The organism is Polynucleobacter sp. MWH-UH35A (assembly GCF_018687075.1).
Classification (GTDB): domain Bacteria; phylum Pseudomonadota; class Gammaproteobacteria; order Burkholderiales; family Burkholderiaceae; genus Polynucleobacter.
Map to the genome: position 1 here is coordinate 510356 of NZ_CP061285.1, position 56834 is coordinate 567189.

General features: G+C 46.2%; 59 protein-coding genes (2 of these 59 running past the window's edge). 40 read left to right on the forward strand and 19 right to left on the reverse strand.

From position 1 onward, the window contains the following. The 8 genes in view from bamA to ICV36_RS02740 are tightly spaced (at most 44 nt apart) and all read left to right on the forward strand, a layout consistent with a single transcriptional unit that may run on beyond the window. Positions 1 to 2006: the 3' portion of an outer membrane protein assembly factor BamA gene (gene bamA / locus ICV36_RS02705; protein WP_251375057.1), read on the forward strand. The gene continues 268 nt to the left of window position 1, outside the view; 2006 of the gene's 2274 nt are visible here — the last part of the coding sequence; its start codon lies off the left edge, out of view; it ends in the stop codon at positions 2004 to 2006. A gap of 18 nt (positions 2007 to 2024) precedes the next feature. Then, positions 2025 to 2555, forward strand: a complete 531-nt coding sequence (locus tag ICV36_RS02710; RefSeq protein WP_215401006.1) for an OmpH family outer membrane protein — start codon at positions 2025 to 2027, stop codon at positions 2553 to 2555. Between the two features lie 5 nt (positions 2556 to 2560). Next, a complete protein-coding gene (lpxD, locus tag ICV36_RS02715; protein ID WP_215401007.1) occupies positions 2561 to 3628 on the forward strand; it encodes a UDP-3-O-(3-hydroxymyristoyl)glucosamine N-acyltransferase in 1068 nt (355 codons plus the stop codon). 44 nt (positions 3629 to 3672) lie between these two features. Then, on the forward strand, positions 3673 to 4122 hold the full coding sequence (gene fabZ, locus ICV36_RS02720; protein ID WP_215392257.1) for a 3-hydroxyacyl-ACP dehydratase FabZ: 450 nt from the start codon (positions 3673 to 3675) through the stop codon (positions 4120 to 4122). Next, complete coding sequence (gene lpxA, locus ICV36_RS02725) at positions 4122 to 4919, forward strand: acyl-ACP--UDP-N-acetylglucosamine O-acyltransferase (protein WP_215401008.1); 798 nt, start codon at positions 4122 to 4124, stop codon at positions 4917 to 4919. Before fabZ ends, lpxA begins: the two co-directional genes overlap by 1 nt. Next, positions 4879 to 6135 (forward strand): lipid-A-disaccharide synthase, encoded by a 1257-nt coding sequence (gene lpxB / locus ICV36_RS02730; protein ID WP_215401009.1) that lies wholly within the window; start codon positions 4879 to 4881, stop codon positions 6133 to 6135. Before lpxA ends, lpxB begins: the two co-directional genes overlap by 41 nt. Next, positions 6132 to 6725 (forward strand): ribonuclease HII, encoded by a 594-nt coding sequence (gene rnhB / locus ICV36_RS02735; protein WP_215401010.1) that lies wholly within the window; start codon positions 6132 to 6134, stop codon positions 6723 to 6725. Before lpxB ends, rnhB begins: the two co-directional genes overlap by 4 nt. Positions 6726 to 6739: 14 nt before the next feature. Then, positions 6740 to 7564: an RNA methyltransferase gene (locus ICV36_RS02740; RefSeq protein ID WP_215401011.1), complete on the forward strand. Its 825-nt coding sequence runs from the start codon at positions 6740 to 6742 to the stop codon at positions 7562 to 7564. A 19-nt stretch (positions 7565 to 7583) separates the two neighbouring features. Here the strand turns inward: ICV36_RS02740 and ICV36_RS02745 are convergent, their stop codons facing one another. Further along, on the reverse strand, positions 7584 to 8411 hold the full coding sequence (locus ICV36_RS02745; RefSeq protein ID WP_215401012.1) for a pyruvate, water dikinase regulatory protein: 828 nt from the start codon (positions 8409 to 8411) through the stop codon (positions 7584 to 7586). Positions 8412 to 8517: 106 nt separating this feature from the next. On the opposite strand from ICV36_RS02745, the gene ppsA reads away from it, so the two are divergent. Continuing rightward, a complete protein-coding gene (gene ppsA, locus ICV36_RS02750) occupies positions 8518 to 10923 on the forward strand; it encodes a phosphoenolpyruvate synthase (RefSeq protein WP_215401013.1) in 2406 nt (801 codons plus the stop codon). A 97-nt stretch (positions 10924 to 11020) separates the two neighbouring features. Here the strand turns inward: ppsA and ICV36_RS02755 are convergent, their stop codons facing one another. The 5 genes from ICV36_RS02755 to smpB all read right to left on the reverse strand — a co-directional run bounded on the left by ICV36_RS02755 (position 11021) and on the right by smpB (position 15789). Then, positions 11021 to 11917: a peptidase gene (locus ICV36_RS02755; protein WP_215401014.1), complete on the reverse strand. Its 897-nt coding sequence runs from the start codon at positions 11915 to 11917 to the stop codon at positions 11021 to 11023. Positions 11918 to 11970: 53 nt separating this feature from the next. Beyond that, the gene (locus ICV36_RS02760; protein WP_215401015.1) at positions 11971 to 12768 is read right to left on the reverse strand and encodes a transglutaminase family protein; all 798 of its coding nucleotides are present in this window, start codon (positions 12766 to 12768) and stop codon (positions 11971 to 11973) included. A 12-nt stretch (positions 12769 to 12780) separates the two neighbouring features. Next, a complete protein-coding gene (locus ICV36_RS02765) occupies positions 12781 to 13758 on the reverse strand; it encodes an alpha-E domain-containing protein (protein WP_215401016.1) in 978 nt (325 codons plus the stop codon). A 28-nt stretch (positions 13759 to 13786) separates the two neighbouring features. Continuing rightward, complete coding sequence (locus tag ICV36_RS02770) at positions 13787 to 15199, reverse strand: circularly permuted type 2 ATP-grasp protein (RefSeq protein ID WP_215401017.1); 1413 nt, start codon at positions 15197 to 15199, stop codon at positions 13787 to 13789. Positions 15200 to 15336: 137 nt separating this feature from the next. After that, positions 15337 to 15789 (reverse strand): SsrA-binding protein SmpB, encoded by a 453-nt coding sequence (gene smpB / locus ICV36_RS02775; RefSeq protein ID WP_215401018.1) that lies wholly within the window; start codon positions 15787 to 15789, stop codon positions 15337 to 15339. A 25-nt stretch (positions 15790 to 15814) separates the two neighbouring features. Here smpB and ICV36_RS02780 point away from each other — a divergent pair, with 25 nt between their 5' ends. The 12 genes from ICV36_RS02780 (at position 15815) to ICV36_RS02835 (ending at position 26540) form a co-directional block, all read left to right on the forward strand. Then, positions 15815 to 16246, forward strand: a complete 432-nt coding sequence (locus tag ICV36_RS02780) for a type II toxin-antitoxin system RatA family toxin (protein WP_215359568.1) — start codon at positions 15815 to 15817, stop codon at positions 16244 to 16246. Next, positions 16239 to 16589, forward strand: a complete 351-nt coding sequence (locus tag ICV36_RS02785; RefSeq protein WP_215401019.1) for an RnfH family protein — start codon at positions 16239 to 16241, stop codon at positions 16587 to 16589. Before ICV36_RS02780 ends, ICV36_RS02785 begins: the two co-directional genes overlap by 8 nt. Positions 16590 to 16615: 26 nt before the next feature. Beyond that, on the forward strand, positions 16616 to 18079 hold the full coding sequence (gene guaB / locus ICV36_RS02790) for an IMP dehydrogenase (protein WP_215401020.1): 1464 nt from the start codon (positions 16616 to 16618) through the stop codon (positions 18077 to 18079). A gap of 35 nt (positions 18080 to 18114) precedes the next feature. Then, positions 18115 to 19722 (forward strand): glutamine-hydrolyzing GMP synthase, encoded by a 1608-nt coding sequence (guaA, locus tag ICV36_RS02795; RefSeq protein ID WP_215401021.1) that lies wholly within the window; start codon positions 18115 to 18117, stop codon positions 19720 to 19722. A gap of 30 nt (positions 19723 to 19752) precedes the next feature. Continuing rightward, a complete protein-coding gene (locus ICV36_RS02800) occupies positions 19753 to 20550 on the forward strand; it encodes a ferritin-like domain-containing protein (protein WP_215401022.1) in 798 nt (265 codons plus the stop codon). A gap of 9 nt (positions 20551 to 20559) precedes the next feature. Next, the gene (locus ICV36_RS02805) at positions 20560 to 22458 is read left to right on the forward strand and encodes a radical SAM protein (RefSeq protein WP_215401023.1); all 1899 of its coding nucleotides are present in this window, start codon (positions 20560 to 20562) and stop codon (positions 22456 to 22458) included. A 64-nt stretch (positions 22459 to 22522) separates the two neighbouring features. Then, positions 22523 to 23224: a hypothetical protein gene (locus tag ICV36_RS02810; protein WP_215401024.1), complete on the forward strand. Its 702-nt coding sequence runs from the start codon at positions 22523 to 22525 to the stop codon at positions 23222 to 23224. Next, complete coding sequence (locus tag ICV36_RS02815; RefSeq protein ID WP_215401025.1) at positions 23200 to 23928, forward strand: hypothetical protein; 729 nt, start codon at positions 23200 to 23202, stop codon at positions 23926 to 23928. The genes ICV36_RS02810 and ICV36_RS02815 overlap by 25 nt, the downstream gene beginning before the upstream one ends. A gap of 28 nt (positions 23929 to 23956) precedes the next feature. Beyond that, on the forward strand, positions 23957 to 24610 hold the full coding sequence (queE, locus tag ICV36_RS02820) for a 7-carboxy-7-deazaguanine synthase (RefSeq protein WP_215401026.1): 654 nt from the start codon (positions 23957 to 23959) through the stop codon (positions 24608 to 24610). Positions 24611 to 24675: 65 nt separating this feature from the next. Next, positions 24676 to 25140: a 6-carboxytetrahydropterin synthase QueD gene (queD, locus tag ICV36_RS02825; RefSeq protein ID WP_215401027.1), complete on the forward strand. Its 465-nt coding sequence runs from the start codon at positions 24676 to 24678 to the stop codon at positions 25138 to 25140. Beyond that, positions 25141 to 25599 (forward strand): tRNA adenosine(34) deaminase TadA, encoded by a 459-nt coding sequence (gene tadA / locus ICV36_RS02830; RefSeq protein ID WP_215401028.1) that lies wholly within the window; start codon positions 25141 to 25143, stop codon positions 25597 to 25599. Continuing rightward, a complete protein-coding gene (locus ICV36_RS02835; protein WP_215401029.1) occupies positions 25596 to 26540 on the forward strand; it encodes an LD-carboxypeptidase in 945 nt (314 codons plus the stop codon). Before tadA ends, ICV36_RS02835 begins: the two co-directional genes overlap by 4 nt. A 73-nt stretch (positions 26541 to 26613) precedes the next feature. Here ICV36_RS02835 and ICV36_RS02840 read toward each other — a convergent pair whose 3' ends face one another. The 5 genes from ICV36_RS02840 to ICV36_RS02860 are packed head-to-tail and all read right to left on the reverse strand — an operon-like array spanning position 26614 to position 32177. Continuing rightward, on the reverse strand, positions 26614 to 27501 hold the full coding sequence (locus ICV36_RS02840) for a 23S rRNA (adenine(2030)-N(6))-methyltransferase RlmJ (RefSeq protein WP_215401030.1): 888 nt from the start codon (positions 27499 to 27501) through the stop codon (positions 26614 to 26616). Between the two features lie 6 nt (positions 27502 to 27507). Continuing rightward, positions 27508 to 28299 carry a phosphatase PAP2 family protein gene (locus ICV36_RS02845; protein WP_215401031.1) on the reverse strand — a complete coding sequence of 264 codons (792 nt, stop codon included), beginning with the start codon at positions 28297 to 28299 and terminating at the stop codon, positions 27508 to 27510. A 5-nt stretch (positions 28300 to 28304) separates the two neighbouring features. After that, positions 28305 to 29564, reverse strand: coding sequence for a glycosyltransferase family 9 protein (locus ICV36_RS02850; RefSeq protein ID WP_215401032.1), 1260 nt, complete (start codon positions 29562 to 29564; stop codon positions 28305 to 28307). A gap of 17 nt (positions 29565 to 29581) precedes the next feature. Next, the gene (locus ICV36_RS02855) at positions 29582 to 30631 is read right to left on the reverse strand and encodes a lysylphosphatidylglycerol synthase transmembrane domain-containing protein (RefSeq protein WP_215401033.1); all 1050 of its coding nucleotides are present in this window, start codon (positions 30629 to 30631) and stop codon (positions 29582 to 29584) included. Between the two features lie 49 nt (positions 30632 to 30680). Next, the gene (locus ICV36_RS02860) at positions 30681 to 32177 is read right to left on the reverse strand and encodes a glycosyltransferase family 39 protein (RefSeq protein WP_215401034.1); all 1497 of its coding nucleotides are present in this window, start codon (positions 32175 to 32177) and stop codon (positions 30681 to 30683) included. Positions 32178 to 32224: 47 nt separating this feature from the next. On the opposite strand from ICV36_RS02860, the gene ICV36_RS02865 reads away from it, so the two are divergent. Continuing rightward, positions 32225 to 33022, forward strand: coding sequence for a DUF3047 domain-containing protein (locus ICV36_RS02865; RefSeq protein ID WP_215401035.1), 798 nt, complete (start codon positions 32225 to 32227; stop codon positions 33020 to 33022). A 55-nt stretch (positions 33023 to 33077) separates the two neighbouring features. Here the strand turns inward: ICV36_RS02865 and ICV36_RS02870 are convergent, their stop codons facing one another. Beyond that, positions 33078 to 35354 (reverse strand): cation-translocating P-type ATPase, encoded by a 2277-nt coding sequence (locus tag ICV36_RS02870; RefSeq protein WP_215401036.1) that lies wholly within the window; start codon positions 35352 to 35354, stop codon positions 33078 to 33080. A gap of 49 nt (positions 35355 to 35403) precedes the next feature. Between ICV36_RS02870 and ICV36_RS02875 the strand changes: the two genes are divergently transcribed. The 14 genes from ICV36_RS02875 (at position 35404) to ICV36_RS02940 (ending at position 48128) form a co-directional block, all read left to right on the forward strand. Next, a complete protein-coding gene (locus tag ICV36_RS02875; RefSeq protein WP_251375058.1) occupies positions 35404 to 35598 on the forward strand; it encodes a heavy-metal-associated domain-containing protein in 195 nt (64 codons plus the stop codon). 66 nt (positions 35599 to 35664) lie between these two features. Beyond that, entirely contained in the window at positions 35665 to 36312 is a 648-nt protein-coding gene (locus ICV36_RS02880; protein WP_215401037.1) for a DUF47 domain-containing protein, read from the forward strand. Between the two features lie 80 nt (positions 36313 to 36392). Beyond that, positions 36393 to 37334: an inorganic phosphate transporter gene (locus ICV36_RS02885; RefSeq protein ID WP_251375119.1), complete on the forward strand. Its 942-nt coding sequence runs from the start codon at positions 36393 to 36395 to the stop codon at positions 37332 to 37334. A gap of 139 nt (positions 37335 to 37473) precedes the next feature. Further along, the gene (apbC, locus tag ICV36_RS02890; RefSeq protein WP_215401039.1) at positions 37474 to 38562 is read left to right on the forward strand and encodes an iron-sulfur cluster carrier protein ApbC; all 1089 of its coding nucleotides are present in this window, start codon (positions 37474 to 37476) and stop codon (positions 38560 to 38562) included. Positions 38563 to 38594: 32 nt separating this feature from the next. Beyond that, positions 38595 to 39110, forward strand: coding sequence for a DUF3305 domain-containing protein (locus ICV36_RS02895; protein ID WP_251375059.1), 516 nt, complete (start codon positions 38595 to 38597; stop codon positions 39108 to 39110). Next, positions 39107 to 39694, forward strand: a complete 588-nt coding sequence (locus ICV36_RS02900) for a DUF3306 domain-containing protein (RefSeq protein WP_215401041.1) — start codon at positions 39107 to 39109, stop codon at positions 39692 to 39694. The genes ICV36_RS02895 and ICV36_RS02900 overlap by 4 nt, the downstream gene beginning before the upstream one ends. 11 nt (positions 39695 to 39705) lie before the next feature. Then, the gene (locus tag ICV36_RS02905) at positions 39706 to 41796 is read left to right on the forward strand and encodes a 4Fe-4S binding protein (RefSeq protein ID WP_215401042.1); all 2091 of its coding nucleotides are present in this window, start codon (positions 39706 to 39708) and stop codon (positions 41794 to 41796) included. Further along, positions 41793 to 42431, forward strand: coding sequence for a molecular chaperone (locus ICV36_RS02910; protein ID WP_215401043.1), 639 nt, complete (start codon positions 41793 to 41795; stop codon positions 42429 to 42431). The genes ICV36_RS02905 and ICV36_RS02910 overlap by 4 nt, the downstream gene beginning before the upstream one ends. Positions 42432 to 42557: 126 nt before the next feature. Further along, positions 42558 to 42779 carry a hypothetical protein gene (locus ICV36_RS02915; protein ID WP_215401044.1) on the forward strand — a complete coding sequence of 74 codons (222 nt, stop codon included), beginning with the start codon at positions 42558 to 42560 and terminating at the stop codon, positions 42777 to 42779. 62 nt (positions 42780 to 42841) lie between these two features. Continuing rightward, positions 42842 to 45820: a formate dehydrogenase subunit alpha gene (locus ICV36_RS02920; RefSeq protein WP_215401045.1), complete on the forward strand. Its 2979-nt coding sequence runs from the start codon at positions 42842 to 42844 to the stop codon at positions 45818 to 45820. Positions 45821 to 45847: 27 nt separating this feature from the next. After that, complete coding sequence (fdh3B, locus tag ICV36_RS02925; RefSeq protein WP_215401046.1) at positions 45848 to 46504, forward strand: formate dehydrogenase FDH3 subunit beta; 657 nt, start codon at positions 45848 to 45850, stop codon at positions 46502 to 46504. Then, positions 46504 to 46740, forward strand: a complete 237-nt coding sequence (locus ICV36_RS02930; RefSeq protein ID WP_215384931.1) for a hypothetical protein — start codon at positions 46504 to 46506, stop codon at positions 46738 to 46740. Before fdh3B ends, ICV36_RS02930 begins: the two co-directional genes overlap by 1 nt. 47 nt (positions 46741 to 46787) lie before the next feature. After that, positions 46788 to 47849 (forward strand): formate dehydrogenase subunit gamma, encoded by a 1062-nt coding sequence (locus ICV36_RS02935; RefSeq protein ID WP_215401047.1) that lies wholly within the window; start codon positions 46788 to 46790, stop codon positions 47847 to 47849. A gap of 3 nt (positions 47850 to 47852) precedes the next feature. Beyond that, positions 47853 to 48128, forward strand: a complete 276-nt coding sequence (locus tag ICV36_RS02940; protein ID WP_215401048.1) for a hypothetical protein — start codon at positions 47853 to 47855, stop codon at positions 48126 to 48128. Here ICV36_RS02940 and ICV36_RS02945 read toward each other — a convergent pair whose 3' ends face one another. Together ICV36_RS02945 and ICV36_RS02950 are read right to left on the reverse strand one after the other, a co-directional pair. Continuing rightward, on the reverse strand, positions 48129 to 48845 hold the full coding sequence (locus ICV36_RS02945) for an ATP-binding cassette domain-containing protein (protein WP_215401049.1): 717 nt from the start codon (positions 48843 to 48845) through the stop codon (positions 48129 to 48131). Further along, a complete protein-coding gene (locus tag ICV36_RS02950) occupies positions 48838 to 49533 on the reverse strand; it encodes an ABC transporter permease (RefSeq protein ID WP_215401050.1) in 696 nt (231 codons plus the stop codon). The genes ICV36_RS02945 and ICV36_RS02950 overlap by 8 nt, the downstream gene beginning before the upstream one ends. A 66-nt stretch (positions 49534 to 49599) precedes the next feature. Between ICV36_RS02950 and ICV36_RS02955 the strand changes: the two genes are divergently transcribed. From ICV36_RS02955 to cls, 3 genes are read left to right on the forward strand one after another with little or no spacing between them, the layout of a single operon-like run. Beyond that, positions 49600 to 49800, forward strand: coding sequence for a hypothetical protein (locus ICV36_RS02955; protein WP_215401051.1), 201 nt, complete (start codon positions 49600 to 49602; stop codon positions 49798 to 49800). A 38-nt stretch (positions 49801 to 49838) separates the two neighbouring features. Beyond that, positions 49839 to 50552 carry an endonuclease/exonuclease/phosphatase family protein gene (locus tag ICV36_RS02960; protein WP_256438100.1) on the forward strand — a complete coding sequence of 238 codons (714 nt, stop codon included), beginning with the start codon at positions 49839 to 49841 and terminating at the stop codon, positions 50550 to 50552. Beyond that, positions 50549 to 52024, forward strand: coding sequence for a cardiolipin synthase (gene cls, locus ICV36_RS02965; protein WP_215401053.1), 1476 nt, complete (start codon positions 50549 to 50551; stop codon positions 52022 to 52024). Before ICV36_RS02960 ends, cls begins: the two co-directional genes overlap by 4 nt. Here cls and ICV36_RS02970 read toward each other — a convergent pair. Both ICV36_RS02970 and ICV36_RS02975 read right to left on the reverse strand, forming a co-directional pair. After that, the gene (locus ICV36_RS02970) at positions 52021 to 53205 is read right to left on the reverse strand and encodes a CaiB/BaiF CoA-transferase family protein (protein ID WP_215401054.1); all 1185 of its coding nucleotides are present in this window, start codon (positions 53203 to 53205) and stop codon (positions 52021 to 52023) included. The two genes, cls and ICV36_RS02970, sit on opposite strands and share 4 nt — an antisense overlap. A 12-nt stretch (positions 53206 to 53217) precedes the next feature. Continuing rightward, the gene (locus ICV36_RS02975) at positions 53218 to 54387 is read right to left on the reverse strand and encodes an acyl-CoA dehydrogenase family protein (protein ID WP_215401055.1); all 1170 of its coding nucleotides are present in this window, start codon (positions 54385 to 54387) and stop codon (positions 53218 to 53220) included. A gap of 160 nt (positions 54388 to 54547) precedes the next feature. On the opposite strand from ICV36_RS02975, the gene ICV36_RS02980 reads away from it, so the two are divergent. Beyond that, positions 54548 to 55051 carry a YqaA family protein gene (locus ICV36_RS02980; RefSeq protein WP_215401056.1) on the forward strand — a complete coding sequence of 168 codons (504 nt, stop codon included), beginning with the start codon at positions 54548 to 54550 and terminating at the stop codon, positions 55049 to 55051. Here ICV36_RS02980 and ICV36_RS02985 read toward each other — a convergent pair. The 3 genes in view from ICV36_RS02985 to ICV36_RS02995 are tightly spaced (at most 14 nt apart) and all read right to left on the reverse strand, a layout consistent with a single transcriptional unit that may run on beyond the window. Further along, on the reverse strand, positions 55048 to 55752 hold the full coding sequence (locus ICV36_RS02985; protein ID WP_215401057.1) for an ABC transporter ATP-binding protein: 705 nt from the start codon (positions 55750 to 55752) through the stop codon (positions 55048 to 55050). The genes ICV36_RS02980 and ICV36_RS02985 overlap by 4 nt on opposite strands. A gap of 14 nt (positions 55753 to 55766) precedes the next feature. Beyond that, positions 55767 to 56522, reverse strand: coding sequence for an ABC transporter ATP-binding protein (locus ICV36_RS02990; protein ID WP_215401058.1), 756 nt, complete (start codon positions 56520 to 56522; stop codon positions 55767 to 55769). Further along, positions 56522 to 56834, reverse strand: partial view of a branched-chain amino acid ABC transporter permease gene (locus ICV36_RS02995; RefSeq protein WP_215401059.1) — the 3' portion only. Its footprint extends 647 nt past the window's final position; 313 of the gene's 960 nt are visible here — the last part of the coding sequence; its start codon lies off the right edge, out of view; its stop codon occupies positions 56522 to 56524. Before ICV36_RS02995 ends, ICV36_RS02990 begins: the two co-directional genes overlap by 1 nt.

Genomic DNA, 56834 nt, shown 5'->3' on the forward strand with positions numbered 1-56834 from the left:
AAGAGTTTGATCCCGAGATTGTGCGCAAGTCCTTAAAAACGGTTGGCGTGGCAGAGGCACGTTTTTATGATAAAGCTTTGATTGATAAAGCCGAACAAGAATTAAAACGCCAATATGTTGGCAAAGGTATGTACGCTGCAGAGGTGGTCGCAACAGTAACGCCTGTTGAGCGCAATCAAGTGGCTATTTATTTCAATATTGATGAAGGCCCTGTTGCCAAGATTCAAGAAATTAACTTTATTGGTAACGAAGTATTTAGTGAGAGCACGCTGAAAAGTGAGATGCAGCTCAAGACTGGTGGATGGTTGTCTTGGTATAGCAAAGACAATCTCTATTCCAAGCAAAAATTAACTGCTGACTTAGAGTCGATTCGCTCCTACTACCTCAATCGTGGTTACTTAGAGTTTGTGATCGAATCTACTCAGGTATCCATTACCCCTGACAAAAAAGGTATCTTCCTGACCATCAGTATTCGTGAGGGTAAAAAGTTTACTGTGAAGGATGTGCGTTTAGCTGGTGAGACTTTAGGTAAGGAATCCGAGTTGTTGCAACTGGTTGTTCTGAAGCCGGGAGATACTTTCTCATCTGCGAAATTAACGGAGAGCACGAAAGCGATTGCTGAGGTTTTGGGTTCTTATGGTTACGCATTTGCAACCATCAATCCGCAACCCGATATTCGCCGCGATGTAGCAGAGGTTGACCTTACTTTGGTAGTTGATCCAGGTCGCCGAATTTATGTGCGTCAGGTCGCTATTTCAGGAAATGCCAAAACACGCGATATGGTGATTCGTCGCGAAATGCGGCAGTTTGAAAGCTCTTGGTTTGATAGTGACAAGATTGATCTTTCTAAGAAGCGTTTAGGTCGCTTGGGTTATTTCACTGAAACGGATATCACCACTGAAGATGTACCTGGATCTCCTGATCAGGTTGACGTCAACGTGAAGGTTACAGAAAAACCAACAGGAGCTATCACTCTTGGTGCGGGCTTCTCCTCTACCGAGAAATTAATCTTATCTGCCGGTATCAATCAAGATAACGCTTTCGGTACTGGTACCGCGATTGGTTTAAATGCGTCCCTAGGTAAAATTAACCAGAACCTCACGCTCTCCAATTACGATCCGTACTTTACGGAAGATGGCATTAGTCGCTATACCGATTTGTACTATCGCTCAAGTAAGCCTTTGTATTACGTTGGCGATCCTGATTACCAAATCAAGTCAGTAGGTTCAAACATTAAGTTTGGCGTTCCTTACACGGAAGTGGATCGCGTGTTCTTCGGAACTGGTATAGAACTCTTTCAGATTAAGACATCTTCAAATACCCCAATCCCGTATTTGAACTACGCAATGAGTTATGGCGTTGCTGCACCGGGCTATCCTGGCACTGTAACCACATACAACGTGCCGATTACTGTTGGCTGGTCACGTGATGGTCGTGATAGCACGCTGATCCCTTCGGATGGCTCATTGCAGCAACTCTCGGCGGAGGTTGGCACGCCGGTTGGAGATCTCACGTTCTATCGTCTTTATGGCCAATACCAAAAATACCATTCCTTCTCCAAGGGTAATATCCTGTCCTTTAATGGAGAGGTTGGTTATGGCGAGGCATATGGCAATAAGCCTTTCCCAATTACTAAGAACTACTATGTAGGTGGTATTGGCTCGGTTCGTGGTTATGCGCCTGGCTCCTTGGGTCCTCAGTACTACAACTCGATTATTGGAGCCTGGCAACCAACGGGAGGACAGTCCAAGATTGTCTCTAACGTTGAATACACCTTCCCCGTTCCTGGTTCGGGCGTGGATAAGACCCTCCGCCTCTTTACCTTCGTCGATGGCGGTAATGCCTTTGGCGAAAACATCAATTTAGTTCTCAGATACTCCTATGGATTGGGTTTATCATGGATATCACCGCTTGGACCATTGAAATTTAGCTATGGTATCCCGTATAAGTCGCAACCAACGGATAACATTCAGCGTTTACAGTTCCAAGTGGGTACAGCGTTTTAATTGCTTAAGGAAAGTTTTATGAAGCTTCGTCAATCTTCAAAATGGATTCAAGTTGGTCTTTTTGCTGCAGTGGCAGCATTGGCTGCGCCACAAGTCTTTGCTCAAGACACTGGTGGAACGCGTGTTGCAGTTGTGAACTCTGAGAAAGTATTTAATGAGTCCAATTTGGCTAAGGCCATGCAAACACGTTTGCAAAATGAATTTACGAAGCGTCAAAATGATTTGCGTGATGCTGCTCAAAAGATTAAGTCTGCAGCTGAAAAGCTTGACCGTGACGCTGCCGTGATGAGTGAGGCTGAGCGCGTACGTCGTCAACGTGAATTGGCAGATCAAGACCGTGAACTGCAACGGAAGCAACGTGAATTCACTGAGGATCTGAATCAACGTACTTTTGAAGAGCGTGCAAAGATTGCTGAAAAAGCGAACGTCGTATTAAAGCAAATTGCAGAGCAAAGAAAAATTGACCTCATCGTTCAGGAAGCAGCTTATGCCAGCCCTAAGGCTGATGTAACCGATGATGTTATCAAGGCTTTAAATAGCCAGAAGTAAGCTTTATGCCGACCGCCATTGAGCTGGCCGAACAGTTTCAAGCAAGCTTGGTGGGAGAGGCTTCCCATGGATTTACTGGCCTCGCTCCTTTGGAGCGAGCTCAGCCAGATCAAATCTCATTTCTTTCTAATCCACTCTATAGACAGCAGGCTAGCGATAGTGCGGCTGGCGCATTGATTGTCAGCAATTCTGACCTCGAGTTTTTACAAGCCAATCCCAGTGCAAATTCTGCCAAGCGGGTGTACTTTGTTTCAAAAAACCCGTATGCCACTTTTGCCAGAATGGCTCAGTACTTTGCCAAAGCAAGTAGTCCTATCTATCCTTCCGGAATTCATCCCAGTGCCGTAATTGATGCCACCGCAATCGTGCCATCTTCATGCCATGTTGGGCCATTTGTGCAAATTGGTGCGGGTGTTAGATTGGGTGAGCGGGTTTCTATTTTGGGTAATTCAACCATTGCCAGAGATAGTGTTATTGCAAGCGATACCCTAGTCTATCCATCTGTTTCGATTTACTACAACTCTCAAATTGGTGAGCGCTGCATTATTCATAGTGGCGCAGTGATTGGTGCTGATGGCTTTGGTTTTGCTCCAGATTTTTCTGCCACGGGTGGCGAGTGGGTCAAGATTCCACAGACTGGTCGCGTCGTGATTGGTAACGATGTGGAAATTGGCGCCTCGACGACGATTGATCGTGGTGCAATGAGTGATACGGTGATTGGGGCTGGAACCAAGATCGATAATCAAGTTCAAATTGCCCATAACGTGGTTGTTGGTAGCTGCTGCGTCATTGCTGGTTGCGCAGCAATTTCTGGCAGTACTAAGATCGGTAACTTTTGCATCATCGGCGGCGCAGCAAATTTTGCTGGCCATCTGACGATTGCCGATAGAACTACTGTTTCTGGTAACACCTCCATCATTCGCTCGATTACAGAACCAGGCCAGCATTTCACGGGAGTTTATCCGTCGATGCTCCATGGTGCCTGGGAGAAAAATGCCGCTATTTTGCGCGGACTAGATAAAATACGTCAGCGCTTGCGCTTACTGGATAAAAACAAAACTACAGGGTCATAGATTCTGTAATCTAAAACACATATTTACTTTTTAGCGGGTCATCTATGAGCACACCAATCGCAATTGATATTAATAAGATTCTTAAATTGCTACCGCATCGCTACCCATTCTTATTGGTAGATCGCGTGTTAGAAATTACTCCGCGTGAGAGTATTACTGCATTAAAAAATGTCACTATGAATGAGCCGTTCTTTCAAGGACATTTTCCGGATTTCCCGGTAATGCCTGGTGTGTTGATTATTGAAGCTTTGGCCCAGACTGCCGCTTTACTCACTTTCTCTGAAGAGCGCGCAGAAGATGCGATCTATTACTTTGCTGGTATAGATGGCGCGCGCTTCAAAAAGCCAGTATTGCCTGGCGATCAACTTATCATGACTGCCACCTTAGAGCGTGGTCGCGCTGGTATTTACAAGTTTGCCGTTAAGGCAACTGTAGATGGTGAGATTGCTGCAGAGGCTAATATCACTTGTGCGGTTCGTACGAAAGGCGCGTAATGACACGGATTCATGCATCTGCTGTAGTTGATAGCAAAGCTGAGCTAGCAAGTGATGTTGAGGTAGGTCCATACTCTGTCATCGGTCCCAACGTCAAGATTGGTGCTGGTACCAAGGTTGGTTCTCATACGGTGATCGAGGGCTGCACAACTATTGGTAAAGAAAATACTTTTGCGCACTTTGCGGCAATTGGTGGCCCTCCACAGGATATGAAATACCGAGGTGAGCCAACCCAACTCATTATTGGTGATCGCAATACCATTCGCGAATTCACCACAATTCATACTGGCACATCACAAGATGCGGGCATCACCCGGATCGGTAATGACAACTGGATCATGGCTTATGTCCACATTGCTCATGATTGTCAGGTTGGCAATCACACCATCTTTTCAAGTAATGCACAGATAGCAGGGCATGTGCAGGTAGATGATTGGGCCATTATGGGTGGCATGTCCGGCGTGCACCAATTTGTGCGCATCGGCCAACATGCCATGCTTGGTGGTGCATCTGCTTTAGTGCAAGATATTCCTCCATTTGTGATTGCTGCCGGAGATAAGGCTTCTCCTCACGGCATTAACGTCGAGGGATTAAAGCGTCGGGGTTTCTCAAGCGAGACAATTTCTGCTTTGCGTCAAGCTTATAAGGTTCTCTATAAAGATGGCCTCAGCTTTGAAGAAGCTAAGGTAGAAATTCAGAAGATGGTTGCTGCAAACTCTGCAGACATCCAGACTGCAGAAAGGCTCGCGCAGTTCCATGATTTCATTGCCGCCTCTACTCGCGGCATTATTCGGTAACGGAATTACTTTGCCAAAGTTAGCTTGTGTAGCTGGCGAACCTTCTGGCGATCTATTAGCAGCGCCAGTTCTGAGTGCGCTAAATCAAATTCCAGATATGTCTGGTCTAGAGGTTTACGGTATTGGCGGCCCCCGCATGCAAGCCGCAGGCATGCGCTCTGATTGGCCCATGGAAACCTTGAGTGTGCGCGGTTATGTTGAGGCAATCAAACAGCTTCCAGCTATTCTCAAGTTGCGCAAAGAGCTCATTCAAAATCTTCTGAATGAAGGTCGACCAGATGTATATCTGGGAATAGATGCGCCTGACTTTAATTTAGGTGTTGAGCTTGAGTTGCGCAAGGCAGGCATCCCAACCTTACATTTAGTTTCGCCCTCGATTTGGGCATGGAGAGCGGGGCGTATTAAGAAGATATCCCAAGCAGTAGAGCGCATGCTCTGCATCTTTCCCTTCGAGACTGAAATCTATGACAAGGCTGGAGTGGCCTCGACCTATGTTGGGCATCCATTAGCTAGCGAGATTCCGCTGGAGCCCAATACCCATCAATCTAGAGAAAAATTAAGTCGATACCTCAATATCCCCGAGGCATCTCTAGATGGTCTAGTGATAGCTGTCTTGCCTGGAAGCCGTGGTTCCGAAATTGAGCTCATTGCCCCAGTCTTTTTCGAAACGATGCAGTTACTTTCAGAAAGATTAAAAGGTCAGAAGCTCAATTTCCTAATTCCGGTGGCGACACCACGATTGCGTGAGCCACTTGAGCAACTTTTACTTAAGGCAAAAAACGGCAACCCAGATATTCAGATTCATTTGCTAGATGGTATGGCTGATGAAGTGCTTGAGGCATCCGATGCGGTACTGATTGCCAGTGGTACAGCCACTTTGCAAGCTGCTTTGTGGAAAAAGCCTATGGTGATTTCATATAAGGTACCTTGGTTAACTGCGCAAATCATGAAGCGCCAAGGTTACTTGCCTTATGTGGGCTTACCAAATATTCTCTGCGGGGAATTTGTTGTTCCAGAGCTTCTCCAGAATGATGCAACCTCTGAGAATCTCGCTAGTGCCATTCAAGATTGGCTGGAGAATCCAAGCAAAGTAGCTAAGCTGAAAGAACGTTTTGCATTGATGCATGAATCCTTGCGCCGTCCTACTGGCTTATTGGTTGCGCAAGCGGTAGCCCAAACGATCGCCAAGCAACGTAAGAATAAAAGCGGCAGATGAGTCTTATTTGGATCTGCGGTGTTGATGAAGCTGGACGTGGGCCACTGGTTGGTGCGGTGGTGGCTGGTGCGGTAGTTCTCGATCCAGATAATCCAATAGAGGGTCTCAAAGACTCTAAGAAGTTAACAGCTGCACGACGTGAATATCTCTATATGCAAATCATGGAAAAAGCCAAAGCCTGGGGCGTTGGCGAGGCAAGTCCAGCAGAAATTGATGAGATTAATATTTTGCAGGCCACTATGTTGGCAATGCGCCGAGCAATTGAGGATCTCACGATTCGACTGGGCGCTTGGCCTGATAAAGCATTGATTGATGGTAATCGTTGCCCCGAATTGCCAATTGCTGCAGAAGCGATTGTGAAGGGCGATGCCAAAGAGCCGGCAATATCTGCTGCATCGATCATTGCTAAGGTTACGCGTGATCGTCAAATGATGTCGTTGCATGAGATACATCCAGAATATGGCTTTGCACAGCACATGGGCTACCCAACGGAGGCCCATTTTGCGGCCCTCAAGCAGTACGGAGCTTGTGAGCAACATAGAAGAAGTTTTTCACCAGTACGCAAAGTGCTTGATGCAATAGGAAACTAAGTTATAAATCTGTCATGAACTTTGACCTTATTACCTCAAAAGAGAATCCGCTCTTCAAAGAGATTCGTAATTTACAGGCTGCTGGCTCTAAAGGTCAGAAGGCTAGGTTGGCTAGCGGCCAAGCTTTATTAGAAGGCATTCATCTTGTGCAGACTTGGGTGGGTGACCCTGCGCTAAAAACGTTGCTTACATCAGAAATTGGGTTAAAGAATATTGAAATCTCTCAAGCTGTATATGAGCACCTCGAGATCTGCCCAGACACCAAAGTATTCCAATTAGATAGCGCACTCTGGGATCTTCTATCAGATTTAGTCAATGCACCGCATATTACGGGCTTGTTAGATCTTCCAAAATCAACACTAACTGCACCGCAATCAATGTCAACGCTTGCTGGGGATGTGGTGATATTGGATCGAGTGCAAGATGCTGGAAACGTAGGCTCTATTCTTCGTACTGCCGCTGCAGCTGGCTTTACTCAAGTGATTACTTTATCCGGTTGTGCCCATTTGTGGTCTACCAAAGTATTGCGTGCAGGAATGGGGGCTCACAAATTGCTAGATTTGTATGAAGGCTGGTCCAACCAGCAGGTGTTGAGTGCTGTGACCGCACCTTTATTGGCGGCTACAGCAGATGCCGAGCAGGACCTCTATTTACTCAAGAAAGATTTACTCCATCCTGTGGCTTGGGTAATGGGTAGTGAGGGCCAGGGCGTATCAGATGATTTGCTGGGTCAAGCTAAAGGGGTTTCGATTCCGATTGATCCAAGGGTAGAGTCGTTGAATGTCTCAACGGCAGCAGCAATTTGTCTATTTGAGACGGTGCGTGTCAGGCGCTCTTAAGAAAGAGACTCACGCTGCATTACCCTAGTATTGTTTTATCGGACTTTATTGCCTGCAGTACGGTGGTGGCGATTTCTTCAATCGATTTGCTGGTTGTGAGAACCCAAGGAATCGATTGCTTTTTCATCATTGCCGTAGCTTCGTTAATTTCATAGCGGCAGTTTTCTAGCTTGGCGTAATTGCTACCGGGTCTGCGTTCATTACGGATCTCCGATAAGCGTTCTGCATCAATCATCAGTCCAAAGATCTTCTGGCGATATGGCACCAAATCCTTCGGTAGTTGCCCGCGTTCAAAGTCTTCAGGAATCAGAGGATAGTTGGCTGCCTTCAATCCGTATTGCATTGCTAAGTAGAGGCTGGTTGGTGTTTTGCCAACACGAGAGATGCCAATCAGAATGACATCGGCTTCCGCTAAGTTTTGATTCGATTGGCCATCATCATGCGCCAAAGAATAGTTGATCGCCTCAATACGGTTTTTATAGGCCTCGGTATCCGCATTGTGGTGGAGACGGTTCATTGCATGGGTGGATTTCATACCCAAAGCAGCTTCGAGCGGGGCCACGAAGGTCTGGAACATATCCAGTATTAAGCCATTTGCTTTCCCAACAATGGCGTTAAGCTCAGAATTCACCAAAGTAGTGAAAACAATGGGCTGAACCCCATATTTGTTGGCTGCTTGGTTGATGCTGCTAACGGCATCATGGGCTTTGTCAACGCTATCCACAAAAGGTACGCGAATATGCTTAAAAGTGGCCTCAAATTGGGCCAAAATCGACTGGCTGAAGTTCTCGGCGGTAATACCGGTGCCGTCAGAAACAATAAAAACAATACGGGTTTCGTTAGTCATGAATTTGGCTTAAAAGTCGGGGTCAGCACTACAATAGAATCATATTAAAGCATGCCCCGTTTAGGGTGGCCGCTACACCAGTTTCCTTATCCTTAGAGAGTATTTTATGTCCAACCAACAGCAACAAAATAGCAGTATGGCTGATGCCTATGTTTTGCCTTTTGAGCAACTTCGTATGACGGATGTTGAATCCGTCGGCGGAAAAAATGCTTCATTAGGGGAAATGATTTCTCAGTTAGCGTCCACGGGCGTTCGTGTTCCCACTGGATTTGCAACCACTGCATTGGCTTTCCGTGATTTTCTGAAACACAATAATCTGACTGAGCGTATTCAGCAGCGTTTGGAAGGCTTGAATATTGATGATGTGCGTGCATTGGCTCAAGCAGGCGCAGAGATTCGTAACTGGATCGAAACAGCGCCATTTCAGCCTAAGCTGGAAGAAGAAATTCGTAAAGCTTTTGCAGTGTTGGACGATTCTGGTAAAGGCTCATTTGCCGTGCGTTCTTCAGCTACTGCTGAAGACTTGCCAGATGCCTCTTTTGCTGGTCAGCAAGAAACTTTCTTGAATGTCGAAGGTATTGATGATGTTTTGAAGAAGATTCGTGAAGTATTTGCCTCTCTCTATAACGATCGCGCCATCTCCTATCGTGTTCATAAGGGCTTTGCCCACGCTGAAGTGGCCTTATCAGCTGGTATCCAGCGTATGGTGCGTTCGGACTTGGGTGCTGCTGGCGTGATGTTTACCTTGGACACAGAGTCTGGATTTGAGGACGTGGTTTTCATCACCTCTAGCTATGGCTTGGGTGAGACTGTTGTGCAAGGCGCAGTGAATCCCGATGAGTTTTATGTTTTCAAAACTACCTTAGCCCAGGATAAGAAGGCAATCATTCGTCGCTCCTTGGGTTCTAAGTTAATTCAGATGCAATTTGCCCCTAAAGGCTCTGCAGAAAAAGTGCAGACAGTTGATGTGTCTCCAGAGAAACGCAATCGTTTCTCATTGGAAGATGCAGATATCACCGAGTTGGCTAAATATGCAGTGATCATTGAGAAACACTACGGTCGTCCAATGGATATCGAGTGGGGCAAGGATGGTCAAGACGGTCGCATCTATATTCTTCAGGCGCGCCCTGAGACTGTGAAAAGCCAGGCAGCTGGTCAAGTAGAAATGCGCTACAAGCTAAAAGGTAGCTCTAAGGTGTTGGCGAAGGGTCGTGCGATCGGTCAAAAGATTGGCGCTGGTCCTGTGCGCATTATTCGTGACCCAAGCGAGATGGATCGTGTGCAGCCAGGTGACGTATTGGTTGCCGATATGACCGATCCAAATTGGGAGCCAGTGATGAAGCGCGCTTCTGCGATTGTGACTAATCGTGGTGGACGCACTTGTCATGCAGCAATCATTGCCCGTGAGCTAGGTGTTCCTGCAGTGGTTGGTTGCGGTGATGCTACTGAGAATTTGCAAGATGGCATGATGGTCACAGTTTCTTGTGCAGAAGGTGACGAAGGTCACATTTATGACGGCTTGATCGAAACTGAGGTCACTGAAGTATCACGTGGTGCTCTGCCAGAGATTCCTGTGAAGATCACTATGAATATCGGCAATCCTCAGCTGGCATTTGATTTTTGCCAAATTCCAAATGCGGGTGTTGGCTTAGCGCGTCTTGAGTTCATCATCAATAACTACATCGGCGTACATCCACGCGCTGTATTGGAATATCCAAATATTGATCCTGACCTAAAGCGTGCGGTGGAGAGTGTTGCCCGCGGCTACGCTAGCCCACGTCAGTTCTACGAAGATAAGTTGGTTGAAGGTGTAGCAACAATCGCTGCCGCTTTCTATCCAAAGCCAGTCATCGTACGTTTATCGGACTTCAAATCCAATGAATATAAGAAGTTAATTGGCGGATCACGTTACGAGCCAGATGAAGAAAATCCAATGCTAGGTTTCCGCGGCGCATCACGTTATGTTTCAGAGGATTTCGGTGAAGCATTTGCACTTGAGTGTGCAGCGATGAGGCGTGTACGTGAAGACATGGGTCTAGACAACGTTGAGATCATGGTTCCGTTTGTGCGCACCATCAATCAAGCGAAGCGTGTAATCGATATGATGGAGAAGTTTGGTCTCAAGCGTGGTGTTAATGGCTTACGCCTTATCATGATGTGTGAGATTCCATCCAATGCCATTCTGGCAGATCAGTTCCTTGAGTATTTTGACGGCTTCTCTATCGGCTCAAACGATATGACCCAATTAACCTTGGGTCTAGATCGTGACTCCGGTATGGAATTGCTCGCTATCGACTTTGACGAACGTGATCCAGCAGTAGAGTTCATGATTGCCCGATCTATTGATGCTTGCCGTAAGCAAAATAAGTATGTTGGCATTTGCGGACAAGGCCCTTCAGATCACCCAGACTTTGCTCGTTGGTTGGTTGAAAAAGGGATTACTTCAATATCACTGAACCCAGATAGTGTGGTTGCTACTTGGGAGATGTTGGGTAAGAGCTTAAAAGCCTAACTACAAAACACAGTAGTCACAAGTACTAAAGCAAAAGGCCTAGATTCCTCTAGGCCTTTTTGTTTATGAAGAGATCAAACGCTTAAGCGCAAGCAATTTACTTTTTCTTAGTCGCTACTTTTTTGACAGGCACCTTCTTTAATGGTTTTCTAGGCATTGTTGGTTTTGATGATGCAACTGTTTTTGCGGGTCTCGCTTTTGGTGGCCGATGATTGATCGGGACAGCTCCCATCTTTTTGGCCGGTGCTGAAATAGCGCTGGATTTATGGGCTCCGCTCCAGCTTGGTTCCGAGATGGAGTTAAATGCAGCGCGTAATTTTTCCCCCCATAACTGATGGATCATTTGGAAGTAAGGATTGGATTCATCCATAGTGACTAGTTTGTCGGCTCGCAATGAATTCTTTTCATAAACAAGCAAGTCCAGCGGCAGCCCTACAGAAATATTACTGTTTAATGTGGAATCCATGGAGATCAAAGCGCACTTGGTAGCTAGGTTGAGGGAGGTGTTGAAGTTCAACACTCTATCTAGAATAGGTTTACCGTATTTGGATTCACCGATTTGGAAGTAACAAGTTTCGGGCGTGGCTTCAATAAAGTTGCCAGCTGAGTAGATATTAAAGAGGCGAGGTCTTTCGCCTTTTACTTGTCCACCAAAGATCAGATTGCAGTTGAAGTCGATTCCGGCTTTTTCTAGTGCCTCGTGGTCACGTTCGTAAACCTGTTTGATGGCATCACCAATTACTACGGCGGCATCATGCGAATTTTCAGCGGTCCAAAGGTTTTTGCCGTTGAGAAATTGACCTTGGAGCAGAATTTCTTTAACAGCTTGAGTAATGGCTAGATTACCAGCGCTCATTAGGGTGAAAAAACGATCCTTTTCTTGAAATAAGGTCATTTTTCTGAAAGTGCCGATTTGATCTACACCGGCATTGGTGCGGGTGTCAGATAAAAACACAAGACCATCTTTAAGGCAAAGCCCAACACAATACGTCATTCCCAAACCCTCTTTATTATTTCTTAAGATTATCTCTTAAAAATCAGAGGAGCTTAGCTGAGTTGCTGTATCGATATATTGGCACTGAGCTCTTCACCGCCACCGCCAGAGCGCACCCCTTTAACTGGGGCGGCAGAGTAGTAATCCCTACCTATAGCAAGGCGTATATGGCGCGAATCAATTAAGCAAGCGTGGGTAATATCCACACTAGTCCAGATCCCTTTTTCAATATCACTACAAAAGTCGATCCAAGCATGGCTGGCAAGGTTAGGGGATTCTTCGGCAAAGAAATATCCGCTGACATATCGAGCGGGCACACCCGATGCGCGGCATAGACTTAACATGATGTGGGCATGATCTTGGCAGACGCCCGTTTTCATGGCAAAGGATTGTGCGGCAGTCGTAGCAAAGTTGGTTTGTCCTGGGGTGTACACAATCAAACCTTGTACTGCCTCAGCGAGTTTAAGTACTTGATCGACAGAATTTTTCTTTGGCAGACTATAAGAGAAGTATTCCAGCATCTCCTCTGTTGACTCGGTTAAATTGGTTTGCTGCAAAAGATAGTAGGGCGAGACTGCCTTGGCATCGTCGATAAACTCAAAGGCATCTTGAGTATGAACCTCACCCTCAGCCTCAATCATCATTGAGGTGTAGGGGCTCTCTTGGACAAAGACGCTGCAAAGATTGCCAAATGTATCTACTGAATTGGAAGCTTTGATTGGAGTGCTAATTTTCCATTTATCGATCTGCTGTCCAGCAACCGTCTGCGGTGTTAGTCTAAGCTCTTGAATGGAGTAGCGTACAGGTGTCTCATAACGGTACTCAGTGCGATGGCGAATTTTAAGATGCATATTTTTATTTTCTTAGGCAACGGCAAGCGGTATGAGATAAGCACTACTGAACTCATCGGCTATATGATTGATGCGCTCCAAGAAGGCTTCAATATATTCTTCTAGGCCTTGCTCAAATACCTCGTCGATATCAGAGTATTCTAGGCTTGCTTTGAGCTTGCCAAGTAAGCGCTCAATTTCTTTAGATTGTTGATTCTTCACCTCAGAAATTAAAGGGATCAATTCATTGACGCAACATACGAGTGATCGCGGCATTTGCCTGTTAAAAATCAGCAATTGAGCAACTTGTTTTGGTGTAACTTGATCAGAATAAATTTGGCGGTAAATTTCAAAGGCTGAGACAGAGCGAAGTAAAGCGGCCCAGTGATAGAAATCAAAGAAATCGCCATCAGCGCCATCATCAGACTTCTTGTTGGGACTTAATACCTTGATCGCTGCCTGATCTTCATATTTGGTTTGTAGAATACGGGCAGTATTATCAGCGCGCTCAAGTAGTGTGCCCACGTTAATGAAGTAGAAAGCTTCGTTCTTGAGCATCGTGCCGTAAAGAACGCCCCTAAACAGATGGCAGCGATGTTTTACCCATTCCAGCAGGCGACTAGGATCGGCTTGATGTCTTGCTTCTAAGATGCGTTGAAGTTCAAGCCAAGTGGTATTCTGAGTTTCCCAAACCTCGGAAGTAATCTTGCCGCGGATGACGCGCGCATTCTCTCGGGCGGCAAATAAACACGAAACAATGCTTGACGGGTTGCTGGTTTCATAAATCATGAAATCCAGAACATTTTCTCGATTGATCACATCGTATTTACTAAGAAATGCATCTTCTAACTTAGAAATCGTCAGTAATTTTTTCCAGCTTTGCTCTAAAAACTCTGCGGGCTGTGGAAGAAGGGAGGTCTGGTGATTTACGTCGAGCATGCGAGCAGTATTTTCTGCACGCTCGGTGTAGCGGGCCATCCAGTAAAGACAATCAGCGGTACGACTTAACATGTGTTTCCTTATTTCCTTTACTTTTCTCTCACTCTTCTAATACCCAGGTGTCTTTAGTTCCACCGCCTTGGGAGGAGTTCACTACTAAAGAACCTTCTTTGAGTGCAACCCTAGTCAATCCACCCGGAACCATCTTGATGGTTTTGCCTGAGAGAACGAAAGGTCTTAAATCGATATGTCTTGGCGCAACTCCCGACTCTACAAACGTAGGACAGGTGGAAAGTGCCAAAGTAGGCTGAGCAATATATTTGTCTGGATTGGCGATCAGGTGCGTTCTAAATTCTTCAATCTCTGCTTTAGTGGATGCGGGTCCAACCAACATGCCGTAACCACCAGCACCATGTGTCAGCTTCACAACCAACTTCTCTAAATTGGCTAATGTGTATGCCAAATCATCTGTCTTGCGACATTGGAAAGTAGGAACATTATTGAGAATCGGTTTCTCACCAAGATAAAACTCGATCATCTCGGGGACATACGGATAAATAGATTTGTCATCGGCGATGCCAGTACCAATCGCATTTGCTAATGTCACATTACCAGCACGATGTGCTGACAATAAGCCAGCAACTCCCAGAGTCGAATCAGAGCGGAATGCCAATGGATCTAGGAAGTCGTCGTCGACGCGTCGATAGATCACATCAACCCGCTCGGGTCCTTGAGTGGTGCGCATAAAGACCTGTTCATTCTTAACAAACAAGTCCTTACCCTCTACGAGCTCAACGCCCATCTGCTGCGCAAGGTAGCTGTGTTCAAAGTAAGCCGAGTTGTACATGCCGGGCGTCAATACAACCACATTCGGTTTTTTAACATCATCCGGTTTCACGGACTTGAGACATTCCAATAAAAGATCTGGGTAATGCTCTACCGGGGCAATGCGATATTTTTGAAAGAGGTCAGGGAAGAGTCGCATCATCATCTTGCGGTCTTCAACCATGTATGACACACCCGAAGGTACGCGCAAATTATCTTCTAGAACGTAGAACTCGCCCTCGCCAGCACGTACGATATCGATACCAGCAATTTGCGCATAGATATCGCGCGGGACGCTAACGTTACGCATCTCGGGACGATACTGCGCGTTGTTATAAATTTGTTCAGCCGGAACAATACCTGCCTTAATAATTTCTTCATCGTGGTAAACATCGTAGATAAAGCGATTAAGTGCTTTTACACGTTGACGCAAGCCTGCCTCAAGCTGCTCCCACTCTTTGGCGGTAAAGATACGGGGCACTTGATCAAATGGAATGGTTCTTTCAGAACCAAGATCGTCCCCATAAACAGCAAAAGTAATACCCACTCGTCTAAAAATCAGGTCGGCTTCAGCACGCTTGAGACCCATTAGGGTGTCGCTTTGCTGCTTCAGCCAGTTGTGAAAGATTTGGTAGTGGGGACGCGCTTTGCCTGCGGCGTCGAGCATTTCGTCAAAAGGCAATTTCATAATGACAAATTAATGCTTTTGCAAAGGCGGGCACAAATGATTTGAAGCGCCTTGGTGCTGGATTGCACCATAAAAGTGCATAAATGCTCAGATATTTGCTTGAAGGGCGGTTTAGTCCAGATTTGGGGGGTGTTGGGTTAAGCGTTTAGATCGCCTCTAGCGATGCGGCCTTTTTGAACTTCCCATTCCCGTTCTTTGGTTGCAGCACGCTTGTCATGGAGTTTTTTACCCCTGGCAAGACCGATTTCGCATTTGACGTTACCTTTGGAGAAATGCAGGTTTAGAGGCACCAGGGTGTAGCCCTTTTGCTCTACTTTGCCAATCAGTTTGCGAATCTCAATAGCATTGAGAAGGAGTTTTCTGGTGCGCGTGTTGTCCGGAACTATATGGGTGGAGGCTGATAGTAGGGGGGTGATATGGCAGCCGATTAGAAAAAGCTCCGCCTTGCGAATGACGACATACGCTTCTTTGATGTGCACGCGACCTGCGCGGATAGCTTTTACTTCCCAGCCTTCCAGTACAAGCCCTGCCTCAAAGCGTTCCTCGATAAAATAATCAAAGAAGGCTTTTTTGTTATCGACGATACTCATATTTATTTAGCTCTCAAGAACGATTATGGCAGACGTCTACAAGACCGTTTTAATTGGCCAATCAGCTGACCGCATGTACGGGTTAGTGACGGATGTCGCCCGTTATCCCGAGTTTCTGCCCTGGTGTGGCGGGGTGGAAATTTTTGAGCAGACCGAGACTGTGCTTGATGCCAAAATCAATATTCATTTCAAGGGTATTACGCAGTACTTTCATACTCGAAATGTGAACCACCGCCCAGAGACCATTGATATGGTGTTTGTAGATGGTCCTTTTAAGCATTTTTCTGGTCAGTGGAACTTTATCCCGCTACGGGAAGATGCCTGTAAGGTCGAATTTAAGCTTCATTGGGAGTTTAAGAGCGTCATCCTCGATAAGATCATTGGCCCAGTGTTTGGGCACATTGCTGGCACCTTTGTTGATTGCTTTGTAAAGCGTGCCGAGGATCTCTATGGCTGAGCGCTCGCTTGAGCTCATGCTTTGCGATGTCAGGCAGGGTGAACCAGAGATAAAGGCGTTCAGGCTGATTCTGTCGGCTGACGAGTTGCCTACGGTTGGCTTGGCCCTAGTTCAGGCGGGTATTGCGTTTGATCCAGACGACCCTGTATTGGCCAGAAAAGGCTGCTTTGGCGTTTTTGGTAAGCGTAAGGACTGGGATAGCCCAATTTATGCCGGAGACCGTTTAGAGCTTTATTCCCCGCTATTAATTGACCCTAAAACGGTTAGACGCAAGAAGGCGAATCAGAATCAGGATGCCAAATTCCAGGCTGCCGCAGCTAAAAGAAAGGCTAGGAGGCTATAATCTGTTTTTGCGACTAGGGGTTTTGCATGCGACTCATTCAAAAAGCACTCACTTTTGACGATGTGCTCCTCGTACCGGCCTATTCATCGGTACTTCCTCGAGATGCCAGCTTGGCAAGTAAGTTAACTCGAGACATTTCACTCAATACACCATTGGTGTCCGCTGCGATGGACACCGTTACCGAAGGTCGATTAGCAATTGCTATGGCCAGCGAAGGTGGCATTGGCATCATTCACAAAAATTTAAAGCCTGCCGAGCAAGCTCGTGAAGTGGCAAAAGTGAAACGTTATGAATCTGGTGTGTTGCGTGATCCGATCACCATTAGCCCAGACGTCACTTTGCGTCAGGTAATCCAACTTTCTCGTGAACATGGTTTCTCAGGATTTCCTGTTCTGGTTGGTAAAGAAGTTGTTGGCATTATTACGAACCGCGATTTGCGTTTCGAAGAAGATTTAGATGCACCAGTCAAAAGCAAAATGACTCCGCGTGAGCGCTTAATTACCGTGAAAGAAGGTTGCTCATTAGATGAAGCAAAGCGTTTGATGAGTCAGCATCGTTTAGAGCGCGTACTGGTTGTCAATGATCAGTTTGAATTACGCGGCCTTATTACTGTTAAAGATATTCTCAAGGCAACCGAACATCCGAATGCTTGTAAGGACAGCGAAGGTAAGCTGCGTGTGGGTGCAGCGGTTGGTGTTGGTCCTGATAATGATGAGCGTATTGAGTTGTTGGTGCGTGCAGGTGTTGATGTCATCGTTGTGGATACTGCGCACGGTCATAGCCAAGGCGTATTAGATCGCGTGAAGTGGGTTAAGAAAAATTTCCCTCACGTGCAAGTAATTGGCGGCAATATTGCGACTGGTGATGCTGCCAAGGCATTGGCAGATCATGGCGCAGATGGCGTTAAGGTTGGTATTGGCCCCGGCTCAATTTGTACCACCCGCATTGTTGCTGGTGTAGGGGTTCCGCAAATTACGGCGATTGTGAATGTGGCAACCGCACTCAAAGGTACTGGCATTCCATTGATTGCTGATGGCGGCGTACGTTACTCGGGCGATGTTGCAAAAGCGCTGGCAGCGGGTGCGAGTTCCGTGATGATGGGTGGCATGTTTGCCGGAACCGAAGAAGCCCCTGGTGAAGTGTTCTTGTATCAAGGTCGTTCCTATAAGAGCTATCGCGGCATGGGTTCTTTGGGGGCAATGGCAGATGGTTCTGCCGACCGTTACTTCCAAAGCGACATCGTTGCGAATGCAGAAAAGCTCGTACCAGAAGGCATTGAAGGTCAAGTGCCATACAAAGGTAGCGTTTTAGCAATCTTGCATCAGCTCACTGGCGGCATCCGCTCTTCCATGGGTTACCTCGGTTGCAAAACTATTGCTGAGCTCCATGAAAAAGCCAACTTTGTAGAAATTACATCAGCGGGTGTGCGTGAATCACATGTTCATGATGTGAAGATTACTAAAGAAGCGCCTAATTACCATATTGATTAACAAATAAAAAAACTGAAATAAAGACTGTTCCTTTCGTGCACGACAAAATACTGATTCTCGACTTTGGCTCACAAGTAACTCAACTCATTGCTCGGCGTGTACGCGATGGACGCGTGTATTCAGAAATCCATCCTTATGATTGCGACCCTGAATTTATTCGCAAGTTCATTCAGGAACAAGGTGGCAAGGGCATCATTCTCTCTGGTGGACCAAGTTCAGTAACTGAAGATGGTAGTCCGCGTGCACCCCAAATTGTTTTTGAGCTTGGTGTTCCCGTTCTAGGCATTTGCTATGGCATGCAAACCATGGCAACCCAGTTGGGCGGCGCTGTAGCATCAGCAGAGTCATTGGGTAAAGCGCGTGAGTTTGGTTACTCTGAAGTACGTGCCCACGGTCACACCAATTTACTCAAAGGTATTCAGGACTTTTCTACCAGTGAAGGTCATGGCATTTTAAAAGTGTGGATGAGTCATGGTGATTCAGTCACTACATTGCCGCCATCATTTAAGTTAATGGCTTCAACTGAGTCTTGCCCTATCGCTGGCATGGCGGATGAAGAGCGCCGCTTCTATGCTTTCCAGTTTCATCCCGAGGTGACGCACACTATTCAAGGCACCGCCATCATTGAGCGTTTCGTGCATGAGATTTGCCAATGCAAACCTGATTGGGTCATGGGCGACTATATTGCAGAAGCTGTTGAGAATATTCGTAAACAAGTTGGGGATGAAGAGGTCATTCTTGGCTTGTCGGGCGGTGTGGACTCTAGTGTTGCTGCTGCCTTAATTCATCGCGCAATTGGTGATCAACTCACTTGCGTTTTTGTAGACCATGGTCTGCTACGCCTGAATGAAGGCGACATGGTGATGGAAATGTTTGCACGCAATCTAGGCGTGAAGGTGATCCGTGTTGATGCTAAAGAGAAATTCATGGGCGAGTTGGCTGGCGTTACTGATCCAGAAGCTAAGCGCAAAATTATCGGTAAAGAATTCGTAGATATTTTCCAAGCTGAATCAGGAAAAATTAAGAATGCAAAGTGGCTTGCTCAAGGAACGATCTACCCAGACGTGATCGAGTCTGCAGGTAAAGGTAAGAAGGGTGCGCATACGATTAAGAGTCATCATAACGTTGGTGGTCTGCCTGAAGATATGCACCTGAAGTTGCTTGAACCATTGCGCGAACTCTTTAAAGACGAAGTACGTGAGCTTGGTGTTGCCTTAGGTTTGCCACGCGAGATGGTGTATCGCCATCCATTCCCAGGCCCAGGCCTTGGTGTTCGCATTCTGGGTGAAGTGAAGGCTGAGTTTGCTAGCTTGCTACAACGTGCTGATGCCATCTTCATTGAAGAATTGCGTAACACGATTGATGAAGTAAGTCAGAAGTCTTGGTATGACCTTACTAGCCAAGCATTTGCTGTCTTCTTGCCGGTGAAGTCTGTAGGTGTGATGGGTGATGGCAGAACATATGAATACGTTGTTGCCCTCAGGGCTGTGCAGACCCAAGACTTTATGACTGCACACTGGGCTCATTTGCCGCACGACTTGCTCGGTAAAGTATCGAACCGCATCATTAATGAAGTCCGAGGCATCAATCGCGTGGTGTACGACATCAGCGGAAAACCGCCAGCAACGATCGAGTGGGAGTAAGGGGCGGGCTACACCAGCCTGCTATTTTCTATGCCTGAGTTACGAGAAACTTCACTCGCAATCCTGGCAATCTTGGATGCGCAAACAAAAGTAAGTCAGTTATTCAACTTGTTTGATGCATATCAAAAGCAAATTATTTCTCTTGATGTTTCTCGTCAGATTGAATGTGGGGCATTAACCCTTCCAGGACGCCCTGCAAAGCCAGACTTGGTGCTTCCTAAGCTTGTTCCCAAAAGAAGAATGGATACACCTGAAGGTAGGGCGGGATTATTGCATTCACTGGCGCATATTGAATTCAATGCCATGAATCTTGCTTTGGATGCGATCTGGCGCTTCCCAGGTATGCCCAAGGAATACTACGAAGACTGGCTCAAAGTTGCCAAAGAAGAGGCTTATCACTTCAGCTTAGTAAATGAGCATCTGCAAACGCTTGGATTTACCTATGGTGATTTCCCTGCTCACAATAGTTTGTGGGAGATGGTCGAGCGAACAACCGATTCAGTCATTGCTCGCATGGCGCTGGTGCCCAGAACAATGGAGGCTAGAGGGTTGGATGCAGTTCCTTCGATACGGGATCGCTTTAAGCAAATAAAAGAAGCTCGTGCGGTTGAGATCTTGGAAATTATTCTGAATGATGAAATTGGTCACGTGCTGATTGGCAATCGCTGGTTTAATTACTTGTGCGAAAAAGATAGTCTTTCCCCAATTTCCGCTTATCGAGAGTTGGCCGCTCAATATCGAGCACCCGTTCTCAAGGGGCCATTCAATATAGAGGCCCGTAAGCAAGCAGGCTTTACAAGCGAAGAGTTAGATCTTCTCGGAGCATAGTTGATGAGCATGAAGGTGTTAAGCCTCATTCCGCCTATGACTCAGCTGAATACGCCGTATCCTTCTACAGCGTATCTCACAGGGTTTTTACGATCTCGTGGTGTTGACGCTGTACAAGAGGATCTTGCTTTAGCGCTCGTGCTGAGCTTTTTTACTCCAGAAGGCATTGCTGAAATACGCACAGAAGCGTTAAATGTTGTAGAAGAGAATCGTAGCGCTAGCATCAATTTTTTCTTGGATTATTTTGATGCTTATCAATCTACCATCTCTCCAGCGATTGCTTTCTTACAAGGTCGCGATAGCACTTTAAGTCATCGTATTAATACTCGCGAGTTTTTGCCTGAGGGGCCGCGCTTTGCTTCGCTTGATGTGTTTGAAGATGAAGGGTCTTCTGATCCCCTGGCTTGGGCTTTTGGTGCTTTGGGATCGCAAGACAGAGCACGCCATTTAGCAACCCTTTACCTCAATGATCTTGCAGATGTATTACGTGATGCAGTTGATGATCGTTTTGAATTCGTCCGCTATGCCGAATCCTTGGCTAGTAGTCAGCCGACTTTCACGCCATTAGCAGATGCGCTAAAGGCTGAACCAACATTAATGGATTTGCATTTACAGGCACTCACTATCCAAGCAATTGAGCGTCATCAGCCGAATTTAGTGCTGCTATCAGTTCCATTTCCTGGTGCAATGTATGCAGCTTTACGTATAGCCCAGGTAATTAAAAATACTCATCCAGAAATCAAGATTGCCTTAGGTGGCGGCTATGTCAATACAGAGCTTCGGGAGTTATCTGATGTTCGTATCTTTGATTATGTGGATTTCATCACACTCGATTCTGGAGAGAGGCCCTTGCTCTCTTTGATTGAGTATCTCGAGGGTAAGCGTTCTGTCGAGAGATTAGTGCGTACCTTTATGCGTGATTCAAGCAATAAAGTGCAATATCTCAATTGGCAAGAGCCCGATATTCCTTTTGAGGAAGTCGGTACTGCCACTTGGGATGGTTTACCGCTAGATTCATATCTATCTCTTCTTGATATGCTCAACCCGATGCATCGCTTGTGGAGTGATGGTCGGTGGAATAAATTGACGGTTGCGCACGGATGCTATTGGAAAAAATGTAGCTTTTGTGATGTATCACTTGACTATATCTCTCGCTACGAAACAGCTTCCGCAAGTTTGCTGGTGGATCGCATTGAGCAGATTGTTGCTGAGACTGGGCAGACTGGATTTCATTTTGTGGATGAAGCTGCACCACCTAAGGCACTAAAAGCGCTTGCCGAGGAACTCATTCGCCGCAAGGTACTAATTTCATGGTGGGGGAATATTCGTTTTGAGAAGACCTTTACCCCTGAATTAGCCGAGCTATTGGCAAAAAGTGGATGCATTGCCATGTCTGGCGGTCTAGAAGTGGCCTCCGACCGTTTGCTGAATCTGATGAAAAAAGGCGTGTCGGTTGAGCAGGTCGCTCAAGTGACCAAAGGTTTTTCAGATGCTGGCATCTTAGTACACGCTTATTTAATGTATGGTTTCCCAACACAAACCGTACAAGAGACAGTTGATGCTTTGGAATACGTAAGACAGCTTTTTGAGAATGGCTGTATTCAAAGTGGCTTCTTTCATCGCTTTATTTGTACCGTGCATTCTCCTGTGGGTCTGAATCCGCAAGAGTATGGAATTGAATTAATCCCATTACCAGAAACGACCTTTGCCAAGAATGATGTTGCCTTTATTGACCCCGCTGGTGTTGATCATGATGTATTAGGTCAAGGACTGAAAAAGGCTGTCTACAACTACATGCATGGTGTTGGCTTTGATATTAAAGTGCAATCCTGGTTTGATGATTCAAAAATTGCTATTCCAAAGACATCTGTGCCTAAAAATTTTATAGAAAACGCTTTATACCAATAGTCTTCAAATATTTGGTGGGCATACAATGAATTTACAAAGTCTTCAATTTATGTGGGAGAAAGAAATGAATATATCGCGCCGCACTTTCATTGCATCAGCTGCTTTGGCTCCAGTGGCATGTGGGGTTCCTTTAGGATATCAACGAGGCACTCCCGTTGCTCAGCCAAAACCCACTCCGAATATCAGGGCGCCTCAAGTTGGGCAGGAGTGGACATATGTGAAGCGCGATGTGTTTGACGGCAAGATGCTAGGCGTTATAACTGAAAAAGTAAGCAGCATTGGCTCGACTATCGTCATTGAACGCACAGATGAGAATGGCAGTAGATTGGCCAGCGAAATTCAAGGACCTTGGGGGGTAGTGCAGACCTCTACTGCATGGCCGCGCCTGATAAGCTTCAATCCACCGATACCTTTGTGGCCTCAAGAGCTCAGTTCAAACTGGAGCAAGCAGCTAAATACCAAATATAGTTTCGGCGGATACTCTGGTAATTCGTATGGCTGGCAGGAATACATGAGTGCAAATGGCTGGGAGCAAATTACCGTACCCGCCGGAACTTTCTTAACATTGCGCTACCAAAATCTCATTAACTATGAGAGTGAGGATGATAATAAGGTGGACTGTATTCGCAAGGAAACGATTTGGTTTGCGCCTAGCATTGGTCGCTGGGTAGCTCGTGAGTCGTCTGGTACATATATGATCCAAGGTCAACTTGGAGCGCAAATTTTGGAGGGTAGTTATCAATGGCAACTCACTTCCTACAAGTAAAGTCTTTGCAAAAGCTATTTCTTTTTACGCTGCCATTATTTTTAGTGGCATGTATTTCATCCCAACCTTATCCTAAAGGCGTAGTCGAGCCTCAACCACAACCTACGCCTATTGTGCGTGCTCCAAAGGTTGGTCAAGAATGGGTGTACCAAGTTCGCAATGTTTTTAACCAAGAAGTGGTTGATGTTGTTACTGAAAGAGTGGTTTCAGTAGGGGAGCAAATTCGCATTTCTAGATCTGGCGCAAAGGCTGGTCCGCTCCCCGATGAAATCCAGTCACCTTGGGGATATGTCGTTCAAGATCCGCATTGGTCTCCACCACAAAAGTTTGCTCCAGCAGTGCCGTTATGGCCTTCGCCATTGACTGTGAACTCGAGTAGTTATACACAATCGAGATACCAGGTATTGGGTTATCCGGATGGCAGTTATTTCTGGGGCCTCAGTATGGGTGCCTCTCAGTGGGAGCGTTTATCTGTTCCAGCCGGTCAATTTTTGACCTTGAAGTATCACAATGAAGTTCCATATTTCGAAAGCCAGGATGTCTTTAGGGTATCGAATTATCGAGAGGAAGATCTGTGGTTTTCCCCGGAAATTGGGCGGTGGGTAATACGTAGATCATTTGGGCGCTACCTACTTGGGGGTATGAGGTGGAACGGTGCCCTTTGGGAAGACTATCTGGAGTTGGAGTTAGTCTTCTGGAAATAGGCAATGCGCTTAAAATAGAGGCATTGCTATGTATACCGTAAAAGAACTATTTCCCACGCTTCAGGGCGAAGGTGCCCACGCTGGTAGGGCGGCAGTATTTTGTCGCTTTGCGGGATGCAACCTTTGGAGCGGACGTGAAGAAGATCGCACTTCAGCGGTTTGCCAGTTTTGCGATACCGATTTTGTGGGTAGCGATGGCATGGGTGGCGGTAAGTTCGAAACAGCCATTGCTCTTGCTGATGCCATCGAAGCTTCATGGAGAAGTACTCAGGCTGGACCTCAGCAACGGTATGTGGTTTTTACTGGTGGAGAGCCTCTCCTGCAATTGGATGAAGAATTGATTGCAGCGCTGCATCAAAAAGGTTTTGAAGTGGCCATTGAGACTAACGGTACTATTAAAGTACCAAAGGGTGTTGACTGGGTTTGCGTTAGCCCCAAGGCAGGGGCTGAGTTGATTGTTCTCCAGGCAGATGAATTGAAGTTGGTGATTCCGCAAGCGAACCATCAGTCATTAGAGAAGTTAATGGCCCGTTTTGAGGGAATGGATTATCGCAATCGATTCTTACAGCCTATGGATGGCGAAAATCTCAAAAGCAATACTGAGTTAGCAGTGAGTTTGTGTCAAAAACGCCCTTTGTGGAGATTGAGTCTGCAATCCCATAAACTGATTGGAATTCGGTAATTCAGTAATTTAGATAGGCGTCAGATAAGCATTCGTTAAGCACCAATTGATTAAATAAGTAGCCAATGACAAATAAACAGCCAGCCATCTCGATCACCCGTCGTCTAGAGTTTGATTCGGGGCATCGCATTCCCAATCATGATGGGCAATGTCGCCATTTGCATGGACATCGCTATGCCATTGAAGTGACGCTAACTGGTGAGGTGGCAGATCACCCAGGTAAAGCGGATGATGGCATGGTGCTCGACTTTGGCGATATTAAGCGCCTAACAAATCAATATGTGGTTGATCTTTGGGATCATGCATTTTTGGTGGCCAAAGAAGATGAAGGTTTAGTGGCCTTTTTGGCAACGCTTCCCAATCACAAGACGGTCATCATGGAGCATGTTCCTACTGTAGAGAATTTGGCGAATGCAGCCTTTGCTATTTTGCAACCCGTTTTTAGCAATGCGTTTAGCGGTCGCCTTGAACTCTCTGCAATTCGTCTTTATGAGACGCCCAATTGTTGGGCTGATGTTCATTCTGCGTAAATGACGCAAGCAGAGATTGATCAGCAATATATGCGCCTGGCAATTGAGCAGGCTCATTTAGCTGCGCAGTCAGGCGAGGTTCCTGTAGGAGCTGTATTGGTCAAAGATGGTCAAGTTATCTCAAAAGCATTTAATAAGCCAATTGCCAATCATGATCCTAGTGCCCATGCTGAAATGTTGGCTTTGCGAGAGGGTGCTTTAGTTGAAAAAAATTACCGCATCCCGGGTAGCACCTTATATGTGACCCTTGAGCCTTGCGCGATGTGTTCGGGTGCGATGCTCCATGCTAGGATTGAGCGTGTAGTCTATGGTGCAGCTGACCCCAAGACAGGTGCGGCTGGAAGTGCTCTGGATGTATTTTCTGTAAAGCAGATAAATCATCAGACTAGTGTTGAGGGTGGCATTATGAGTGAAGAGTGTGGTCAATTGCTACGTGATTTTTTTAAGGGACGACGTTGAAATCTATTCATCTCATTGCTCCATCGGGAGCAAGCTTAGATACCAAAAGTCCACTGGTTGGTATTGACTGGTTAGGCCGACAGTCTATTGCCGTCCAAAATATAGAGTGCGTTCAACGTGTGCACGAGCGCTTTGCAGGTAGTGATGAAGAGCGTCTTGCTGAGTTAAATGCTATTGCTAAGCTTGATTCTCAGCTCGTTGTCATGGCAATGCGAGGGGGTTATGGTCTTCATCGCTTGCTTCCTATGATCCAGTGGGATGCGATCGCCAATGCTGTAAAAAACGGTTTGCAAATCTGCGGTCACAGTGATTTCACTGTTTTTCAGTTGGGTTTGCTAGCGAAGACGGGCGCAATTACTTTGGCCGGCCCGATGTTGAACTACGACTTTGGACGATTGGGTGAAGATGGTGCGCCAGTAGCTCCAGATGAATTCATGTGGGAGCATTTTCAGGCTGCGGTCCATGATCAAAGGCTTGCTTGCCAGATATCTGCCCCACAATCTTTTCTGGGTGAAGCAGGCTCTAGATCTCTAAAGGGTTTGTTGTGGGGTGGAAATTTAACAGTGTTGGCTGGCTTAGTTGGTACGCCATATTTTCCTTCTCAAAAGCAAACTCAGGGCGGTATCTTATTCTTAGAAGATGTGAATGAGCATCCTTATCGCATTGAAAGAATGTTGATGCAGCTCCTGGATGCAGGCATTCTTTCCAATCAGGGTGCAATTTTGTTAGGTGGCTTCTCTGCTTATCGCCTTTACGATAATGACAAAGGATATTCACTCGAGCGTGCGATTGAAGCTATTCGTAAGCGCTTGCCAGAAAATATTCCAATCTTGACTGGGCTGCCATTTGGCCATCAGGCAAATAAATTGACTTTACCTGTTGGTGCTCAGGCTAGCATTCAGTTCAACACAAATGGATTTGAAATCAACTCACGGTGGTAATTTCCTTTAGCAATCGTTTAAGCCACTTCGTATTCAAGGGTGCGCTCATTTCAATTGCGATCAACCTTCGTGACTAGTTCTTTGCTTCAAAGCTCTTCAGTAAAAATTGCCCGCCGACATCAATTCCTAAAGCCTTAGTTAGGGTGGGTAGGGCTTGGGCTAAGTGCTTTTCTAGAGTCCAAGGTGGATTGATGATAAACATGCCGCTCGCTTGTAGACGGCGTTCTCCGGGAGCATTTTCAACACGTAGCTCTGCATGTAGCCAAGAGCGCTTATGAGAAATCGCAATCTTTTTCAGGCGATCAGGTAGGGCCGTCGACTCTCTTCTAGATAGCACGGGGTACCAAATTGCATAGCAGCCAGTGGCAAAACGTTGAAGGGCTTCTTCCATGGCAACTTCAAGGTAGCGATAGTCTTGTTTATCTTCATAAGAAGGATCAATTAACACGAGACCACGCCTACTTGGAGGCGGGAGTAATCCCTTGAGGCGTGTAAAGCTATCCTGAGCATAAATATCAATTTGTTTGGCTTGCTTGAGCTCGCCGATATTGTGTCGAAGAATATCAATCTCTTTTGGGTGAAGCTCAAATAACTTAAGACGATCTTGTGAGCGCAACAGGCGAGCCAAGATAAATGGCGAGCCAGGATAGGTAGTAAGTTGACCTTCGATATTCTCGGCATCAATATATTTCAGATACTCTTGAATGCTTTCAGGCACTGGCGTATTTGCATGCTTACAGGTTTCTACATATTGCATTAGGCGGAAAATGCCGCCATCCGCCTCTTTGCTTACTGTAGAGAATCCATCTTGTAGGCTATAGATACCTGCGCCAGCGTGGGTATCCACCATGGTAAGGCCGCCAGGTTTCTCTTGTAGATACTGCGCTAAATGAATGAGTGTTAGGTGCTTCAGAATGTCAGCGTGACTTCCTGCGTGAAATGCATGTCGATAGCTAAACATCGTAAATTATTCTGGTATCTTAGGCGCTTTTATCAATTGCGCTTTTACATAGAAAATGAGAGTAGTGGCCACAATAGCAATCGATAGATATTGCAGTGGCAGATTTAGCTCTATATCCATAATTTGAGTGAGGTGGGCATACATCGCCGTAACACCTCCAAGAGCAATCAAGTGCGCCCAGATCTTCTTTGGGCCCAACTGATTTTCTGGAAATTGATTGGCCAGCAGGGCTCCCAGCATTCCGCACCATATGCCAACGCCTGCCCCACCCAACACATCAGTGAGCCAATGTGCTCCAACAGCATTGCGTGATAGGCCAACTAGTGCGGCAAGTAAAAATAAGAGCATGAGTGGTGCACGCTTGTTTTTATCTGCGGAAAAATAGAGAGCGCTTGCAACAGCAAATGCAGTGAGCGTATGGCCAGAGGGAAAGGCTCTATGCAGGAGTGCCTCACCGATGCGATAAAAACTTCCTTCGGCTAACAATCCCGCAGGTCTTGGAAGATCAAAGAAACCCTTTAAAAAGGTGCTTGCTAATGCTGCAATTGCCCCAGCAAAAATACCTGCGGTCAGCATCCTTGGTGCAAGAAGTAGTAATGGAAAGGTGAGCGCAAACACCCCCCACCCATTACCTAAAAAAGTAAGCCAAGCCCAAAACGTATCCGGGAGTAATTGCGTAAAGTGATTAATGAATAAAAAACTACTGCCTTGCAGTTCGCCAAAATAAATAGCGAAGGCGAGCGCAATAGGGGCAAGTGGAATAAACCAAGCAAACTTCGGAATTGCTTTGTTACTCATTTAGCTTAGCGAGCCTTTGCCTTGTCGGCATCTTGCAGTTGCTTCATCACTTTATCAAGCACTTGTGCAACGGTAATGGCTTGCATGCACACATTGTCATGACAAGGCGTTTTGCGGTGATTGGCGGCGCTCACGCAGGGCGAGCATGCCAAGTTTGCTGTAATTGCAATCGAGTTCCCAACGGACCCATACAGTGCTGGGGTTTCTGGTCCAAAGAGAACTACCGTCCTCAATGAGGTTACGGCTGAAAAATGGCCAGGACCTGAGTCATTAGTAACCATGACGTCTGACAATGTGTAAAGGGGTGGTAATTCAGTAAAACTTACTTGCCCAGCAAAATTTAATGCGTTCTGAACATTGGCCACAGCACGAACCTTTTCTACATAATCAAATTCTGCAGGAGAGCCAGTAATAAGAATGAGGTCGTTTGGGTATTGCTGATGAACTGCTTGAATGAGTTCAGAGAAGCGCTGCTGTGCCCAACGACGCTGTGGCAGTAAGTCACTGGCATTTGGATTGATCAGAATAAGGCGTTCTTTACCTGAGGTGTAATTGATATTGGCCTCTTTAGCTAATTTTTCGATGCGCTCACGCACTTTCTCTAGAGAGCTTGGATCGATGATCGCTTGTTCTAATTGAGCTTCGGAATCAGGAATCTCAATTTTGCTAAAAGGTACTTCTATTTTCTGGGCAAAAGCCGCATGAATTAAAGATAGGAAATTCTTGGTGATATGAATATGCGGGTTGTAATGCACTTTGCGAGTCAGCATAAAACCACGCCACAATCCTTCGCCGTGGAAGATGTGATAACCCACGCGACGGCGAGCACCACACATACCAGTGAGTAGGGCGGTAAAGCGCGAGAACAACTCCAGGTCAATCACAGTATCAATGCGATGCTTACGCGCAAGGATCAGAAAGCGCAGCGTATCTTTAATTAAACCGCCCAAGCTTGATGAGTCAATCGTAAAAATATTTTCTGGCTTAACGGTGTTGAGTAATGTCAGGCTAGCGCGATTGCTCTTGAAGATTAAGAAAAATAGCTCAGCCCCACGTGCTTTTGCATTGCGCATCGCTGGATCAACCAAGATAGCGCTACCCATTTCTGAGAGTTCAATAAAGAGTAACTTTTTGGGAGTCTCTGGGCCGCGGTTGAATATATTTTTTACTGCATCAATCAAAGCAACAAAAGGGCTAACAATCGCACAAAGCGGCACGCCGACCCAATGATCAATCGCGCGCATAGTATTGACACTAATAGTCATAGTTTTGCTCTAAAAAATTATTTTCGTTTTAATAAGAAATAGGCGCCAGGCAGTACTGATAAAACAGTAATTGCTCCATAGCTGATGGACGCCACAACAGTTAGTGAGGGGTTAACGCCCCATAAAGCCAAGACCGAAGACAGCGTTGCTTCTCTCAACCCCCAGCCAGAAATACTAATGGGCAGCATCAATAACAAGCTTAGCGCAGGCAAGCCAATCATTAATCCCTCTATGGGAGCATCTACTCCATACGCTTTTAGGCAAAAGAGTAAGGTCAAAATAGTGAGGAAGTGAATGCCAATTGCCAAGCAAGCTTGGGCAATATTGTTTGGCCACGCAAATGCAAGTTGGATCCCGGGCATAGCGTTATTCATATTGAAGCGCTCTAACAGCTTTTGCAGTAGTTGCTTGCTCGGCCCCCAAGCCAAAATGAGGGCAATGGCAACACCAGCTAATAACATCACTGCCATTACCGCATAGCCTAAGTCCTGTCCCCATGCTGCCAATGTTGCGCCACCCAATATCAAGCCAATACCACCCAGCAAATTATTCCCCGCCAAACCCAAAAGGCGATCGACTAGCACCATGGAAAAACTTAAGCGTAATTTAGGGGTGGCGTGTTCAAGATCTACTGAGTGATGTAGCTCAACATCTAACTCTTTGGTTTCAGTGAGGTTGCCAGTACTAGTTAAATGTGTTGCAGTAATTGCGCGATAGCTGTCACCACCTAATGTGCTTGGTAAGCCCTGATTAATTAAGCCACCCGCAAAGTAGAGGCCGATATAAGAACGAATGCGGCGCGGAAACCCCACGGCTTGCATAAATAATCCCCAGCGGTATCCGCCACAAACAAACGCAGACATCATGCTGGCTAATGCAGCTAAAAACCAGAGTGGCTGCATCTGAATATGGGTATCCAATAGTGAGTGCCAATCAATCCCGCTCGTTGCTTTCCAGAGCAGGGCGATGGAGAGAAGGATGCGAATGGTTGGCCAAGCACGTTTGAGGATGGATTTCCACCCAGATTGGGCGCCGGAATGGGGGGTCAGCTTGGCTGGTGAACTCATAAGCGTAAGGATAATGCCTTGGGCGCCTAAGGTCTTGAATTTGGGGGTATTACTCTTTTTGGCCCGGGCCTTGCCAGTGACTGCACAGGCTAAAGTCAAATTTGGATAGAACTTTGCTAAATCGGACGACTTCTAGGCTATCCAAGGGCTCGCATGCATCAAATGCCGTGTTGTTACCTACCGGCAAGGGGTAAGGCATGCCTGACCAGCGAATAAGGAGTACGTTTGCCCCAATTGGTAAATCTCCAAACCAAAGGTCAAACTGATCTCGTCTCTGATCTAAAACAAATACTGGGGTGGGTGATGCGTACCATGCAGCGCGACTACCTAAGGTCCAGTTTTGAACAGCAATGCCATCAACCTTGGTTGCCTTTGCCAGTTCAGCTGCTTTTTGACCTGCTGTTTTCCAGCCATATAAGTCTGCAATCGGATTGGATTTGATGGATGCGGAACTAATGCCACCAGATAAAACATAAGCAAAGCCAATTAAACACAATGTCATTTGGATGAAAAATAAAATCCGAATCCAATGGCGATGTTGTGTGGCCCAGGCTTTTGCTAAGCCAATCCCAGCAAATGGCGCAAGACAAAACCATGCGGGCGACGTCCAGTGAGGAAGTCCGCCACCACCCGAAAGACTGACAAAAATTACAAATGGAATTAAAAAGAATCCAAAAAGAGCTAGCAGCGAAAGCTTGGTTGCGTGCATGCAGTCTTTAAGAAAAATCAATGATCCCAAGATAAAGAGGGGGCCAAATACCAGTATCTGAATGCCTATGTATGCACCCAGTCTGCGCCAGAGCCATTCACCACCGCCACCATGAGCAAGTTGATATTTAAAAGAAATCCAATCGTTGGCCCAATTCCAATACAGCACGGGGCTAATCAGTAGCAGTGCGATGACAGCAGCGAGCCAAAAACCAACTTTAGTGATCCATGGCTTTCTTGGCGTGCTCAAAAATACGAACAGCAGTGCAAGGGCAGTAAAAGCGGCTGTGTATTTGCTTAAACCTGCTAGACCTAACAGGACGCCAGTAATGATCCAGTCACCAACAGTAAAACGCTCTTTGCTGAGCCAACGTAGTCCTACTAACATGAGACCAAGACTTAAGGGGGCGAGTAGAGTGTCTGGTAACAAGCCAATTGCAAGAATGTGCAACATCGGCGCTGCAATAACAGTGAGCACTGCCATCAATCCACATAAGTTTGCTGATGGCAAGGCGCTAGTGAGATAGCCAGCATTACGTCCGCGAATAAAGTGATGCACTTCAACGGTGACTTCATACACCAAGTAGCAAGAAAGAACCCACAGCAGTTCTGGGATCAGTCGAATGACACCTTCTGAGGAGGTGAGTGCAACCAGGGGCCACTGAATCCAGCCGACTAAGGGTGGATGATCAAAATAGCTCCAAGCCAAGTGCTGGGCATACAGCGCATAGTGAGCTTCATCTACTGAAAACTCGATTGGAAAACCCAAGACTAGGTGCACTGCTGCTGCGATTAAGACGCAGATTGCAGCCCAGCTAGAAGGTGATTGATGGCGCATAGGATGATTTTAGACTCACGGAGTTCAATCTTTGGGACAATTACGGCATGCTCAAGAAAAATTGCTTACTTTTCATCCTCGCCACAGCGCTATTGTTGGTTGGATGCGCTGGCCTAAGTGGTGATTCTGTGCAAAACGAAGCTGGTCAACCCTTCAATGCAGAACAGTTGCCGGCTCAAGAGGATCTGCCTAAATTCTCTGCTGAAACTGCGCGTGACGGCATGCCTAATGGCTGGAACTTCTATCGTATTGCACCATTTAAAAAGAATACGGTGTATCGCCTGGAGAACTATCAAGGTAAAACAGTCCTTAGCGCGAATTCCAAAACATCTGCTTCTGGATTGGCGGTTAAATTGCGCCCGCGACAGGCTGCTAATTTATGGCTGCAGTGGGAGTGGAAGGCGCTAAGCCCAATTGTGAATGCTGATAATGCGGATGGTTATACGGATGATGCCCCTCTGCGTATCTTGGTTGCATTTGATGGTAATAAATCGAAGTTGCCCCTAAAAGAAAAAATGACTTTTGAGATGGCCAATCTCATTAGCGGGCAAGATATGCCCTATGCCACCCTAATGTATATCTGGTCTGGAAAATCACCCGTGGATACCATCATCACGAATGCCCATACTTCACGGATAAAAATGATTGTGGTGGATTCTGGTTGGGATAACTTAGGTCAATGGCATAAGCACCAGCGTGACCTCGCAGCGGACTATAAACGCGCTTATGGTGAAGCACCGGGGGAAGTCATCGGCATTGCCTTGCTTACGGATACTGACAATACCAAATCAGAAACGCGCGCGTTTTATGGTGATATTGAATTGATCCGCAGGGCTCAAAAATAAGTAAGACAAATCAGTAAAGCAAATCAGCAAACCCAATCAGCAAGACTATTTATTCTCAGCGATTGGGGTGCCAACGTTTCAGCAGTAGTGCATTGCTAAGAACGCAGAAGCTCGATAGCGCCATTGCGCTACCAGCCAGCATGGGCGAGAGGTAGCCCGTGGCAGCCAAGGGGATGCCTGTGGCATTAAATATAAATGCCCAGAATAAATTTTGTTGAATCTTTTTCCAGGTCCGTTTAGAAATATCAATAGCATTCGCTACCAATGTTGGGTCGCCCCTCATTAAGGTGATACCAGCAGCTTGCATTGCTACATCAGTACCAGTGGACATGGCCATACCTACATCTGCAGTGGCTAGGGCAGGGGCATCATTTACGCCATCGCCTACCATGGCAACATATTGATGTTCGCCATTTTTAGACTGAAGTTTACGAATCACCTGAGCTTTGTCACCAGGCATTATTTGTGCAAATACCTCCTGAATGCCAATCATCTTGGCAACGCGGTTGGCTGCGGCAATGTTGTCACCCGATAGCATCACTGATCGTATATGTAGGCGGTGCAATGAGGAGATTGCTTCTTTTGCATTTTCTTTTAGCTCATCTCCAAAAGCGATGATGGCAATTGGTGATGAAGGTGATGATGGAGATTCATTGTTCATCAACACGCTGACGGTTTGACCTGCATCAAAACAGGCTTGCGCTTTCTTCAATACTTCAGCCTGATGACTATTGGCCTCCAAAGATGCAATGCTTTGTAGGCTCAGGCTTTGGCCTATAAAAGCACCTGAACTGGGTTTGCCGCTAATGCCAATACCTGGCAATGCTTTGCTATCGGTTGGAGTGATAGGCATACGGCCTTGTTGTTTGACCGCATCTAGCAGAGCTTTTGCAAGAGGATGTTCGCTTCCAAGTTGCAGGCCGGCTGCAGCTTGCAGGATCTCATTCTTATCAAATGCATTTGAGAGGGGAATGATCTCCAGCATTCTGGGTTTGCCAATCGTTAGCGTACCTGTTTTATCGAAAGCAACTATATTTAAGCGATGCGCTAACTCGAGCACCTGGGGATCTTTAATCAGAATTCCAAAACGTGCTGCCACTCCAGTTCCAGCCATGATGGCTGCAGGTGTTGCAAGACCAAGGGCGCATGGGCAAGCAATCACGAGAACAGAGACCGCTCGCAAAATGGCAATCGATGCAGAGTCTAAATAAAACCAATTCACTAATCCAGTAATAGCTGCAATCACTATGACGCTAGGTACAAAAATTGCACTGACTTGATCGACTAATTTTTGGATCGGAGCCTTTTGGGTTTGAGCGTCTTCCACCATCGAGATGATTTTGGAGAGCACGCTTTCGACGCCAACTGCTTGGGCCTCAATGGCTAACAGGCCTTCTCCATTAAGGGAGCCACCAATGACTTTTTCGCCAACATGCTTTTTGACGGGATCACTTTCTCCTGTAAGAAGGGATTCATCGACATGGCTATTACCAAGCAAGATGATTCCGTCAACAGGGACGCGTTCACCAGGCAGTACCAAGATTCGATCTTTTGGGAATACCTGATCCAAAGGCAGGTCACGAAATTGGTCGAGAGGGAAATTTTCGGTAATAGCGATATCTTGATTAATGACTTTGGCATGCTCTGGCCAAAGTTTCTGTAAGGCGCGTATGGCTTCACTGGTTTGTTGTTTTGCTCTTGCTTCTAGCCATTTACCAAGCATCACCATACAGATGATGACTGCAGATCCTTCGAAGTAAAGCTCATGACTAGCATGAGGCGAGGAGATCATTTGATAGACGCTTAAGCCATATGCTGCGCTCGTGCCTAGTGCGACTAGCAAATCCATATTGCCAACGCCGGACATTAAAGATTTGAAGCCTGCTTTATAAAAACGCCAACCCAAGAAAAATTGCACCGGAGTCGCTAGTGACAGTTGCCATTTAGGTGAAAGCGCCCAATGAATGCCCAGGGGCATGAGAAACATAGGTAAAAAGAGTGGGGCGGATAGAGCAAAACCAAGAATGACGCGACCCAGACCATCAGTTCCCCAGAACAACTTAGATGGCGCTTGATCAGGTATCGAATGAGGGTTGCTGATTTTGGCTGAATAGCCTGTTTTTTGTACTAAAGCGATGATTTCATCGAGTTGGGTCTCTGAATCCGCCCTTAGACGAATTTTGGCCTGCTCGGTAGCTAAATTGACGCTCGCTGCCTCAACCCCAGGAATCTTATCTAAGGCCTTCTCGACCCTGCCCACGCAGGATGCACAGGTCATGCCGCCGATATCTAGGGTAAGTAGCTCTGATTTAGTGTCTTTTGAAGGGTTCATAGAAGATAATCTACTGCATACAAGCCAAATTCATATCAAAAGGGCCTATATGTTGAGTTTAAAAATATCCGGAATGACTTGTGGCGGCTGCATTAACGCCGTTACCAGAGCAATTCAAGCCCAAGATCCGCAAGCAACAGTTCAGGCGGATCTGGCGAGCCAAACCGTCAATCTTGAAACGACCCTATCTGAGGCGCAAGCGAGTCAGCTTATAACAGATGCTGGCTTTCCAGTTGCTCAATAACAATTGTTTAGAATGTCCGCAAACCTAACAAAACCCGTAGTTTTTGTTCCTAAAGGATCGTGATTTATGTTCTTCAGTAAGTTAATGCCTCACGATGGTAATTTCTTTGAACTTTTTAATGAGCATGCTAACAATATTGTTTCAGCCTCTGAGTCATTCTTAAAGTTTGTTGAGCATTACGGCGATGAAGTTTTGCGTGCTAAATATACTCAAGACGTTGATAAAGCAGAACATGCCTGTGACGACGTAGTGAAAGAAGTGCATCGTCGGTTGCATAAAACATTTATTACGCCTATCGATCGCGATCAAATTTTCTCACTCATCAATACGATGGATGACGTTGCTGACTTATTGCAAAACGGTACTGAAGCGATGCATTTATATGATGTCAAGCAAATGACTCCAGAAATGGTGCAAATGGCGGAGCTTTGCAATCAGTGCTGTATCAGTATGAGAAATGCCGTTGCTACCTTAAAAGATATTTCCGATCCAGAGGTAGCCAAAGCAGCCTTGAAGACTTGCGATGAAATTGATCATCTAGAGTCTGGAGCTGATCGCCTTCTATCTACTGCGATTACTAGGTTATTCCGCGAAGATATCGAAGTTCGTGAACTCATTAAGTGCCAGCGCATTTACGAGTTGCTCGAGGAAGTTACAGATAAATGTGAAGACGTTGCCAATTTGGTTGAAGGCATTGTTCTTGAAAACTCTTAAGGCGAATTAAGTTGCCAGCGACAGAAGTAGCTTTTTGGGTAGTTGCGCTTTTAGTAGCGCTTGCCCTCGCATTTGACTTCATGAATGGTTTTCATGATGCGGCCAACTCCATTGCGACGGTTGTCTCTACTGGTGTTTTAAAGCCGCAGCAAGCAGTTGTTTTTGCAGCCTTCTTTAATTTCCTTGCTATCTTCATTTTTCATTTAAGCGTTGCTGCAACTGTGGGCAAGGGAATTGTTCATCCTGCCGCAGTGGATTTGCATGTGATCTTTGGCGCTTTAGTGGGCGCGATTATTTGGAATGTGATTACTTGGTATTACGGTATTCCATCGAGTTCGTCTCATGCCTTGATTGGCGGCTTAGTCGGCGCAGCATTGCCTAAGGCTGGGGTGGATGGTTTGGTTTGGTCGGGAATAATCAAAACAGTTTCCTTTATTTTTATTTCACCGTTGGTTGGCTTCTTGCTGGGTTCCTTGATGATGTTGTTGGTAGCTTGGGTTTGTAGAAATGCGAACTTGGCAAAAACAGATCGTTGGTTCCGTCGCTTGCAGTTACTTTCTGCTAGCGCCTATAGCTTGGGTCATGGTGGTAATGATGCTCAAAAAACCATCGGCATTATTTGGCTCCTGCTCATCATTACGGGCTATGCGGAAGCTGGTGCCAAGATGCCTCCGACCTGGACTATTGTTTGCTGTTATATCGCTATCGCTGCTGGCACGATGTTTGGAGGCTGGCGTATTGTGAAGACTATGGGCCAGAAGCTTACTAAGCTAAAGCCAGTCGGCGGATTTTGCGCAGAAACTGGTGGCGCCATTACGCTATTTGCTGCGACTGCGATTGGTATTCCCGTTTCCACTACCCACACAATTACTGGGGCTATTGTTGGAGTGGGGTCGACTCAACGGGCCAGTGCGGTCCGCTGGGGTGTTGCTGGAAACATCGTCTGGGCCTGGATCTTCACCATTCCAGCTACTGCTTTGATGTCGATGGCGGTCTACTACCTGAGTCTGCTGATTTTCTAAAGCGGAAGAGAGAGGGTGACTAAGGTTAACTAAGGTCACTTTCAGCAATTATTTGCGGCTACGAGTAAGCTAGCGCTAATTAAGAAAATTCCATAAACCAAGAAGCGAATTCTAGGTTTTTCTATATCAGGAGAAGGTAGTGTCAGTTACATTAGAGTCAGTACAAGCAGCCCTCAAAGGCCTGATCGATCCCAATACCAAGATTGATTTTGTTACTGCTAAAAATATTAAAAATCTCCGTGTAGAAGATGGCGATATTTCCTTGGATGTGGTGTTGGGCTATCCAGCTAAGAGTCAGTTTGATTCGATTCGCAAAGCAGTCATCAATACTTTGCGTGAGTTGCCTGGCATAAAAAATGTCAGCGTGAATGTTTCCAGTCAAATTGTTGCGCACGCAGTCCAGCGTGGTGTGAAGTTATTGCCTGGCGTTAAAAATATTATTGCGGTTGCTAGCGGTAAAGGGGGTGTTGGTAAATCTACCACTGCCGTGAATTTAGCATTAGCTCTTGCTGCTGAGGGTGCGCGGGTTGGTATTTTGGATGCGGACATCTATGGCCCAAGTCAGCCAATGATGTTGGGAATTACTGGTAGACCAGACTCTATTGAAGAAAATACGATTGAGCCAATGGAAGGTCACGGCTTGCAAGCAAGCTCGATTGGTTTCTTGATTGATGACGACGCTCCAATGGTTTGGCGTGGCCCGATGGTGACTTCTGCGCTCGAGCAATTACTACGTCAAACCCGTTGGCGTGATTTGGACTATCTCATTGTCGATATGCCCCCAGGTACGGGTGACATTCAGCTAACTTTGGCGCAAAAGGTTCCAGTGACAGGATCAGTCATTGTTACTACCCCTCAGGATATCGCCCTCTTAGATGCTCGCAAAGGTTTAAAGATGTTTGAGAAGGTGGGTGTACCCATCATCGGCATTATTGAAAACATGAGTACCTACGTTTGTACAAAGTGTGGCCACGAAGAGCATGTCTTTGGTACCGGCGGTGGTGAAAAAATGTGTAAAGAGTATGGAGTAGATTTCTTAGGCTCATTGCCTCTGAATCTTTCGATTCGTGAGCAGGCCGATGCAGGGCGCCCTACAGCAGTGGCTGACCCAGATGGTGCAATTAGTGCTATCTATAAAGGAATTGCTAGACAGGTGGCCATTCGCGTTGCTACTCTATCAAAAGATATGAGCAGTAAATTTCCGAATATTGTGGTTCAAAATACCTAAGGCCTCGAATATTTATGCGCTTTGCGGTGCTCATGCGTAAACAAAATATTGATAACCCGTGGGTCTCATACCGCTGGGTGCCTCAGGAAGTGTTGCCTGATTTTGGACAGTTCAATAGCAATCCAAACAACCTGATCTCCGGTCAATTTTTGGGGCGTGATGTAGATGGAGAGTCGTGGTTGTTTACGGGTTATGAACTTGATCTCTTCCTTGACGAAGCAGAAGGTTACTACCTTAATGTATCCGCTACGTCTCCGAGTTGGTTTGTGATGTGGCGACTTGAGGAAGATGTAGAGCGCTATATTGATGAGCAATCTCTTGCTTTAGCAAAGACAGAAACATCGTTTGCAATTCCGCATCGTATTTGTGTGAGCTATAACGAGGCTGCCCGCTTGCTAGATGGTGGGGAGTCTGTGGATACGATTCCTATGAGTGAGCAGCATGCAGCTTGGCTACAAGAGTACGTCAATGATAACTATCGGCCAGAACCCAAGAAGCGTCATAAGCCTGCCTCATTCAAGGGTGCTGAACGTCCTGCGGAGGAATGATGGCTGAAGGATTCTTAGGGCGTTGGTCTAGGCGTAAAGCAGGCAAGGAAGTCGGTGAGGTTGGCTCGCCAGAAAAAAATCTAGCGACCCCCGCAGAGCCATTACAAGTCTCCCCTGTTGAGATTACCCCTGAAGACGCTACGCCACCTGTGACCCTAGAGGATGTAGCTAAGATTGATCGCTTTGATCCTGACTTTTCTGCTTTTATGAGACCGGATGTAGATCCGGCCGTTCAGCAAGCCGCTCTTAAGAAAATGTTTACCGATCCCCACTTCAATATCATGGATGGGTTAGATATCTATATTGATGACTACAGTAAGCCAGATCCGCTGCCACCTGGAATGCTCGAGAGGATGGCGCAAAGCGATATGCTCAATCTGTTCCGCAAGTCGAGCGAGGAGTCACCTCAAGCAGTTCAGAAAAACGAGAGCCAAGTACTTAAGCCCCAGGTAGAAGATGGCGCATTACAGATTCAAGAGCAAAGTGATTTAACATCCACACAGTCAATACCAGCTTCATTGGATGAAGTGCCGAAAGAGGCGCTCAATGAAGCCCTCATTAAGTCCGAACAGAAAAAAACCTAAGAAGATAGCGCATGAGTCAAAAATTAGTCTGCAATTGCAATGGCACCATGCCTTTGGATGCAAAAGAAATGGGTGTGCCGATACACCAATCTTTATGTAGACAGGAAGTAGGTTCTTTTTTAAAAGCTCTAGATGGCTCTGATTCATTGGTTGTCGCATGCACTCAAGAGGGGGCGCTTTTTAGTGAGTTGGCCGATCAGGCTGAAAAGCCATTAGTTGCTCCACTACGTTTCGTCAATATTCGCGAAGTTGCCGGCTGGACACAAGAAGCTAAAACATCTGGACCAAAAATTGCGGCATTGCTGGCTTTGGCAGACATGCCAGAAGCAGAACCAGTTCCCGTTGTGAATTACGAAAGCCAAGGTAGGTTGCTCATCGTCGGAGCAGGCTCCCAGGCCATTCCTTGGGCTGAAAAACTGAGCGCATCTTTAGATGTTTCTGTTTTGTGTACTGAGCCTGGTGATTTGCCGCTAAATCGCAGTTATCCAATTTTCACTGGTGCCCTCACCAAGCTAGACGGTTATCTGGGTAATTTTTCAGTCGACTGGGATTTGCAAAATCCGATTGACCCAGAAATGTGCACACGCTGTGGAGCCTGTGTTGAGGTTTGCCCAGAGGGTGCGATTGATCTTTCCTTCCAGATTGATGTGAGTAAGTGCAAGTCCCATCGTGATTGCGTTACTGCTTGCGCCGGCATTGGCGCCATCTCTTTTGATCGTAAAGAGCGTGCCCGTAATTCTGAATTTGATCTCATCTTGGATTTGCGCGTGGATCCCAAAATGCGCATGAGTCAAACTCCGCAAGGTTACTTTGCGCCTGGCACCGACCCATTGGATCAAGCCCTGGCGGTAAACCAACTATCAGAAATGGTAGGAGAGTTTGAGAAGCCAAAATATTTCGTTTACAACGAAAAAATTTGTGCTCATGGCCGTAATGGCAAAGTGGGTTGCAGTTCCTGTATCGATGTTTGCTCAACAGGGGCGATTGGCTCCATCTTTAAAAATGGCCAAGGCTCTGTAGAAGTAAACCCAAATCTTTGCATGGGTTGTGGCGCCTGCGCTACCACTTGCCCATCAGGCGCAATGCGCTACAACTACCCAAGTGTTGCCCATCAAGGCAAAGAATTGAAAACGGTAGCTAGTGTGTTTACCGCGGAAGCCAAAAAGATTAATCAAGCTATGGCCCCAAGTTTGCTTTTGCATACCTTAAAAGCAGGCACCAAAATGATTGACGGCTTAGGCCGCTCAGCTCACATCATGCCAAAACAGTTTGAGGGTCTTCCTTCTTTTGTCATTCCATATGGCATTGAGCATATTGCTTCGTCTGGCCTAGATTTATGGCTTAGTGCACTGACTTATGGTTTTGCTGAAGTTGCATTACTACTCAGTGGTGATGAGGATCCTGCATATCGAGCAGCGTTGGTAGAGCAGGTAGATTTAGCAAACCGCATTCTGAAGGCGTATGGGTTTGATGAACGAGTCCATTTAATAATGGCAAATTCATCCGATGATATTTCAACGGTATCCAAATCAATGGGAGCATTGCGTCAGCGTGGGTCGCTCAGCGCTATCTGCATGCCTGCAACTATTGGCCTATCCAATCAAAAACGCGAAACCCTAGAGGCGGCACTCGAGCACTTGCAAAAGCAAGCTAAGACCCCGTTGCCAGAAGCGGGGGTTGTTCTTCCAAAATCTTCTTTGCTGGGTGGCTTAGCAATCAATAAAGACGCTTGCACCTTGTGCATGTCTTGTGTCAGTGGCTGCCCAGAAGGTGCACTTTTGGATAATCCTGACGAGCCTATTCTTTCGTTTATTGAAAAGCAGTGTGTACAGTGTGGCATTTGTGTGCAGACTTGTCCCGAAAATGCGCTAACACTTGCACCGCGGTTGCAAACGGTTGAGCAACGTAAGCAAAAGGTGGTGCTAAATGAAACACAGGCATTCCATTGCATAAGCTGTGGGAAGCCGTTTGGAACCCTCAAGATGGTTGATCTGATGCTAACTAAACTGGGTGCTCATAGCGCATTTACTGGTGCAGCAATGGATCGTCTCAAGATGTGCGGTGATTGTCGTGTGGTAGATATGGTGAAAAAAGAAACATGAGCAAAACAGCAAAAGAAAATTTGACTGCCGAGATAGGTGATGTTGATTTGCCAGAGGATTTGGCAAGGGCAGATTTGTATGGCTTGATCGCTCGTTTCTTTCAGATGCGGCCAGATCAAGAATTGTTGGATCAAATTGCCGCAACAGCGGATCAGCAGGATGCTGCTGATGAGGCGCCTTTGGCTAAAGTTTGGATGGATGTGGTTGAGGTTGCCAAAAATAATCCAGCTAAGGCTTGGCATGATGAGTTTGATTTGAATTTCATCAGCGTGGGTAAGCCCAATGTTGTTCTCAATGGCTCCTTTTACATGGCAGGCCACCTGAATGAGAAACCCTTAATCAATATTCGCAAGGCTTTAGCTGAATTTGGGCTTGAAGCAGCAGAGGAAGTCACCGAAACCGAGGACCATATTTCTGCCTTGTGCGAGGTCATGCGCTACCTTATCGCTGGCGATGATGTTGAGATCTCAAACCTTACGAACCAAAGGGTTTTTTTCAATGAGCATATCCGTCCTTGGTATGACGAATTGTGCGATGCAATAGAAGATATTCCAGAGATGCATCTCTATCACCCTGTTGCTGCTCTAACACGGGAATTCCTGGCAATTGAGGGTCAAGGTTTTGACATGATTTGATGTTGCATTGCAGCATCTTGCAGCTTGCATTCATGGCCTTGTAATCCCTAATGCGGTAAATATGCCAAAAATGCAATTACGGATTACACTTGAGCAAAATCAAGAAAAACCATATAGGAGCATGCCATGAGCACTAAATCCAAAGCTGCTTTAAGCGAAGAAAACAAGCCATCGCGCCGTAAGTTCTTTATTGGTGCAAGCGCTGCAGTTGGCGCTGTTGCCGTTGCTAGCCAAACTCCCGTTGGCAAAGCGGTCATTCAAGAAATTAGTAGCACCAAAACGGTGAAAGATGTTGGTCAAACCATGACCGCTCACATGCGTAAGTATTACGAATCCACTTTGATTTAACGATCTTTGTTTTGCTTTAGCGGTAACTCAATAAATACAAAAAACTTTCTCAGGGACACTATATGAGTCTGACTCGTAAATCCAATACCCCAGCAAGCAGTCGCTCCACATCACGCCTTATTGGTAGCTTGTCACGTGGCTTAAAGGCCGCCGTGCCAACGATGGATCGCCGCTCATTCCTAAAGCGCTCAGGCGTCGGAGTGGGTGCCGGTATCGCCGCCAGCCAATTGAGCTTTGTGCAAAAGGCGACTGCTGAACCAAGCAAGGCAATGCTCGATGGCAAAGGCAAGATTGAGGTTAAGAGATCTATATGTACCCACTGTTCAGTTGGCTGTGCAGTTGATGCCACAGTAGAGAACGGTGTTTGGGTTCGTCAAGATCCTGTATTTGATTCCCCAATTAATATGGGCGCGCACTGCGCTAAGGGCGCAGCATTGCGTGAGCACGGACACGGTGATTATCGTTTGCGTTATCCAATGAAGTTGGTAGATGGAAAGTACCAACGTATTTCTTGGGATCAAGCCTTAACTGAAATCACTGCTCAGATGAAGAGCATCCGTGAGAAATATTCTCCAGATGCAATGTTCTTTATTGGATCTTCAAAGCACAACAACGAACAAGCCTACTTACTGCGTAAGTGGGTTTCTTTCTTTGGTACAAACAATACAGACCATCAGGCGCGTATTTGTCACTCCACAACTGTTGCCGGTGTGGCGAACACCTGGGGTTATGGTGCGATGACAAACAGCTACAACGACATGATGAACGCCAAGGCTGCTTTGTATATTGGCTCCAATGCTGCTGAAGCGCATCCAGTCTCTATGTTGATGCTGTTGCACGCAAAAGAAAATGGTTGCAAAGTGGTTGTGGTTGATCCACGCTATACCCGCACTGCGGCTAAGTCAGATCAGTACATCCGTATTCGTTCTGGTACAGATATTCCATTCCTATTTGGTTTGCTGTACCACATCTTCAAAAACGGCTGGGAAGACAAGAAGTACATCAATGACCGTGTTTACGGCATGGATGAGATCCGCAAAGAAGTAATGGAGAAGTGGACTCCTGCTGCAGTTGAAGAGGCTTGCGGTGTACCTGAAGCCCAGGTTTATCAAGCTGCTAAAACGATGGCCATGAATCGTCCTAGTACGGTTGTTTGGTGTATGGGTCAAACACAACACACTATTGGTAATGCCATGGTGCGCGCTTCCTGCATTTTGCAGTTGGCTCTAGGTAACGTAGGTAAGTCTGGCGGCGGTACCAATATTTTCCGTGGTCACGATAACGTTCAGGGCGCAACTGACGTAGGTCCTAATCCAGATTCATTGCCTGGCTACTATGGTTTGGCTGCTGGCTCATGGAAACACTTCGCAACGGTTTGGGGTGTTGACTACGAATGGATTAAGGGGCGCTACGCACCCGACATGATGGAGAAGTCTGGTACAACCGTTTCTCGTTGGGTGGATGCCGTTCTTGAAAAGAACGACATGATTGATCAACAGACTAGCGTTAAGGGTTTGTTCTTCTGGGGTCATGCACCTAACTCACAAACACGCGGCTTGGATATGAAGCGCGCGATGAACAAGTTGGATCTCTTGGTTGTGGTCGATCCATACCCAAGCGCTACGGCAGCAATGGCAGCAATGCCTGCAGCTGAAGGCGACGTTGTTAATAAAAATCGCAATGTGTACTTATTGCCTGCTGCAACGCAATTTGAAACCTGTGGCTCTGCGACAGCTTCAAACCGTTCATTGCAGTGGCGTGAAAAAGTCATCGACCCATTGTTTGAGTCCGTTCCTGACCACGTCATCATGCAAGCATTTGCAGATCGCTTAGGTTTCGGTGAGGAGTTGTCTAAGAACTACAAAATGCTCAACTCTAAATTTGCTGGTAAGCAATGGAAAGAGCCGCAGATTGAGGATATCTTGCGTGAGATCAATCGTTCCGTATGGACCATTGGCTACACCGGCCAAACTCCTGAGCGCCTTAAAGCGCACATGAGAATGGTTGCCACATTTGATCCGAAGACATTGAAGTCTCGCGGTGGTGTTGATCCAGTAACTGGCTATGACACAACAGGTGACTACTATGGCTTGCCTTGGCCTTGCTACGGTACGGCAGCAATCAAGCATCCAGGTTCGCCAAATCTATATGACACCAGCAAGAGCGTCATGGAAGGTGGCGGTAACTTCCGTGCCAACTTTGGAGTTGAGCGTGATGGTGTGAGTTTATTGGCTGGTGATGGTTCTTGCTCCAAAGGTTCGGCAATTACCACTGGTTATCCAGAGTTCGATCACGTGTTTGTGAAGAAACTCGGTTGGTGGGATCAGTTGACTGAAGAAGAGAAAAAACTGGCTGAAGGTAAAAACTGGAAGACTGACTTATCAGGTGGTATTCAGCGCGTGGTGATGAAGAACGGCTGCCATCCATTTGGTAACGCAAAAGCGCGCGCAGTAGTTTGGAACTTCCCAGATGCAATTCCAATTCACCGCGAGGCTCTTTACAGTACTAACGAGAAGATGATGCGTAAGTACCCAACAGCTGCCGATAAGAAGAATTTCTGGCGCTTGCCAACTCTCTATAAGACTGTTCAAGATCAAAACTTGAATCAGAAGTTATATGAGAAGTTCCCAATCATTCTGACCTCTGGTCGTTTGGTTGAGTACGAGGGTGGTGGCGACGAGACCCGTTCTAACCCATGGTTGGCTGAGCTCCAACAAGAAAACTTTGTGGAGATTAATCCTAAGGCTGCAGCAGATCGTGGCATTAAGAACTGGGATTACGTTTGGGTCAAGTCTCCAACTGGAGCGAAGATCAAAGTTCGCGCATTGGTTACTGAGCGTGTTGATCAGGGAACTGCATTTGTGCCATTCCACTTTGCTGGCTGGTGGCAGGGCGCAGACTTGCGCAAATACTACCCAGAAGGTGCTGCTCCTGTAGTTCAAGGTGAAGCGGTTAACACTGCAACTACTTATGGTTATGACATGGTGACGATGATGCAAGAAACGAAAACCACAATGTGTCAAATCGAGAAATTTGCCTAAGTCAAAAAATAAAGTCAGGAGAACACAATGGCAAGAATGAAATTTATTTGCGACACAGAGCGATGCATCGAGTGCAACGGTTGTGTCACAGCCTGTAAAAATGATAATGAAGTACCTTGGGGCGTCAATCGTCGCCGCGTTGTTACGGTAAATGATGGCATCATCGGTCAAGAAAAGTCTGTTTCAGTGGCATGTATGCACTGTACTGATGCTCCTTGTATGGCGGTATGTCCAGTAGATTGTTTCTACCGTACTGATGAAGGTGTTGTTCTGCACGATAAAGATATTTGTATCGGTTGCGGCTACTGCTCATTTGCATGTCCATTTGGTGCACCACAGTTCTTGAGTAAGGGTGCTTTTGGTTCCCGCAGCAAAATGGATAAGTGCACATTCTGTAGCGGCGGCCCAGAAGAAAACGGTAGCGTTGCTGAGTTTGAGAAATATGGCCGTAATCGTTTAGCGGAAGGTAAGTTGCCACTCTGTGCTGAGATGTGTTCTACCAAGGCATTGATTGGTGGTGATAGCGATATCATTACTGGCATCTTCAATAACCGTGTTGCGACACGTGAGAAGAATGGCAAGTACCCAGGATCTAAGGCTTTTGGTTGGACTACTGCTTACGGTGGACCAGATGCACCAGCGCCAACTCCAACACCTGCTGCAAAAATTCCAGGAGCTAAATAATGAAAGTGAATTTCAAAACTCTCGGTTTATGTTTTGCAGCAGCAGCCTTGTTGGCTGCTTGCTCTGAACCTCCAGAAATTGCTGCCAAAGCTGCTAAACGTCCAGACGTTGCGCCTTACATGGGTGCTAATAATGGCTTCGTAACTAAGGGCTGGACGCCAGGTAATCAGGCTAGCTGGACTGAGTCGATCGACAAGCGTACTCAGGGTCAAAACGAATACAGTCGCGTTAAGTGATCTTCTAAATAACAATAAATAAAACGAAAACGTTTAAGGACATGTGTATGAAACGATCATTTTCTAAAGTTCTACGTACTTTGGTAGTGGCTGCAGGTTTGTCGCTGACTTTGGCAAGCGGAATTAGTTTTGCAGAGCGCGCACCGATGGCGCCATTGCCTTCTCCTAGTGGGGTGGATGTTCCGCCATTGTCGGTTCCTGCCAACCCTAATGCGCTGGCGAATGGAACTCAAGCTCAGTCTCAGCCGGCAAATCCATCCATTTTTACTTCTGCAAATAGCGATCCCCATAACTATGTCAGCATTCCCGACAAAGAAGCTAGCGTTCTGATTCAGCGCTCTGGTCAGGAGTGGCGTGTCATTCGTAATGGTGTGATCACTGTTTATGGTGGTTGGTTGTTGGCCCTAGCATTTTTTGGAATCATTGCGACATACACTCTCAAGGGCCCCATGAAATTGCATGAGCCAATGTCTGGCGTCAAAATTAAACGCTTTAGCGCTTTTGATCGACTTGTACACTGGTTGATGGCTTTTAGCTTCTTGGCTTTGGCGTTTACAGGCTTATTAATTCTGTATGGCAAATACTTTGCGATGCCATTGATGGGTGGAGCGGCTTATGGTTCATTCCTCATGGTTTGTAAAAATATCCACAACTTTACTGGCCCTTTATTTACTATTTGTATTGTGATCTTCTTCTTACTCTTTGCTCATAAGAATGTATTTGGCAAAGGTGATATGGCTTGGATCATGGGCTTTGGTGGTATTTTCTCGGGCAAACATATTCCAGCAGGCTTCTTTAACTTTGGTGAAAAGTTCTGGTTCTGGTTTGGCATGACTTTCTTGGGTTTGGTCATTTCAGGCTCTGGCTTTGTGCTTGACATGATCGTGCCATTTATGACCTTGGAATATACCCGCGGCACAATGCAGATAGCCAACATCATTCATAGTAGCGCTGCAATCTTGATGACTGCCATGGCAATGGGCCATATTTATATCGGTACGATCGGTTCACAAGGATCAATCGACGGAATGAAGACTGGTTATGTAGATGCTACTTGGGCTAAAGAGCACCATGAGCTCTGGTACAACAAAGTGAATAAAAAGGGATAAGCCATGAAAAAGATCATTGCTTTCACATTTAGTGCATTTGCTGCTGCTTCAGTGTTGGCAGCATTGCCACCGTTGACTCCTGAGCAAGCAGAAGCAGCAGCTCTAGCGAAAGCCAAAACAGCTTATGGGGATAAGGTTGGCGCCTATAAATTATGCCTAGCCCAAAACAAAGTGGCGGATCAATTTAGAGTTCCAGGTACGCCTGCGCCAGCGGCATGTACTGCACCACCTCCATTTACTCCGCCAGTAGCAGCGGCTGCGGCACCAGCGGCTAAGTAATTAGTCCGCTAGCAACTCCTGATGTAAGTAGCGTTTAGTTGCTTGTGTTTGGGGGTTGGTAAAGAAGGGGCCTACGGGTCCCTTTTCTTTTATCTCACCTTGATCGATAAAGATAATGTACTCAGCAAGCCTTTGAACTTGAGCAAGCTGATGCGATGAAAAAATTACATCTGCATCTTGTTGGTCAAATTGACGAATTAACTCTTCAACTTGCTCGGTAGTGTTGGGATCTAAATTGGCAGTGGGTTCATCTAGCAAAACTAAATTTGGTTTTTGAAGAATCGCTCGTCCAAGGCAAAGCTTCTGTCTTTCGCCGGCGGATAACTTCTGAGCTGGGCTATTGGCTAATGTACTTAATCCCACTTGCTCAATTACCCGTTCTATATCGGTATTAGTAATTGACGTATCTGCATCCCGAACCATAGCTAGATTGGTTAAAGCAGAGGCTTTAATCATGGGTGTGTGATGCAAGACTAATGCAGTTTTTGTTTTAAAGGAGTAAGTGACCGTTCCACTATCGGGCTTGATTAATCCATCTAAGACTTTTAAGAAGGTAGTCTTACCAGCACCATTTGGCCCAATACAGGCAGTAATTCTGTCTGCAGGAATGATGGCGTGTGGAATATTAAGAATGGTTCGTCCATTACTATTGACGATAACGTTCTTCAGTTCAATGAATTTTTCAAAGCTTTCCGTAGCTTCAATCAGATTATCCATAGCGACGCTCCGCAATGTGACGTACCGCAAAGGTAATTAGATTTGCCAATAAAACAATCATCAGAAGCACCATACCCAGTGCCAACGCTAAAGGTAGATCACCCTTGCTAGTTTCTAGAGCAATAGCGGTGGTCATGGTTCTGGTGGAGTGATCAATATTGCCGCCGACGATCATCACTGCGCCAACCTCCGATATAGCTCTGGCTAGGCCAGCAAGTATGGCGATTGTGAGCGAGAAGCGGCAATCCCAGATCAGCCACTTAAAACGGGCTATGGGTGGCAACCTAAGGCTCAGAAACGAGTCTCGATGTATTTTCCAGGAGTCTTCCAGTATTTGTCGACTAAGGGCGGCAATTAACGGGGTTGTTAGCAATGTCTGAGCAACGATCATCCCTTTAGGTGTAAAAAGCCATCCCCAAGCCCCTAAGGGGCCAGAGCGAGATAGCATGAGGTACACCAAGACCCCAACGATGACTGTGGGTACACCCATCAGGGTATTGAGTGTCACAATAATTGTCTTTTTGCCACTAAATTTCTCTGTTGCTAGGAGGGCTCCGATGGGTAGGCCCACTAGCGTCCCTATGAGAAGGGCGGACAGGCTGACCTGGAGGGAAACTAATACGATCCCTAGGACCCCGCCATCTAATTGCGCGAGTAAGGATAGGGCGTCTTGAAAAGCTTTTAACATGCGCTTGATTCTATCAAGGCAATGGCAAAATGGCTGTAATGCGATTGATTTCCCTATTTTTGACCCATGGCTGAACTTGTTTGCCTCTGTAATGAGGTTCTCGATATGGATTTACGTGAGTATTTAGATGCTCACCCCATAGACTCCATTGATGAGTTGCGGGAGCAGGCGTCCATTTGTAATAAATGTATGCAGTGTCAAGAAATCGTTGAGAGTGAAATTTACTTGGCCCGTGTTCGACGACAACGCGCCGCAGGACAGTTTTAATGAGTGCCAATAAAACGACTCGATTCACTGTACTTAGTATGAATGTTCATAAAGGTTTATCGCCTTTGCATCGACATTCCACGATTTACCAGTTGCGACAAAAAATGCGCAGTCATTATCCTGACCTGCTTTTTTTGCAAGAGTTACAGCAAGAACATCGAGGTAGGATTCGGCGTTTCAGTCAATGGCCTATGACAGAGCTAACGCACTTTCTCTCCGAAGATTTTTGGCATGATTGGCATTATGGAAAGAATGTTGAGTATCGCGATGGTCATCATGGCAACGCCATACTTTCTAAACATCCCCAGCAAAAGGGAAATAACTACGACATTTCCGCATATCGATTTGAGGGTCGTGGATTGTTGCATAGCATCACCAAGCTCGACGGACTAGACAGGCCTATCCATTGCTTTTGCGTGCATTTAGCGCTCTTCGAGCGGGGTAGGGAGCGCCAATTAGAGGCCATTATTGGACATATTCAAGATCTCGCTCAAAATGCCCCCACCATTGTTGCTGGTGACTTTAATGATTGGCGCAATCGCATCAGTGCCCCCATGAAGGCTGCTGGCTTTGATGAGGTATTTGAAGTGCTGACAGGTTCACCAGCTAAAACTTTTCCAAGTGTGAAGCCATTACTTCCAATGGATCGTATTTATGTGCGTGGATTAAAAATTCATTCTGCACAGATTTTGCATGAATGGTTAAAACTATCGGATCACCTTGGCATTACTGCTGAATTGGAACTTGTATGAATATTTTGTCGTTTATTTTTGGCTCTCTTTTTGGGTTCTCATTAATATGGGTGCCGATTGCTCATGTACTGATTGTGCTTGCTTTTGGAGTCCACTTAATCTCTGTTAGAAGGCCAGTTGGCGTTGCTTTCGCATGGTTTTTGATTGTGATTCTCGTGCCTATCGTGGGTATTGCCTTATATATTCTGATTGGTGAGCGCCCAGTAGGGCGAAAGCTTACTCGCAAGATTATTCGCATGAACCGCGAATACGAAAAAATTACTGAGAATATGCGTCAAGAGTACATGGCTGATAGGCAAAAACTACCGGTTGAGGGTAGGGCTCTTAGTCTTTTGGCTGAATCAAAAAATGGTTCACCAGTGGTGGCTGGTAACAAGATCGAGTTGCATACAAATTCACTTAATATTCTGCAAAACTTTATCGATGAGATTAATCAGGCAAAAAAGAGCCTGCATCTCGAGTTTTATATATGGGCCTTAGGTGGAGACGCAGATAGGGTTTGCGAGGCTCTTATTGCCGCTTCTAAACGGGGTGTCGCCTGTCAAGTATTGCTCGATTCCTTAGGTAGCAAAGATTGGTTTAAATCTGCATGGCCCGCACGTTTTCGTGCTGCGGGAATCAGGGTGACGGAGGCTTTGCCGATTCAGATTGGCCGCTTTCAGTTCCGTCGTGCGGATTTACGACTTCATCGGAAAATTTTTGTGATTGATGGGGCAATCGTCTGGACCGGCAGTATGAATTTAGTGGACCCTCGCACTTTTAAGCAGGACTCTGGAGTGGGTGAGTGGGTAGATGCCATGGTACGTATCGAGGGCCCAGTTGCTGCACAATTCGAATTAACTTTTGCTTTTGACTGGAGTGTTGATGACCCCAGTATTACCAGCTTTAGGGATTGCGAGCCGCCAGCATCGTCGCATGAAGGCGGTGCATTGGCTCAAGAATTTTCCTCTGGACCAGTTTATCGTGACGATATTTTGTACCAAGTCTTGCTGTCAGCCATCATGGATGCGCGCGAAGAGTTGACGATTACTACGCCATATTTTGGTCCTGATGATGGTTTGATTCAGGCTCTAATGGCAGCTGCTGCCAGGGGAGTTAAGGTAACCCTGGTGGTTCCCAAGTTAAATGATTCAACCCTAGTTGCATGGAGTAGTAAAAGTTTCTATGAAGATTTAATGAATGCGGGTGTGGTTATCGCAGAGTTTCATGGTGGTCTGCTGCATACGAAGAGCTTATTGATTGATAAGCGTATTGCTATTTTTGGGTCTGTTAATTTTGATCAACGCAGCTTGCGACTCAATTTTGAGATCAGCTTAATTGTTTACAACGTGGATTTCTGTATCAAGTTAGAAAAGTTAATTGATTCTTATTTGGCGCAATCCGATTATGTCGATCCTAAAGCCTGGGCAAAAAGACCTGTATGGCGTCGCTATCTTGAGAACGCGGCGCACCTAACTTCGCCGCTACTTTAAATTGCTCCGCTGGCTCGCATATCAGCGATTTCAGACTCCGTTATTCCGAGCTCTTTCAAGATGGTATTCGTGTGTTCTCCTACTGCTGGGATAGGATCCATACGGTAGTTATAAGTGTCATTAAGACCGGGGGGCAGTAGGGCGGAAATGACACCATTTGGAGAGTCTACTTCAGTCCAGCGATTGCGTGCCTTAAGTTGTTCATGCTTCCAAAGTCCCGCCATGTCATTGAGATGCGCATTTGCAATTTGCGCCTTCTCTAATCTTGCAATGAGTTGTTCGGAAGTGAGTTTGCTAAAGCAAGCATCAATAATCTCTAGAAGTTCAGCACGTTTTTCATTACGTTTGAAATTGCGATCAAAGCGCTCATCTTTAGCGAGCTCAGAATTCTCTAAGACAGTCTCGCAGAACTGCACCCATTCACGTTCATTTTGTAGGCCAAGCATGACAGTCTTGCCATCGCCAGCCTTAAATGGGCCATACGGATATATTGTTGCGTGGGATGCGCCATTTCTAGGGGGCGGCTCTGCGCCTTTATAGGCGTAATACATGGGAAAGTTCATCCACTCGCCAAGGGACTCCAACATAGAGATATCAATCACTGACCCCTTGCCGGTTTTCCCTCTTTGCAAAAGGGCTGCCAAGATATTGGTGTAGGCATACATTCCTGCTGCAATATCGGCAATGGAATTTCCTGCTTTACTCGGTGTTTCAGGGGTTCCGGTAACTGATAAGAATCCCGCCTCGCTTTGGATTAATAGATCGTAGGCTTTTTTATCTCGATATGGCCCATTATTGCCGTAGCCCGAAATATCACACAGAATGAGTTTTGGATTCTCTTTTTGTAAGAGCTCAGCCGTCAGGCCCATACGCGCAGCAGCTCCGGGTGCGAGGTTTTGCACTAAGACATCCGCAGTCTTTAATAAAGTCTTCAGTGTTGCAATTGCCGCTGGTTGCTTAAGGTCTAAAGTCAAACTTTCCTTAGATCGATTTACCCACACAAAATGTGAGCACAGTCCATCCACTCGCGTATCGTATCCTCTGGCAAAGTCACCGCCACCAGGACGCTCTACCTTAATGACCCTAGCTCCCAAGTCTGCTAACTGACGAGTGCAGAAGGGGGCTGCAATGGCGTGCTCCAGGGAAACAACAGTAATACCGTCTAATGGACGAATACTCATATCAAGAACTCTCTAGAAAGATCTTGGGAGACCAAGAACATGTTCAGCAATATAGGAGTAGATCAAATTCGTGGAGATTGGTGCTACTTGATAAAGGCGAGTTTCTCTGAACTTACGCTCCACATCATATTCGTTTGCAAACCCAAAGCCACCATGAGTCTGAAGGCAGACGTTAGCTGCTTCCCATGAAGCTTTGGCGGCTAAGTATTTGGCCATATTGGCTTCTGGCCCACAGGGTTGATGGTTATCAAATAGGTCGCAAGCCTTAAAGCGCATCAGATTGGCTGCTTCAGTTTCAATATAGCTTTCAGCAATCGGAAACTGAATCCCTTGATTTTTACCAATAGGGCGATCAAAAACGACGCGATCATTGGCATAACGACGAGCGCGATCAATAAACCAGTAGGCATCACCAATACATTCAGCGGCGATCAGAACGCGCTCGGCATTTAAGCCATCGAGAATATATTTGAACCCCTGACCTTCAGTTCCAATCAGGTTCTCAGCGGGAATCTCAAGATTGTCGAAGAACACCTCGTTAGTTTCATGATTGACCATATTAGCAATTGGCCTTACTTCCATCCCTTTACCAATGGCATCGGCCAGATTGACGATAAAGATCGACATGCCTTCAGACTTGCGTTGCACCTCGCTCAGTGGAGTAGTGCGTGCCAGCAAAATCATCAAATCAGAGTGTTGGATTCTGGATATCCAAACCTTTTGACCATTCACAATGTACTTATCACCTTTTTTAATGGCGGTCGTTTTGAGTTTGGTTGTATCGGTTCCGGTGGTAGGCTCAGTAACAGCCATACTTTGAAGTCGCAGCTCCCCGGATGCAATTTTAGGGAGATATATTTTTTTCTGAGCTTCTGACCCATGACGTAATAGGGTGCCCATGTTGTACATCTGTCCATGACATGAGCCTGAGTTACCACCGGAAAAATTAATTTCTTCCATGATCACTGAGGCCTCAGCAAGTCCTAGTCCGGAGCCGCCATATTCTTCTGGAATGAGTGCAGCCAACCAGCCTGCCTTTGTCATTGCATCAACAAAAGCCTCTGGATAGCCTCTTTCATGATCAATTTTTTGCCAATAAGCAGAGTCAAAGGAGCTGCCAAGATCGCGTAATGCTTCACGCATTTCTTGATACTGGTCCGGCTTAGGAATAGGGTGGCTCATGAAGGTCTCAATTTATAGGTTTTATGGTGAATTTATCTTTCTAGGCATTAGTTTAAGCAAGAATTGAAAAAGTTGGGTATTGCTCAAAACAAGGCAAAATAGGCGATATGAAATTCAAGCACGAGCACTCGAATGCCATCAACTTAGGGTTTGTTATTTGATGGAGCATTTGTTCGATCATTTTTTTGCTTGGTTCGAAATGCCCTCTGTTGGTTTGCCAGCAGTATTTCTGAGTTCATTTATTTCTGCGACTTTAATACCCGCTGGCTCAGAGCCAATCCTGTTTGGCTATATCACGCTGAACCCGCACTTATTTTGGGTTGCGATTATAGTTGCTACAGTCGGCAATACTTTGGGTGGTATGGTGGATTGGTGGCTAGGGGTCATTGCCCGCAATAGCTTTAAGACGATGGATGAGCCTCGCAATGGCCGCCTAAAGCGTTGGCTTGAGGAATGGGGGCCGAAGTTGTTGCTACTTTCCTGGCTGCCTGGGTTAGGCGACCCTTTATGTCTCGCGGCCGGGTGGTTAAAACTCCCTTGGCAGCCATGCCTCATTTATATGTTTATTGGCAAGCTACTGCGTTTTATTACGCTTACATGGCTTTTAACTCTAGTTCCAGAAAGTTTCTGGCATCAACTAGGTCATTGGCTGCACCTCATTTAAACCGCACAATACTTCTGCTGAATCTCATCATTATTTAATAAATTCTGAGCGGTGTCGTGAAACACAATCTCACCCTGATCTAGGATGTAAGCTCGATCAGAAATCTTCAAAGCTTGTTGCACGTTTTGTTCTACCAGCAGGATAGTCAGGCCCTGTTGTTTTAGCTTGGCGAACAACTCGAACATTTCATCAACTAAGACCGGCATGATGCCTTCAGAAGGCTCATCTAGCAAAATCACCTTAGGCTTGCCAATCATTGCCCTAGCAATAGCCAGCATTTGTTGTTCGCCGCCTGACATCGAGGTGCCATCTTGATGAAGGCGCTCTTTGAGGCGTGGAAATATCTCGGCAATCTCATCAACTAATGCGCTCATATCGCCGACATTCTTTTTTGCGATCACCCCAAGCTCCAAATTTTCTTTAACAGTGAGTCCGGGAACGATGCGGCGATCCTCTGGAACGTATGCTAACCCTAAGTGGAAGCGTTCGTGAGCAGGTAAGTCTAAAAATGAAGTGCCATCAATTGAAGCTTTGCCTTCGCGCTTGGAGAGTAGGCCCATGAGCGAGCGCAATGTAGTAGTTTTACCTGCGCCATTACGACCCATCAAAGTAACAATTTCACCTTTATTGACTTCAAGTGAGATGCCTTGCAATACATGACTGCGGTCATACCACGCGTTTAAATTTTCTACACGCAACATATTTTGCTTTCTGTTTAACCTTGACCTAGGTACACACGACGTACCTCGGCGTTATTTTGGATTTCTTCTGGAGTGCCTTCGGCCAAAAACTCGCCGTGATGTAAAACGATAATGCGCTTACAAAGGCCCATAATGAGTTTCATCTTGTGTTCAACCAAGATCACAGTGCGCTCATTAGCAAGTGTACGAATGAGTTCCATCATGACCAATGTTTCTTCTGGAGACATGCCGGCAGTCGGTTCATCAAGCAGGAGCAAGCTTGGATTGCAGGCTAAAGCCATTGCAATCTCAAGGGCGCGCTGTTGGCCATGAGCTAGGTCGCCTGTTTTCTTGTTCCGTAGGTGCTCTAGATTAACTCGGCGTAGAAGTTGGTCGGCGAGTTCTATGGGGCCTGGATAGCTCTGCGCATTGCGGAGAAAGTTGTAGCGCGCCGTTTCCATTTGGGCGGCAACGCGGACATTTTCATGAACGCTCAGCTGTTTGAAGACATTTGTAATCTGGAAACTTTTAGAGATACCAATACGGGCAAACTCATGCTGCTGCATACCGGTGATATCTTTACCATTAAATAGAATCTGGCCGCTTGTAGGAGGAAATGCTCCGCTCAACACATTAAAGAATGTGCTTTTGCCAGCACCGTTTGGTCCAATGATGGCAGTCAGGGTTCCGGGCATAAAGCTGGTGGATACATCTTGCAATGCTTTGAACTTGCCAAAGCTTTTGCTAACGTGACGTGCTTCAAGAATGGGAGTAGTGGTTGGGCTATTCATTATTTCGAATCCTGATTAATTTGTAACTTGCTCAGAATGGTTCCCCAGATCCCCTTAGGGAAGAACAGCACGAAGAACATGAAAACCACACCAACAACAGCCATCCAGTGTTTGGTAAAAGTGGTGACGACATCCTCTAGATAGAGCATGACTGCTGCGCCAATAAACGGGCCAAAGAATGTACCCATACCACCCAAGATGCTCATCATGACAGCTTGACCGGATTGCAAGTAATGCAAAGAATCAATCGGCACAATAGAAAGGTGAAGGGCCCGCAATGAACCGGCTAAGCCACAAATAGCTGCTGACAAG

Coding starts and splice junctions, on each gene's coding strand:
- ppsA (WP_215401013.1), top strand. CDS start 8,518: ATGTCCAACCAACAGCAACAAAATAGCAGTATGGCTGATGCCTATGTT.
- ICV36_RS02915 (WP_215401044.1), top strand. CDS start 42,558: ATGAGCACTAAATCCAAAGCTGCTTTAAGCGAAGAAAACAAGCCATCG.
- ICV36_RS02740 (WP_215401011.1), top strand. CDS start 6,740: ATGAACTTTGACCTTATTACCTCAAAAGAGAATCCGCTCTTCAAAGAG.
- fabZ (WP_215392257.1), top strand. CDS start 3,673: ATGAGCACACCAATCGCAATTGATATTAATAAGATTCTTAAATTGCTA.
- ICV36_RS02960 (WP_256438100.1), top strand. CDS start 49,839: ATGAATGTTCATAAAGGTTTATCGCCTTTGCATCGACATTCCACGATT.
- ICV36_RS02875 (WP_251375058.1), top strand. CDS start 35,404: ATGTTGAGTTTAAAAATATCCGGAATGACTTGTGGCGGCTGCATTAAC.
- lpxB (WP_215401009.1), top strand. CDS start 4,879: ATGATTTCATTGCCGCCTCTACTCGCGGCATTATTCGGTAACGGAATT.
- ICV36_RS02900 (WP_215401041.1), top strand. CDS start 39,107: ATGATGGCTGAAGGATTCTTAGGGCGTTGGTCTAGGCGTAAAGCAGGC.
- ICV36_RS02800 (WP_215401022.1), top strand. CDS start 19,753: ATGCCTGAGTTACGAGAAACTTCACTCGCAATCCTGGCAATCTTGGAT.
- queE (WP_215401026.1), top strand. CDS start 23,957: ATGTATACCGTAAAAGAACTATTTCCCACGCTTCAGGGCGAAGGTGCC.
- ICV36_RS02975 (WP_215401055.1), bottom strand. CDS start 54,387: ATGAGCCACCCTATTCCTAAGCCGGACCAGTATCAAGAAATGCGTGAA.
- ICV36_RS02815 (WP_215401025.1), top strand. CDS start 23,200: ATGGCAACTCACTTCCTACAAGTAAAGTCTTTGCAAAAGCTATTTCTT.
- smpB (WP_215401018.1), bottom strand. CDS start 15,789: ATGAGTATCGTCGATAACAAAAAAGCCTTCTTTGATTATTTTATCGAG.
- ICV36_RS02745 (WP_215401012.1), bottom strand. CDS start 8,411: ATGACTAACGAAACCCGTATTGTTTTTATTGTTTCTGACGGCACCGGT.
- ICV36_RS02935 (WP_215401047.1), top strand. CDS start 46,788: ATGAAACGATCATTTTCTAAAGTTCTACGTACTTTGGTAGTGGCTGCA.
- ICV36_RS02845 (WP_215401031.1), bottom strand. CDS start 28,299: ATGAGTAACAAAGCAATTCCGAAGTTTGCTTGGTTTATTCCACTTGCC.
- ICV36_RS02840 (WP_215401030.1), bottom strand. CDS start 27,501: ATGTTTAGCTATCGACATGCATTTCACGCAGGAAGTCACGCTGACATT.
- ICV36_RS02755 (WP_215401014.1), bottom strand. CDS start 11,917: ATGACGTATTGTGTTGGGCTTTGCCTTAAAGATGGTCTTGTGTTTTTA.
- ICV36_RS02765 (WP_215401016.1), bottom strand. CDS start 13,758: ATGTTAAGTCGTACCGCTGATTGTCTTTACTGGATGGCCCGCTACACC.
- ICV36_RS02865 (WP_215401035.1), top strand. CDS start 32,225: ATGCTCAAGAAAAATTGCTTACTTTTCATCCTCGCCACAGCGCTATTG.
- ICV36_RS02885 (WP_251375119.1), top strand. CDS start 36,393: ATGAATGGTTTTCATGATGCGGCCAACTCCATTGCGACGGTTGTCTCT.
- ICV36_RS02880 (WP_215401037.1), top strand. CDS start 35,665: ATGTTCTTCAGTAAGTTAATGCCTCACGATGGTAATTTCTTTGAACTT.
- ICV36_RS02930 (WP_215384931.1), top strand. CDS start 46,504: ATGAAAGTGAATTTCAAAACTCTCGGTTTATGTTTTGCAGCAGCAGCC.
- ICV36_RS02920 (WP_215401045.1), top strand. CDS start 42,842: ATGAGTCTGACTCGTAAATCCAATACCCCAGCAAGCAGTCGCTCCACA.
- ICV36_RS02780 (WP_215359568.1), top strand. CDS start 15,815: ATGGCAGACGTCTACAAGACCGTTTTAATTGGCCAATCAGCTGACCGC.
- ICV36_RS02850 (WP_215401032.1), bottom strand. CDS start 29,564: ATGACTATTAGTGTCAATACTATGCGCGCGATTGATCATTGGGTCGGC.
- ICV36_RS02970 (WP_215401054.1), bottom strand. CDS start 53,205: ATGAGTATTCGTCCATTAGACGGTATTACTGTTGTTTCCCTGGAGCAC.
- rnhB (WP_215401010.1), top strand. CDS start 6,132: ATGAGTCTTATTTGGATCTGCGGTGTTGATGAAGCTGGACGTGGGCCA.
- ICV36_RS02955 (WP_215401051.1), top strand. CDS start 49,600: ATGGCTGAACTTGTTTGCCTCTGTAATGAGGTTCTCGATATGGATTTA.
- ICV36_RS02785 (WP_215401019.1), top strand. CDS start 16,239: ATGGCTGAGCGCTCGCTTGAGCTCATGCTTTGCGATGTCAGGCAGGGT.
- ICV36_RS02870 (WP_215401036.1), bottom strand. CDS start 35,354: ATGAACCCTTCAAAAGACACTAAATCAGAGCTACTTACCCTAGATATC.
- fdh3B (WP_215401046.1), top strand. CDS start 45,848: ATGGCAAGAATGAAATTTATTTGCGACACAGAGCGATGCATCGAGTGC.
- ICV36_RS02895 (WP_251375059.1), top strand. CDS start 38,595: ATGCGTAAACAAAATATTGATAACCCGTGGGTCTCATACCGCTGGGTG.
- cls (WP_215401053.1), top strand. CDS start 50,549: ATGAATATTTTGTCGTTTATTTTTGGCTCTCTTTTTGGGTTCTCATTA.
- lpxD (WP_215401007.1), top strand. CDS start 2,561: ATGCCGACCGCCATTGAGCTGGCCGAACAGTTTCAAGCAAGCTTGGTG.
- ICV36_RS02950 (WP_215401050.1), bottom strand. CDS start 49,533: ATGTTAAAAGCTTTTCAAGACGCCCTATCCTTACTCGCGCAATTAGAT.
- ICV36_RS02760 (WP_215401015.1), bottom strand. CDS start 12,768: ATGCATCTTAAAATTCGCCATCGCACTGAGTACCGTTATGAGACACCT.
- ICV36_RS02910 (WP_215401043.1), top strand. CDS start 41,793: ATGAGCAAAACAGCAAAAGAAAATTTGACTGCCGAGATAGGTGATGTT.
- guaB (WP_215401020.1), top strand. CDS start 16,616: ATGCGACTCATTCAAAAAGCACTCACTTTTGACGATGTGCTCCTCGTA.
- queD (WP_215401027.1), top strand. CDS start 24,676: ATGACAAATAAACAGCCAGCCATCTCGATCACCCGTCGTCTAGAGTTT.
- ICV36_RS02945 (WP_215401049.1), bottom strand. CDS start 48,845: ATGGATAATCTGATTGAAGCTACGGAAAGCTTTGAAAAATTCATTGAA.
- ICV36_RS02860 (WP_215401034.1), bottom strand. CDS start 32,177: ATGCGCCATCAATCACCTTCTAGCTGGGCTGCAATCTGCGTCTTAATC.
- tadA (WP_215401028.1), top strand. CDS start 25,141: ATGACGCAAGCAGAGATTGATCAGCAATATATGCGCCTGGCAATTGAG.
- ICV36_RS02810 (WP_215401024.1), top strand. CDS start 22,523: ATGAATATATCGCGCCGCACTTTCATTGCATCAGCTGCTTTGGCTCCA.
- ICV36_RS02855 (WP_215401033.1), bottom strand. CDS start 30,631: ATGAGTTCACCAGCCAAGCTGACCCCCCATTCCGGCGCCCAATCTGGG.
- ICV36_RS02985 (WP_215401057.1), bottom strand. CDS start 55,752: ATGTTGCGTGTAGAAAATTTAAACGCGTGGTATGACCGCAGTCATGTA.
- ICV36_RS02905 (WP_215401042.1), top strand. CDS start 39,706: ATGAGTCAAAAATTAGTCTGCAATTGCAATGGCACCATGCCTTTGGAT.
- ICV36_RS02770 (WP_215401017.1), bottom strand. CDS start 15,199: ATGAAATTGCCTTTTGACGAAATGCTCGACGCCGCAGGCAAAGCGCGT.
- ICV36_RS02940 (WP_215401048.1), top strand. CDS start 47,853: ATGAAAAAGATCATTGCTTTCACATTTAGTGCATTTGCTGCTGCTTCA.
- lpxA (WP_215401008.1), top strand. CDS start 4,122: ATGACACGGATTCATGCATCTGCTGTAGTTGATAGCAAAGCTGAGCTA.
- ICV36_RS02990 (WP_215401058.1), bottom strand. CDS start 56,522: ATGAATAGCCCAACCACTACTCCCATTCTTGAAGCACGTCACGTTAGC.
- ICV36_RS02710 (WP_215401006.1), top strand. CDS start 2,025: ATGAAGCTTCGTCAATCTTCAAAATGGATTCAAGTTGGTCTTTTTGCT.
- ICV36_RS02805 (WP_215401023.1), top strand. CDS start 20,560: ATGAAGGTGTTAAGCCTCATTCCGCCTATGACTCAGCTGAATACGCCG.
- ICV36_RS02980 (WP_215401056.1), top strand. CDS start 54,548: ATGGAGCATTTGTTCGATCATTTTTTTGCTTGGTTCGAAATGCCCTCT.